The following is a 57,671-nucleotide window of genomic DNA, read 5'->3' as shown; positions in this document are numbered from 1 at the left end:
TCTTTCGGATGAGCAGAAAACGGCGATCGAACATGTGGCGGGACCTGAGCGGATCGCCGCCGTGATCGGCCGTGCCGGCGCCGGCAAGACGACGATGATGAAGGCGGCACGCGAGGCATGGGAAGCGGCCGGCTATCACGTCGTCGGCGGCGCACTTGCCGGCAAGGCGGCCGAGGGCCTGGAGAAGGAAGCGGGCATCATCTCGCGCACGCTTGCGTCATGGGAGCTGCGCTGGAACCAAGGGCGGGATCAGCTCGATAGCAAGACGGTTTTCGTTCTCGACGAGGCCGGCATGGTGTCATCTCGGCAGATGGCGCTGTTCGTCGAAGCGGTGACGAAGACTGGCGCCAAGCTCGTTCTCGTCGGCGATCCCGAGCAGCTTCAACCGATCGAGGCAGGTGCCGCCTTTCGCGCCATTGCCGATCGCATCGGCTATGCCGAACTCGAAACCATCTACCGCCAGCGCCAGCAATGGATGCGTGACGCTTCGCTTGATCTAGCACGCGGTAAGGTCGGCAAGGCGGTCGACGCCTATCGCGCCAATGGCAGGGTCATCGGAGCGGATCTCAAAGCCGACGCTGTCGACAACCTCATCGCTGCGTGGGACCACGACTACGATCCGGCGAAGACGTCGCTGATCCTCGCTCATCTGCGCCGTGACGTCCGCATGCTCAACCAGATGGCGCGGATCAAACTCATCGAACGTGGGGTTCTCGATCAGGGAAACATGTTCAAGACCGCTGATGGCGAACGCAACTTCGCCGTCGGCGACCAGATCGTGTTCCTGAAGAACGAGGGATCGCTCGGCGTAAAGAACGGCATGCTGGCCAAGGTCGTGGAAGTAGGACCGGGGCGCATCACCGCGCTGATCGGTGATGGGGAGAATGCCCGCCACGTGCTGGTCGAAGATCGCTTCTACAACAACCTCGACCACGGCTATGCCACGACGATCCACAAGAGCCAGGGTGCGACGGTCGACCAGGTCAAGGTGCTCGCTTCCCTTTCGCTCGACCGCCATCTCACCTATGTCGCCATGACCCGTCATCGCGAGGATTTGGCCGTCTACTACGGCCGCAGATCCTTCGCGAGGAACGGCGGGCTGATCCCAATCCTGTCGCGAAGGAATGCGAAGGAAACGACGCTCGATTACGAGAAGAGCGCCTTCTACCGCCAAGCGCTTCAGTTTGCCGAAGCCCGCGGTCTCAATTTCGTCAATGTCGCCCGCACCCTGGTTCGCGACCGGCTGGAATGGGTCGTCAGTCAGAAGCAAAAACTTGCCAATCTCGGTCTCCGCCTTGCCGCCGTCGCCGGCAAGCTCGGACTCGTCCGCGGCGCCGCGCAGTCCCCAACCCAAAACAGCACCAAGGAGGCAAAGCCGATGGTCTCGGGCATCACAAGCTTCGCCAGATCGTTCGACCAGGCGATAGAGGACAAGGTCGCAGCCGATCCGGGATTGAAGAAGCAATGGGAGGAGGTCTCGACCCGCTTCCACCTCGTCTACGCCCAGCCGGAAAGCGCGTTCAAGGCCGTCAATGTCGACGCGATGCTGAAGGACGAGACCGTTGCGAAATCCACGATAGCCAAGATCGGATCGCAGCCCGAAAGCTTCGGCGCGCTGAAGGGCAAGAACGGGATTCTCGCCAGCCACGCCGACAAGCAGGAGCGAGAAAAGGCTCAAACGAATGCGCCGGCCCTGGCCCGCAACCTTGAGCGCTACCTGCGTCAGCGGGCGGAGGCGGAACGCAAATTCGAGGTCGAAGAACGCGCTGTCCGTCTGAAGGTCTCGATCGATATTCCCGCGCTGTCGCCAAACGCAAAACAAACGTTGGAACGCGTTCGCGATGCGATCGACCGGAACGACCTGCCCGCCGGCCTCGAATATGCGCTCGCCGACAAAATGGTGAAGGCGGAACTGGAGGGTTTCGCAAAGGCTGTCTCGGAGCGTTTCGGCGAGCGAACTTTCCTGTCACTCGCTGCGAAGGACCCCAACGGGCAGACGTTCAATGCCGTCACTCCGGGAATGACAGCCGGACAGAAAGCGGAGGTGCGAGCGGCGTGGAATTCGATGCGGACGGTGCAGCAGCTCGCCGCGCATGAGCGCACGACCGAGGCGCTGAAGCAGGCGGAGACGCTGCGCCAGACGAAGAGCCAGGGGCTCTCGCTCAAATGAAGACACTCGTATTTGCGTTTGGGACGCGACGCGGTCAAAGGACCCATGCTGTCCTGCTCCTGGCCCTGGCGGCATCCATCGTTGGGGGCGGTGTTGCTACGGCAATCGTCGGCGGTTTGCGCATCAACCTGACACCGAGCGAACCCCTCGGCCTCTGGCGCATCGTGGCGCTCGATCGCCCTGTGTCTCCTGGCGACCTCATCTTCATTTGCCCCCCGCAAACGACAGCTATGCGGGAGGCAAGGGAGCGTGGCTATCTCCGCGCCGGCACCTGCCCGGGCGGCGTTGCGCCGCTCATCAAGACGGTCGTCGCCGTTGCCGGGCAGCATGTCGAAATCGACGCCGACGTGACGATCGATGGACGCCGGATCGCTTTTTCCGAATTGGCTGAACGGGACGGCAACGGCCGGCCAATGACGTCCTATCCCGGCGGGGTCGTGCCTGACGAAAGCGTCTTTCTCCACTCAACGTTCCGGAGCTCCTATGACTCCCGCTATTTCGGCCCTCTGCCCGCCTCAGGAATCCTCGGCCTGGCGCAACCGGTGCTCACCTGTGCGCCGTGAGCACCTCCAGCCAGGCGCATTGATTGCCGTTTCAGTCATCGCCGGAGTGGTGGGATGGAGTGGCCACGTCCTGCTTCTTCCGGCCGCGTTCGCGTTTCCGGTTCTCTGGGCGCATGCACGAACGAGGCTGACGGCAGCAATGATCTCGGCTGGCTACTTCCTCGCCGCATCCCATGGATTGCCACAGGGCGTTGCCACCTTCTATTCCTCGGACCTCTGGCCGGGACTACTGCTTTGGCTCTGTGCTTCCGTCGGCTTCATCATCGTGCACACCGTCCTCTGGACAAAGAGGACGGGTGTTCGTCCGTGCCACTATCTCCTGGCGGCGGCTCTGATGGCCATTCCGCCATTCGGCATAACCGGATGGGCGCATCCGATCACCGCGGCGGGCGTGCTCTTTCCGGGATGGGGATGGTGGGGACTGGTTGCCGCGACAGCCGGCCTCGTGGGCCTCGTAACCCGCATGTGGCCAGCTGTCGCGATTGTCGTGGCAGGCTTTTGGATCGGGTCCGCCGCAACCTGGGACGAACCGAAACTAGCTGAATCGTGGCAGGGGGTCGACCTTGAAATGGGCGCATTGCTCGGCCGTGACTCCAGCATCGAGCGTCATCGTGATCTGATTGCCACGGTGAAGGATCGGGCATCGGGGGGCGCACGCACGATTGTTCTTCCTGAAAGCTCGCTGGGCTTCTGGACGCTCACCGTCGAACGGTTCTGGGTGCAAGCTCTGCGGGGAACTGACGTCACCGTCATCGCCGGCGCGGCCGTCATCGATGCGGGCGGATACGATAATGTTCTGGTCGCTATCTCCACCAAGGGCGCGCGGACCCTCTATCGCGAACGCATGCCGGTGCCGGGTTCGATGTGGCAGCCGTGGCGCGCGTTGCTCTCTCAGAGCGGCGGTGCGCGGGCACATGTCTTCGAAAATCCTGTCGCGACTGCCGCTGGCCATCGGATAGCGCCACTGATCTGCTACGAGCAACTGATCGTCTGGCCGGTCCTGCACTCCATGCTCGAGGATCCCGACCTCATTGTCGCTGCCGGCAATGGCTGGTGGACGCAAGGGACATCCATCGTCGCCATTCAGCGCGCGAGCGCCCAAGCCTGGGCGCGCCTCTTTGCCAAGCCAATTGTCTTTTCCTTCAACACCTGATTGCCCAAGGAGACGTCATGCTCGACGCGGCCCTCATCCAAAAATGCGCTGACCCTTCATTGAAAGCCGCGATCGTCGAACAGTTCGTGGCAGCTGCAGGCTCCAACGATCCATTGGCCGTCACCGTCAAATCCGGTGGCCGCTTGATCCTCGTTCCGAAGGCGAAAACATCGGACGAGGCGATGGCGATCGTCCGGCAGTATGTCGGTCAGGCGGTGGTTCGCGTCGGCCTGACCCAGTTTCCCGCCGGCGTTGGGATCAAGGATGTCGCCGATCTGAAGCCCGACCTGCTCGACAGTTGCGAAAACCTTCGCAAGGGGACGGCGATGTTCGCGAAAGTCTTGCGCATCGTCGCCAAATGGTATGGCAATCCGAAAAGCGATGAGGTTTTCCCGCAAATATTCGAGGACGCTGTCTATGCCTGGAAGACCGGGGAATTCGAGGGCGTGAGCGTTTTCCAGGCGCCCGATCCAGGGGGCTCAGTCGTCAATCAGCGTGAGCCGATCGACAGCGGTGGAACTGATGACGCACCACACGACGCTTCCCTGCCGACCGACGCCGAACCTCAAGATGAGAGGGAAGTTGGCGCAGCGGGGATGCGGATCGATCTTTCGCGTATCGGTGGGCAAAAGTAGCTGCACAGCTTCGTCCGGGATGATCGGCGCGATCGATGCCTGGCGTTGCGGATCTATCGAAGGCGAGCCGGCGACCGGGAAAAATGCTTCATGCTCGCCCACCGGCTCTGCCCTTCCTATATCTTTCCTAACGATTGCATGATCATATCAAAGGGCGTATCGCCTGCTTCGAACAGAGGAAAACGGTGCCCAAGGTCAATCCATCGATCCTGCGTTGGGCTCGCGAAACCGCGGGGCTCACTCTCGAGGATGCCGCTGAAAAAGTCGGTCTTGGCGAGGCTCGCGGACTAGCGGGCAGCGATCGCCTGGCCATGCTCGAAACCGGGGACAGCGAGCCGACACGGCCGATGCTCTTGAAAATGGCGGCGCAATATCGCCGGCCCCTATTGACGTTCTATTTGGCAGAGCCACCGGCGGTGGCCGCGCGCGGCGAAGATTTTCGAACCCTGCCGGCTGAGTTCGCAAAGCGCGATGCGGCGTTGGTCGACACACTGCTGCGTGAAGTCCGCGCGCGTCAGGAAATGGTCAGGGCCGTGCTCGAAACCGAGGACGAGGCAACCCCGCTTGATTTCGTCGGGTCGTTTGATCAAAGCCAGGGCGCCGAGGCATTGGCGAGCGCCATTCGGACGCGCCTTGTGTTCGAACTGAAGACGTACCGGCATGGAAGCGGCCGCGGAACGCCCAAGGGTTTCGCCTATCTTCGCGAGCGGGCCGAGGCGGCCGGCATTTTCGTGCTTCTTATCGGCAACCTTGGCAGTCATCACAGCACCCTGAATGTCGAACTCTTCAGGGGCTTCGCGTTCGCCGATCCTGTCGCGCCTTTCGTCGTGATCAACGATCAGGACAGCGAGCAGGCGTGGTCATTCACGCTTCTGCACGAGCTTGCGCATATCTGGCTCGGTCGGACCGGTGTCAGCGGGGGACGGCCGGCAAGCGCGATCGAGACGTTCTGCAATGATGTTGCCGGGCGCATCCTGCTGCCCTCGGCAGAGATCGCCCAGGAGCCTTCGCTCGTTGGGGCGTCGCAGGAACAGGTAATAGCGCGGGTTTCCGCAATCGCGGATGCTCGGCAGGTCAGCCACTCCATGGTGGCCTACAAGCTCTATCGCGAAGGCATCATCGACCAGGAAACATGGTCAGCGGTAACCACGCTATTCCGCCAGCAGTGGCTGAGGAACCGAGCCGCGCAACGCGATCGTGCGAGGGAAAACGAGGGAGGTCCAAGTTACTATACGGTCAAACGCCATAAGCTCGGCAATCGGCTCGTCGAACTCTCCAGGCGAATGCTGGCGGAGGGTGCCTTGTCGCCTTCAAAGGCCGCCGCGATCCTCGGTGTCAAAGCCAGCAACGTCTATTCCCTTACCGATAGCGCGGCTTAAGGAGAAGCCGTGCATCTCCTCGACGCAAACGTTCTGATCACCGCCCATAATCTGTACTACCCGATCGGCCGGTTTCCGGAATTCTGGGATTGGTTGGTCCATATGGGCGAGGCCGGCGAGATCAAAGTTCCCGTGGAGATCCTCGAAGAAATCACCGAGGGCTCGGAAATCGGTCGCTGGCTGAGCGAAGCTGACAACTACGGTGTTCTGCGGCTGGATGAAGATGTCGACCCGGCCTTGGTGCAGGCTGTTATCGAGAAATACGCTACCGATCTGAACGACGCTGAGGTCATCGAGATCGGGCGAGATCCGTTTTTGATCGCCTATGCGATGGCGCTGTCCGACGATCGAATCGTGGTGACGGTCGAGGCTTCGAAGCCAAGCGCAAAGCGCGCAAATCGCCGCATCCCCGACGTCTGCAAGGATCTCGGTGTCAGGTGGTGCAACAGTTTCGAAATGATGTCGGCCCTGAACTTCACGACGGGTTGGCGATCCCGAATCTGACGTTGGCGTTCGAATTGTCAGCCCGTATTTGTCTCCGTCAGGAATTCTCTTGGATCGACAGCCAGCGCTTGGGAGATCTGGCCAAGGACCGTGATCGTTGCAGACATCTCGGCGCGCTCAATGGCACCGATATGGCGCGCGCTTAGGCCTGTGCGATGGGCCAATTCTTCCTGCGTCAGTTTCTGGCCATGGCGGATACGACGCAAATTCCTAGCCATGACCTCGTTGAGATCCATGACATCAGCGGAACCAGAATCGGAATTATTGTTCTAGGAACTATAGTTCCGATTCGACAAAGCCTGTGATATTGCCGGTGGTCGGATGTTTACTCTTCCAAGAGGATCGTCTGACATAGGAGCCAAGAGGCGCGCGCGAATACGGCGCAGTCGTGCCAATCCATCGATCTGGGAAGGAAAAGAAATGCAAGATGCGGGTTCCTCGCAAGCCGGAGGAGACCAGAAGAAATCTCGATACAATTTGATGGACAAGGCGGAATTGGAGACGCTGACAGTGGCCGCCATTCGCGAACATCGCCGTCTGCTCGCCGCCGATCAGGCGGTCTACGAGGAGTGGATACGCGCAAGCGAGGATCCTACGATCGCCAGTTCGGTTCTGGAGACCCTTCAGGAGGAGCATTTTGCGCGCCAGAAAAGGGCCGCAGCTCAGCAGGATGAGCTTTCGGATATGCTCGACGCACTCGGCTTCGTGCCGGAAGTACCGGTCGATGACGATGTCAGCTAGCTGGGAGGCAGCAAACCCCGATCCTTGGCGATCGCCACAAGATGCGGAACCGACTCGGCGCCGAGCTTGCCACGCGCCTTATCGAGATGGTGCTGCACAGTCCGGAAAGCGATGCCGACCAAATTGGCGGTTGTAAGCGTACTCTTTCCTTTTGCCGCCCAGATCAAGCAGTCCATTTCACGCGGCGACAGCGCCTGCTTTGGATTGAGCGTGGTCTTGCCGCCGATCATCTTCAAGCGATAATGGATCATCATCACCAATTGCACAGCCTTTTTCGGGTCAAAAGCGACCGGCAGTTCCACATTCCTTTCGGAGGATGCGAAGGTCAGCATCATCGATGTTCCGTAGCTGCCTTCCACGGGAATGGTCATGCCACAACGGATTCCGTGCTCGATCGATTCATTGCGAAACTTTCTGAGCTCAGATGAGCCGCGCGGTCTCCAATCGTCCGCCGTCCAGAAGAAGATATCGCCTTTTCGTTTTGCCTGCGTCACCACGGGATCGATATTGGAGTAATCGGCCGAGAGATAGGTGCGTTCCCATGGCTTTGGGTAGGTGTTGAAGGTCTTGATCTGGGCGCCTTCCTTTTGAAGATAGGCAAACCGCTCGTAGCCGCAGGCCTCTGCGAAGCGCTTCATGGCACCTTTGATCGTAAGCTCGTCCTGCGCAGCTTCCAACATGTCGACGAGCGAGCGAAATTCTCCATCCACCAGCGTTTCTCCTGTCTTATCGACCTGTAGGTCGGTCATGATCTGGCACATCGAGACACTCGAACAGGCCTCGCCGCCCAGCGGCCAAGCCATAGCCACAATCAGCCACAGGCATCTCGACGCAACCCACGGTGCCAGAGCAGCGCGGAGCAGTCCCTCTAGCCGTGTACGCCTAGCACTACCTGTGAAAAGACAAGTTTCAAGTCCCCTTGAACTAAAAAGATGACAAAGACAGGAAAGTTATTGCGGAATTGCAATGTTGCACCGGCATGCGCGGCATGCCAGCGGCTGAAATGGCGTCGGACGATGTTCGTCAGTTTCTGCTGTAGGTCGACGGAAATATAATATCCTGGTCCACGAGCACGTTGAACTTGTAGCCGGGGCGGATCTGGATGGTCGGCTGCACATTCAGGTTCTTTGAAATGGTCTGCTCGGCGACCCTGCCGAACGATTCCGCAAAGTTGCGGCGGGCCGCGTCCGATGCAGTCTCCTGCGTTGCAAGCGTCGAGCTTTGCGGCATCGACATGTCGATCCCGGTTCCGATCAGTGCGATCAGCGCAGCAGAACTCCACGTGCGCCAGAGATGCCGATCGACCTTGTCCTTGAAGCCGCCATAGCCTTCGGCATCCGTACCGGCCATGCCGCCGATCTGCAGGGTTGAGCCATTCGGGAAAATGAGATCGGTCCACACGACAAGGACGCGTTCCTGGCCGAACGAGACCTTGGAATCGTAACGGCCGAACAGTTTTGCCCCCTGCGGGATCAGCAGCCGGTAACCGGTGGCGCTGTCATAGACGTTCTGACTGACCTGCGCGGTGATCCGTCCGGGAAGGTCGGAGTTCAGGCCGGTGATCAGGGTGGCGGGAATGACGGAGCCGCGCTTGAGCTCATAGGCTGACATTTGCGGCACCACCCGGTTCGGCAAATAGCCAAGGTCCTTGATGTCCTGGTTGAAGAAATCTTCCTTTGATGTCTGAGCGTTGGGATCGACATTCTGCCCCATCAGACCGGACTTCATGGCAGCGGCGTATAGGTCCGAGGCGCTATTGGCAGTCGTCGCCCGCCGGTCGGTCTCTCTGGAGGCGTTGGCTGCCTTGTCGATGTCGGAAATATCCACCTTCAACGGCGAGTCCAACGCTGTCGCCCGCGCCTGGAGCCGGGCCATGCGCTGCCGTTGCGCTTCACGGATATACTGTTCGTCCTGCTCCCGTTTCAGGCGTGCCTTCCATTCCGCTTCCGATTCAAGTCTAGGGCGCCGCTCCTCTCGCTGGGTGGGTGTGCGATCAACAACGGCGGTTTCCTTCGCGACTTTCTGTTCGACGGCGGGCGTCGGCTGGAACACTTCGCGTTGTTCCGGATCGCCGATGATGCCGTCGGTGACACCACGCTTGAGCTGGTCGCCGAAGTTGGTTGCGGGAGCATTCGAGGCGCTGTCGAGATCGTTGTTCCGATTGAAGGGGAGACCGCGCCATGACAGCCCGATGACGACGACGCCGACAAATAGCGCAACGATGATGATGGCGACGATGATTGGCAGACGGTTCAGACGGCGCATACCCTTCTGATCGTCGGCCTGGCTGGAGGTGCCCAGCTGCAGAGATTGGACCATGCTCGCCTCCTCTCAATTGCGCTGCATGATCGAGAGGGGGCTTGCCGGCACGGCACCCCCGGTCGTTGCGGTGTAGGCGCGGCCAAGGGCGATCGAGGGCGTCGACAGTCTTGCAAGAACCTGGCCGTCGACGTCGTCGAGCGAATAGGCGAGTTCGACGGGTTTGACGTCCTTGCCAACCTTGCCATCGGTTACGACCGTATAGCCCCAACCCTTCAGCGCAGCCTCGAGCGCTGTTGCAAAGTCTGATGAGTCCTTCTCCATCTTGATGGTCGTCGTGCCCGCGGGACCGACCTGCTCGGCAAGCCGGCTTGCCATGTCGCCGGCAATTGCACTTGCCGCCGAACCTGTGAGGGTGGTCGGCGTCGAACCGGTGGTCAGCCCGTCCTCAGCCGTTTGGCAGCCCGTAAGTACAAAAGCGATCGTGATCGCAACAACAAGGTTTCGCATTGGTCAGCCTCCCCGCCGGATGGTGATCTTCTGCTGGCGCCAGCCGACACCGGAGACGAGGATTGCTTTGTCGACCGCGTAGTCGACGATCATCAAGTCGTTCTTCATTCGATAGTTTACGATGCGATTCTGGCCACCGCTGACGACGAAAAGAACCGGCGCATCCTGGCTCGAGACCGATTTCGAGAACTGGATGTAGGTCTTGGCGCCGTCCGAATAGACGCGCTTCGGTTTCCAGGGCGCGCTGCCACTGATGGAGTAAGAAAAGTTCAGCTTGTCGGGCGCGGTTCCAGGAATGCCGCCGGTCTCCAGCCGTGAGTTGATATCGGCAAGCTTGGTCGAGACATCCTCCGGATATTCGAAGCCGACGCGGGCCATGTACTGGCTCGGATGCGATTTCAGTTGGATGTGATAGGTGCGCCGCGAGGTCGTGACGACCATTGACGTGACGAGACCCGCCTCCGACGGCTTGACGATCAGATGGATCGCCTGGCCGCCGGTGGCGCCGGAGGTCGCGGGCTCGACTTTCCAACGCACCGTGTCTCCAACCAAAACGTCCCGGACGATCTCGCCGCCCTGGAGTTCGATATCGCAGACTTGCAGCGGTGAGCAGACGACCGATGGCTGCGTCTCCCCGAATAGGAAAATGACCTTGCCATCGGGGCCGGTTGTCACCAGTCCCGATGTGCCACGCCATTTCCTGGAAATGTTCGTCCCCTTCACCTCATTGTTCGACATGCTCTGTGCTTGCGCACCGCTCACGAAGACGAGTCCGGCCAGGCAGCCGGCCGCGATCAATCCTGTTCTGTGCATTGAGTGAATCCCCTGCCTTAAAGCTGTGCTGTCCAGTCGAAATCCCGGACATAGAGGCCGATCGGATTGAGGCGGATGGTCGCCTCATCCTGCGGTGCGGTAAGCGTCACCGTTGCGATGCCGCGAAACCGGCGCGTGCCTATTTCCTTGCCCTTGCGGTCGCGTTCGTATTCGGTCCAGTCGATCTGATAGGTCTGGTTCGAGAGCGCCACGATATTGTTGACCTCGATCGCAACGGTCGAAGACTTCGCCTTTTCGAACGGCGAGTTACCGCGGAACCAGGCGTTGATCTTCTCGGTCGAGGGATCCGATGTTCGAAGGAGTGCGTAGGTTCGATCGATATACTGCTTCTGCACCACTGCATCCGGCGTGATCGAACGGAAGCTGGTTACGAAGTTTCCGAGCGTCGCGCGTACTACCCGAACATCGGCATATTCAATCTGTTGCGGGTAACCAGACGTCACCGCGGTCCCGAGTTTGTCGACCTCGACGATATAGGGAACCAGCTTGACCTGGGTGCTGAGATACATCGCATATGCGAATCCAATCACGGCCATGGTCAAACCGAGGATGCCGACGATGCGCCAAGCGGCGGCGGACTGCACATAGGAACCGTATCGCTCATTCCATTCCTGGCGCGCGGCAAGATAGGGGTTTTCGGGGGCGCGGTTCGCTGCCATCGATCGATCACTTTCTGATTGCTGTTAGTCTTTGCGTTCGGGAGGTGGCTTCGGCCCGCTATGCCCGCTGCGCGCTTGGTCGAGCTTGGCGTTAGCGAGACCGAGGATCGATCCGGCATAGGCTCCGGGAGAACCGATGGCCTTTTCCTTGGCAGCGGACCCCGCCGCTTTTCCCGCGGACCCGATTCCTGCACCGAAACCACGAAGAGCTGCACCTGCAACGGATGACCCAGCAGCGCGAGCAGCCTGGGCAGCCGCAAAGCCTGCGCCCGCCGCACCCGCTGCAAGGAACCCGGCGCCCGTGGCGAAGGATGCCGCTTGGCCGCCGTGGCGGATCGCCTCCATTCCGCCCGAAACCGAGGCGCCCTGGACAACGCCCTGCATGATGTTCGGCACATAAATCGCGACAATGAAAACGACGACGGCAATGCCGGCAATCGCAAGCGCGGTCTGGAATTGTTCGCCAATGTCGGGTTGGTTTGCCAATCCGATCAGAACCTCCGATCCGATCCGCGAGATCATGACCAGTGCCATGAGCTTCATTCCGACCGAGAAAGCATAGATCAAATATCGGACAGCGAAGTCTTTGGTATAGGAGGAACCGCCCAGGCCGAGCATGATCGTGCCGGCGAGCAGGCCGATATACATCTCGACCATGACAGACACGAAAATCGCGGCGACGAGCGAGAACGAGATGACAACGACGACCATCGCAAAAGCGGCAGAGATCGCCAGCGCATTGTCCTCGAAAAGCCCAAACTGGATCTTTTCCGACATCTTGGTGGCGACGGCGAGTCCGGCATTGAAGACATCGGCCGGCGAAGCGGTGCCGCCTCCGGCGCCGATCTGGAACAGGCTATCAACTACTGCCTTGGCGAAGGTCGGCCCTTGTGCCAACACGAAAGCGAAGAAGCCGACGAACATGATCCGCCGGACGAGCTCGGCGAACCAGCTGTCGAGCGATGCAGCTTGTATCGCGAGCCAGACGGCAGCTATGCCGATCTCGATCGTTGCCAGGATCCAGAAAAGCGACTTCGCCGCATCCATGACGGTTGTTTCCCAACCCTTCGCGGCCGTTGTAATCTGGCTTTGCAATGAGGTTAGCACCGAGCCTTCCTGGGCGAGGGCTGGCTGAGCCGCCAGCACGCATAAGGTCGTGAGCAGGATCGCAGCCCTGAGCCGTTGAAGAGATATTGCCGTCATCTCCTCACCACTCGACTTTCATTTTTTCGCCGCCAGAGGTCGGATATTTCTTCGACGAGCCGAAGAACTGGTCACGACGCTCCTGAGCAACCTGCTTTTCGGAGATGAGCAGCCAGATGCCAGCGCTGCCGGCCGCCAGGAAAATCGCGATTGCGACTAGGATCGATTTTGTTCTCACCATTCCACCTTCATTTTTTCGCCGCCGGAGGTGGACGGTGCCGTTCCGCTGAAGAATTTCTCGCGACGCGCCTGCGCGAGGTCCTTGTCGGTCTGTTCAGTCTGGAGCCAGGTGCCCATCATGGTCATCTGCTGGGATACCAGGCCACGAAGCTTCTGCATCTGTGCGACCTGCTGCGCGGCGATCTCGTGTCCGACCTGCAGAGCCTTCATCTGCCCGTCGGCGGTCTCGGACATGGACCGCAGCGAAGACATCGTGCCTTCTTCGGTGTCGAACTGCTCTGCCGTCAGGCTCGCGGCCTTCAGCGTGCTGGCGATCGTGTCCCGGTTGGTGTCGGACCAGGTCTGATAGCTTGACGAAAAGCTCTCGGAGTTAGGCAGGTTGGTCTTGAGACTGGAATAGCTCTGGAAGCGCTGCTGCAGCACATCGTCGGCATTGCCCATGGAAAATGAGATGCTCTGGCCCTGGTCGACGATGCTGCGAAGCTGATTGAGATCGCTTTCGACCTGTCCCCACGTATGCGAGGGAAGCGTCGCGGTGTTTTGCAGCAGGTTCTGGTAGATATTGAGCTGGGTTTCGATCTGTTGCGCCAGCTGGCTGATCTGGGTGAGCTGGTTCTGAATTTGCTCGCCCGATTTCCCGACCAACGCGACCAACTCGCCGTTGTTCAGGACCTGCGTCCATTCTGTGGCGGCACCAGTGGCGGTGCCGGCATCTGCGGGCACGGCGGTGCCGGCCATCAATGCGACTGCCGCCAGACCGGCGAGCAATCTATTCGAAGTTGAGCAGCGATACGGCATCGTGAACTCCTCTCGTTTGAAGCCAGTGGATCGGCCAGTCGTGGCCATGTTCGGAATGGAGCGCGCGGATGCGCTTCAGGTCTTCCTTGCCGGAGGCCCCGACAAAACTGAGCGCCACAGGGCCGAGCGCCATATCGAATAGCCGCCGGCCTTCGGGGGTGACCACGTAGTATTCGCGCTTGGGAGTAGCGTTCGAGACGATCTCGATCTGCCGCTCGTTGAAGCCGATCCGCTCGTAGAATTCGCGCGTCCCAGGCTCACGAGCGGCGCCGTTCGGCAGGCAGATCTTCGTCGGGCAGGATTCCTTCAGGACATCGATGATTCCGGAGCGCTCAGCGTCCGAGATGGACTGCGTGGCAAGCACGACGGCGCAGTTGGCCTTGCGCAGCACTTTAAGCCATTCGCGGATTTTGTCGCGAAACACCGGATGACCGAGCATCAACCAGGCCTCGTCGAGGACAATCAGGCTAGGCGAGCCATCGAGACGCTTTTCGATCCGGCGGAACAGATAGGTGAGAACGGGCACGAGATTGCGCTCGCCCATATTCATCAGCTGTTCGATCTCGAAGGTCTGGAAGGCGCGGAGGGTCAAACCGTCCTGTTCGGCGTCGAGCAACTGACCCATCGGTCCATCGACCGTGTAATGATGGAGCGCGTCCTTGATCTCGCGCATCTGAACGCCGCTCACAAAGTCCGAAAGCGATCGGCCGGCTACGCTCGCCATCAAACCAATCTGACGCGAGATAGCGTTGCGGTGATCTGGAGTGATGGCAACGCCCTGCAGCGCAACCAGCATTTCTATCCATTCCGTCGCCCATGCGCGATCACTATCGGTCGCGAGCTCCGAGAGTGGGCAGAAGGCCAGCGCCTCTTCGTGAGCGTCGCCGCCGATCTCGTAGTGATCGCCGCCTGCGGCGAGTGTCAACGGCAGGAGCGAGTTCCCCTTGTCAAAGGCGAACATCTGGGCGCGATCGTAGCGCCGGAACTGCGCTGCGATCAGTGCCAGCAGCGTCGACTTGCCCGAACCGGTCGGCCCAAAGATCAGCGTGTGACCGACGTCGTCGACATGGAGGTTCAAGCGAAACGGCGTCGAGCCGCTGGCCACCTGCATCAGCGGCGGAGAGTTCGGCGGGTAGAATGGGCACGGTGCGACAGGGCTGCCCGACCAGACAGAGTTGAGTGGAATGAGATCGGCAAGGTTGCTGGTGTTGATCAGCGGTTCGCGGATATTGCAATACCAGTTGCCCGGCAGACTGCCGAGAAAGGCGTCGGTCGCGTTGAGCGTTTCGATCCGCGCCCCGAAACCCTCGGCCTGGATCAGCCGGCGGACAGCCTCTGCCTTCTCCTGCAAGGCTTCGCGATCGTGATCGAAGAGGACAATGACCGGGGTATAGTAGCCGTATGCCACCAATTGTGAGGAAGCCTGGGCAATGGCGTCCTCGGTCTCGGCCACCATGCTCATGGCGTCCTGATCGACTGAGCGGCTTTGCGTCTGGAAGAGTTGATCGAAGAACGGCCTTACCTTCTGCTGCCACTTCTTGCGGGTGCGTTCGAGTTTCTGCCGCGCCTCTTGTGCGTCGAGAAAAATGAAGCGCGATGACCAGCGATAGGTAAGCGGCATCAGGTCGAGGCTATTGAGAATCCCCGGCCAGCTCTCCGCCGGCAGACCGTCGATCGCCACGACGCCGAGAAAGCGGCCTTCGACCTTTGGTGTCAGCCCATGCTCAAGCTCGGCGGTGGCGATCCAGTCGAGGTACATCGGCGCATCCGGCAGTCGGATCGGATGGTTTTCGCCGGTGATGCAGAAGCGAACGAATTGCAGCAGCTCGTCGTAACGGGCGACCCGCTCCCCTCCCCTCTCGACGACTTCGCGCGTTTCCATCCGGCGTATAGACAGGGTGTTGGCAAGATACTGCTCGATCTCGCGCACGGCGTTCTTGAAGACGAACAGCACCGTGTCCGCATAGCTCTTCTTGCGGCTCTCCTCGTCCGAGTAGATGTATTTGCTGAGCGCCGTCTTTTTGGACTCGAGCGGCCGATATGTGAGGACGAGCGCGTGCTTGCTTTCGAAATGTCCCTGCACGCGCGCGAAATGCGCCCGCCGTTCGGCGTCGATCGCGCGCGTGACCGTGTCGGGAAAGTGGCAACGATCATCTGACGGATAGTCGAACGTCGGAATGCGGACCGCTTCGACTTGGATCATCCAGCCGCTTCCGAGCCTCGACAGTATTGTATTGATCTGGCGCGAGAGTTCGTTGCGCTCCAGATCCGTCGCGCTTTCGGAATCCGGGCCGGCAAAGTACCAGCCGGCCATTAGGCTCCCATCTTTCAACAGGAGCACACCATTGTCGACCAGACCGGCATAGGGAACGAGATCCGCGAAGGACGGGCCAGTGGCCCGGAAGCGTTTGAGCGCGACCATGTCTCCTCCTCAATACCGACGCCACGGCGAGGAGGTCGCCTTGTAGTAATGCTTGTAGGAGATATGGCGGACATAGACTTGCCGCATGAGCGGGTCTGCTTTTGCCATCATCCTCAAGACGCCGACGATGACGATCCAAATGGCAACGCCGAAAAGGGCGGAGTATGCCGTCAGCACTACGAAAATGAGAATGCCGGCAGCAAGCCCGGTGAGCAGCACCAGCTCCCGGTCCGCGCCCATCAGCAGGTTCGGGCGCGACAGGGCGCGGTGAATGCGGTTGCGTTGCAGTCCGGACAAGGTCTCAGCCATGACCCCCCTCCCCTGCTGAGCTTGGATCGATGGACGTGGCGCGCTCGTCAGGCGCTCCGATCGAGGCGCCGGTGGCGCCGAAAAGGCCGACGATGTTCGTCGCGCCGAGAAGGATGCCGGCGACAAGCACCACATAGACGAGCCGCCGCGCGAAATCGTTGAGTTCGCCCCCGAAGATCAGCATGCCGCCGGCGATCGCCACTGCTGCAAGCGCGATGGCACCGGCAACCGGGCCGGTGATCGATTCCTGGATTTGTTGCAGTGGTCCTTCCCATGGGAGGCTGCCGCCCGAACTCGCCAATGCAGGGGCAACCGACGCCAGGACGATCGGCGCTACAAGGAGCGCGGCGGCGATAGTAGCGTTCTTACGCGACATGACGCGCCTCCTGTTCTTCCGTGAGCTCATCGGATTCGATTTCGTATTGGCCGTGTGCGTAGCGCTCGACCTGAATGACATCGCGAACGCGTCGGCCCCTTGCCGTCCGTTCGATCGAGATGATGAGATCGACCGCCTCGCCGATCACCTCCTGCATCGGCTGTTGGCTGGCTTCGGCGGTCAGTTGCTCAAGGCGGCGGAGCGCCGACATTGCAGTGTTGGAATGGATGGTCGCGACGCCACCAGGGTGGCCGGTATTCCAGGCCTTAAGCAAAGTGAGCGCAGCGCCGTCACGGACTTCGCCGACGACGATCCGGTCGGGACGCAGCCGCATCGTGCTCTTTAAGAGCCGCGCCATATCGACAGTATCGCTTGTGTGGAGAAGGACAGCGTTGTCGGCTGTGCATTGGATCTCCGCGGTATCCTCGAGGATGACGAGGCGGTCGTCCGGCGCCGACTTGACGATTTCGTTGATGACGGCGTTGGCAAGCGTCGTCTTGCCCGAGCCGGTGCCGCCGGAGATGATGATGTTGAGCCGAGACGAAATCGCGCTGCGGATCGTCAACGCTTGCTGCTCGCTCATCACGCCCGAGCGCACGTAATCCTCAAGCGGGATCAAGCGTGAGGCGCGACGGCGAATGGTGAAGGCCGGCTTGGAGACCACAGGAGGCAACAGTCCTTCGAAGCGATGGCCACCGATCGGCAGTTCGCCGGAGACGATCGGCTGCTCGCTGTCGACCTCGGACTGGAGCGAATGCGCCACGGTTCCGATAATCATTTCAGCACTTGCGGACGACATTTCTCCGGCGGGTGCAACGCCATGACCAAGCCGTTCGATGAACAGTTTGCCGTCCGGATTGAGCATGATTTCGACAACAGTCGAATCGTCGAGCGCGACGCAGAGCTGATCGCCCAGCGCCTCCTGAAGTTTGCGCACGAGTCGAGGATGAGAACGAAGCTGGTTCACGGTTTTCTCCCTTATGCTGCCTGACCCAGCGGACCATCAAATTGCGAGCGATAGCTGGACGGACGGAGCCTCAGAAATGTTTCTACGTTCACCGGAAGGATCCCCGCGATGGCTGTAGTCACGCCTATACGGCTCGGATCGCCGATGCGCTGAAGCGGCCAGCCGACACGTCCGAGAATGCGTTCGAACCGCAGGTCGGTCACAGTCACGATCTCGGTGATGCCGTTTGCGAGGCACCACTCGATGATGCCCGCAAACATCGTCAGCGTTGCCTCATGCACCGAGCCTGCCCCCCTGCCCTCTTCAAGGGTCGTGTCCACGCAGAAGCGGGAGCTCTCGATCATTGCAGGGTGTGCGTTCAGTCCGTCGCTCGGTAGCAGCGACGAAAAGACGTTCGCCACCATCGTTAGGCCGGCGGCCGGCAGAAGCCGGGCGCAACCGCTAACGTTGCCCAGGTCGGAAACGGCCAGGATGTAGGTGGGGTCAAGAGAATCGAAGCCGTCCGATTCCTCACCATCTACGACGTTGACCTCCCAGCCCAGCCGCTCCGAGAAGACGCGAGCGCGTAGCTGGTGATGTTGCTGGATGAGCTGAGCTTCGTGAACATTCCGCGGTTTGTTGAGCGCGAAAACCTGCATGAATTTCTCCGTCGTCGTTGATCGGCGGAGAAGTCAGCATGGAACGGAATTGCGTGGTAGTTGGAGGATCCTGCAATGTTTTGCGAGTGAGTCGGGCGGCAGTGGCCGCGGAGTTTGGTGAAATCAGGTCCCATCACGCCCAATGCGGCTAGTTAGGGTTGCAGGATTCACAGATAAACAGATCGAGAACATAGCCAAAGGCCGGGCCTGTTAACTCCGCGAATATTAACGGAAAATCGGGGGCTATCAATGTTTCTGGCGCGGCGGCGTTAACCTTTCGTTAACCTAAAACCGCTTGCTCAAAATTCAGAATCGGCTCTAATGGTTAGTGGCGGAACTTTACCGGTTTCGCGAAAAATACCGCCACTTGCAGGAAATGGGTTTTGAGATGGCGAAGACCGCCGCAAAAACAGCGCCAGTCGTTGAAGGACTGACCGCATTGATGGAGCGTCACGCCGACGCCCTCTCCAGCCAACTTCAGGCGCATCATCTCAAGGTATTCCCGCCCACGGCTGAAAAAGGCATTCGATCCTTTGCGCCGTCAGAGGTCTCAAAACTGCTCGGCATCGGTGAGTCTTATCTTAGGCAGACTGCTTCGGAAATGCCAGAATTGCACGTGAGCATGAGCCCCGGCGGTCGACGCACGTTCACGATCGAAGATATCCATGCAATCCGCAAGCACCTGGACCAGATCGGCCGCGGGAACCGGCGCTACCTGCCCCATCGTCGCGAGGGCGAGCAGCTTCAAGTTATCTCGGTGATGAATTTCAAGGGTGGCTCGGGCAAGACGACGACAGCCGCGCATCTGGCGCAATATCTGGCGATGCGTGGCTACCGCGTCCTGGCAATCGATCTCGATCCCCAGGCAAGCCTTTCCGCACTCTTCGGCAGTCAGCCAGAAACGGACGTCGGTCCGAATGAGACTCTTTATGGCGCCATCAGGTACGATGACGAGCAGGTTCCGATCGAGCAGGTTGTGCGAGGAACCTACATTCCGGACCTCCATCTCATTCCGGGTAATCTTGAACTGATGGAGTTCGAGCACGACACCCCGCGCGCCCTGATGAGCCGGAAGGAAGGCGACACGCTTTTTTATGGTCGTATCAGTCAAGTCATCGAAGACATCGCGGACAACTACGATGTCGTGGTCATCGACTGCCCTCCTCAACTGGGCTATCTCACGCTTTCGGCTTTGACCGCCGCGACGTCGATCCTGGTCACTGTCCATCCGCAGATGTTGGACGTGATGTCGATGAACCAGTTCCTGGCGATGACCTCGAATCTCCTGCGCGAGATCGAGAATGCGGGCGCTCAGTTCAAATTTAATTGGATGCGCTATCTAATCACGCGCTTTGAACCGAGTGACGGGCCCCAAAACCAGATGGTTGGCTATCTTCGTTCGATCTTCGGTGAAAACGTGCTCAACTTTCCGATGCTCAAGACAACTGCTGTTTCTGACGCTGGCCTGACAAACCAGACGCTGTTCGAGGTTGAGCGTGGTCAGTTTACGCGCTCGACCTACGATCGCGCCTTGGAGGCGATGAACGCTGTCAACGACGAGATCGAGACTCTGATCAAAAAAGCCTGGGGTAGAACCACATGAGTCGGAAGCACCTTCTCGGCGTCTCCACAGACGCGCCCGACACTACATCAGTCGCTGACAATAGAGCGGCCAAGACTCGGTCGATGCCGCTTCTCGGCGTGGCGAGAAAAGAACGTGATCCTGCGACCAAGCTGACGGCAAATATCGGCAACGCACTGCGTGAGCAAAATGATCGTCTTGGCCGTGCCGAGGAGATTGAACGGCGGCTCGCGGAAGGTCAGGCCGTCGTTGAACTGGACCCATCATCAATCGAGCCGTCGTTCGTTCAAGATCGTATGCAAGGTGATATCGACGGTCTCCTTGTGTCGATCCGGGAGCAAGGACAGCAGGTCCCAATCCTTGTGAGGCCTCATCCGGAAGGAGGTGGCCGATACCAGGTTGCCTTCGGCCATCGCCGCCTGCGCGCCGTGTCAGAGCTCGGACTGCCGGTCAAGGCGGTCGTTCGCGACTTGACGGACGAGCAATTGGTCGTGGCCCAGGGTCAGGAAAACAACGAACGCGAAGACCTCACCTTTATTGAAAAGGCGCGTTTCGCGCATCAGCTGAACAAGCAGTTCTCGCGAGAAATCGTCATCGCTGCCATGTCGATCGACAAAAGCAATCTGTCGAAGATGCTCCTACTTGTCGACGCCCTCCCCTCCGAGCTGATCGACGCAATTGGGGCCGCTCCAGGAGTCGGTCGCCCCAGCTGGCAACAACTCGCCGAACTGGTCGAGAAAGCAGGGTCGCCAGCGGACGCCGTCAAATTTGCGAGTTCGGCAGAGGCTCAGACGCTGCCATCAGCGGATCGGTTCAAGGCGGTGATCGGACACCTGAAGCCGCGTCGTATTGCGCGCGGTCTGCCGGAGGTCATGTCGACCCCGGATGGGAACAGACTTGCGCAGGTGACACAGAGCAAGAGCAAGCTGGAGATCACGATCGACAGGAAGGCGACGCCTGAGTTTGCCGCCTTTGTACTCGAACATTTGCCGGCGCTTTATCAAGAGCACCGTGCCAAGCATCAACAGAAACAGGGAGAGTAACCCGCAAAAGAAAAGAGCCCCCTCAACGTTGCCGTCGTGGAAGCCCTTCTGTCTCTTTAGCACGAACAGAATCGCATTTCCTCGAATCTTCGTCAAGAGTCTTTGGCACCGTTTTGGTGAGCGGATTTCTTTTGCCTGCTGAAAGGTGAAAGACGATGCAGACGGGAAGTGTGACGACGCCATTCGGGCGGCGGCCGATGACGCTCGCGCTCGTGCGGCGCCAGGCGGCCTTGGCTGAGATTAAGCAAGGCAAGACAGCGGACAAGTGGAAGGTCTTCAGAGATGCCTCCGCGGCTATGGAGTTGCTGGGAATTCAGTCCAATAGCCTCGCGGTTCTTGACGCGCTGTTGAGTTTCTATCCTGAGAATGAGTTGCGCCAGGACGCGCAACTGATCGTCTTCCCCTCGAATGCTCAGCTTGCACTTCGGGCGCATGCAATGGCGGGCGCGACTTTGCGCAGACACATCGCCATCTTGGTGGAAGCGGGTCTCATCGTTCGGAAGGATAGCGCCAATGGTAAGCGCTACGCCCGCAAGAACGGTGATGGCGAAATCGAGAGCGCCTTCGGCTTCGATTTGTCGCCGCTGCTGGCACGCGCCGAGGAGTTGGCGATGCTGGCGCAGCAAGTGACGGCCGATAGAGCGGCATTGAGACACGCAAGAGAAAACCTGACCATCTGCCGCCGCGATGTCCGCAAGCTCATCACCGCAGCGATGGAAGAGGGTGTTGATGGAGATTGGCAATCGATCGAGGACGTCTACGTGGCGCTTGTAGGACGAATTCCGCGGGTTCCGACGCTCGCAGGCACCACGACCATCCTTGATGAAATGGAGATGCTTCGCGAGGAAGTCCTCAATCGATTGGAAACGCTCGAAAATTCTCAAAATACTAGCACCAATGGCGCTCATAGCGAGCAGCACATACAGAATTCAAAATCCGAATCCTTCAGTGAACTTGAACCTAGCTCTGAAAAGGAGCAGGGGGCAAAGTCGAGTTCGAGCCGCCAACCGAAGAATGAACAGCAAAGGGCTTTCCCATTAGGGTTGGTGCTCAAGGCATGCCCGACGATCGTGGACTACGCGCCGGGGGGCATCGCGAGCTGGCGTGATCTGATGTCTGCTGCGGTGGTCGTTCGATCTGTGCTGGGGGTTAGCCCTTCCGCCTATCAGGATGCCTGCGAGGGGCTGGGCCCGGAAAATGCGGCGGTGGCGGTTGCGTGCATCCTGGAGAGAGCGAATTTCATCAACTCGGCGGGAGGCTACCTGCGTGATTTGACGCGGCGCAGTGAGCGGGGGGAATTCTCGCTTGGACCGATGATAATGGCATTGCTGAAGGCCAACGGGCAGGGGAAGAATTTGAAAGCTGGATAGGTTTGCCCGATCGGCATCCAAGCCTTCACGATTTCGGTCGTGGTCAGCTGACCACAAATCTAACACTTTGGCGGACAATGGCTTTCGAAGATGAGCACCGCAAACGCGGTCAAGTCTTGCTGTCATGTCATTTGGTGGCGAAGGCAATCGATCGCACCTCGGAAGGCCAAGGCCAACGGTATCGGCCGGCCAGGAACGAGGGACGTCTGAGCGGAGGCTTACCTTGTGTCGGCGTCTCTGTGTGGTTCGACGTACTGCCTCCTAGTGCCCGGTGCGGCGAGTAGTGGAGGACGACCTCTTCTATTGGCGGACAGGCAACGCGGGGCTATGAGAGCCACTGCAAGTCGGTCAGAGGCTTGATGCTCGGCTCTATCTCGGCAAATTCCTCAAGGCTCGCTTGACCAAATCGATCCCTTTGAAGCCGCTAAAAAGGGAGGCCTGATGCGGGTGCGCGATGGCATGTTCCTCGGTGGTCAGCTGACCACCGTCCTAATATCTTGAAATAAAAGGGCTTTCGGCGACGGCCATTTCAACTCAATGACCTCTACTTCCGCGTAAATCTGAGTGTACTCCCGAGATGGATTCTGGAAGAGACGTATAGGCAGCTGGAGCGCATAAGTCGTGAGGTGAGGTATGCCCCTCAATGGTGATCGACGAAAGAGGTTCCGAGCGGATCCTAGAGGGGAGCAGTAAACTTGGAAGCAGCGCTGGGGCTGGGCAGGCCGGCATAACTTGCCATCCGCATATTAGGCGATCTACTAGCGGCAAGGCGTTATCAGCGTCCTGCACCGTGCTTCCATCAATAGAGCGATAAAGTGACCGAACCAACTCCAACTAATCAAATTGCTGCTTTTCGTGCGAAATTAGATAAAGCTGTTGCGCAAGGGCGGCGGCAGCGAGAAAAGGTCGAGCGGGAGAAATCGAAGGCTCGCGCCAATGCCTCCAATTATGAACCTGCGATCGTAAGTTTCATCGACGTGCTGGGTTTCCAGGCGCTCCTCAATTCGAGAACTCCTGCCGAGATTCACAACATCATTCTCGATCTGCGGGAATTTTCCACGCCAGATGAGTTACCCGCGAGACGAATGAAGGACGTCCGGCTGAGCAGTCGAGCGTTCGCGGAGTCGGTGTCGGACGCGGTGGTGCGTGTCCGTGTTTTTGATACGCAATATGCTGATGGGGCGCTGTTCAACGAGTTGCTAGACCTTCTCCACATCCAGATACAATGCATTAACAGCGGAGTATTGATCCGAGCCGGGGTCGCGATCGGAGACGTGCATGTTGGCTTAAATGGAAAAGGCCCAATCTTCGGACCGGCGATGGTGCGCGCTTACGAAATCGAGAGCGAGGAAGCCATGTATCCGCGGATTGTCATTGACGAAGCCGCATACAGGCTCTTCCTCGCGGACAGTCGCCTACATAATGAAAATCACGATCCGGAGGAGGAAGCGAGTTATGTCAACGGACTTCTTCGAGTTGGCGAGGACGGTACGCGGTACATAGACTATTTGACTGCCGGCGAGGGGGAATTCGACGACTTCGCGAGTTACCTTCAATTCATGGAAAGGCACGCTGACTTGCTGCGCCGGAACTTAGGCACAACGCATCGACCGAACGTCCATCGTAAATACGTGTGGCTTGCGCGTTATCACAATGACGTTCTGGAAAAGATGCGAGCCGAGTTTGAAAGCGGCCAGCGTTCGCTGCAGTCCTTCCAAGCGATCTGCAGCCGGGACGCTTTGGCTTGCCTCGATGCGCTAATCATAGAGCTAAGCTGATTGGCATCTGGCCACTGGCGTCGGGGGGAAACGTGCTGGGCGTGGACGTATCCGACCGTTGATCAGCAGTGCGCGCGTTAGCGCCGCAGGATAGGCCAGTCCTGTGCCCGGTGGCCGACGCCAGGAACGCCGGTCGGCCAGGGCGCGTTCGACATCCTGTTCTCTCGTTTCGGAGCGATGTTCTTAGACGATTCTAAAGGGGCATTCGCGCGCATATGCGCCGCGCGCTGCGGCCGTGCGGGTGGGTCGCTTTCGTCTGCTGGCGCGGCGCGGACGAGAACGATTGGTTGCGCTTCGATGGGCGCGATCATGGGCATGGTCCCGTCGACGGCGCCGCCCGATCCCGAAGCGCCTGGCCCTTCTTGTTCGGCGACCAGGGCATCCTAACGGCGGCCCGCTGGCACGCGCGCTCGCTTATCAGCCTGGCGACATCCCCGCCCGCGTCGCCTTCGCGGCCGCCGCGGCATGCGGTCGGTGATGATTGACGACACGGCGCGGATCGTCGCCGCGCGCAATTCGGCAAGCTGAAAGGGACTAACATGGGGAGACGCCCGTCTCGACGGCTCGGCGGCGGGTTCGCTTCCGTATGAGAAGTCGCCGCCATCACCGCGGGCACCTGCGCCGCGATCCACGCTCCCTCTCGATGGGCGGGCCGCCGCCATCGCAGGCGCCGGAAGAACTAGCGCCCGTGTGCCAGGTTGAAAGCTGTCCACCGTAGCTGCGGACCGATGGCGAATACCGTTGCCTAGCGCTCCAGATCCTCAAAAGCCAAGTGTGGACGTCGATGCGATCGGATAGCGGCGCGAAACACCCAGCCGGCGCTCGCCCGATGAATTGCGCTGTCACCGGCGAATAAGGCCAGAGCGGTGGGCTTCGTCCAGCAGGTCTCGAACGGATGAGGGCTGCCACTTCTTGCCGCCACGCGCAGGCCGTTCTCCCATCTGGTCCAGTTGCGCGCCAATGTCGCGAAGTGACAGATCGGGATCGGCAATAGAGATCGCCGCCGCCAACTTCATGAGGTGGTCCTCGGGGGCGCGACGCGGGGAGCGGGCCAGAAGTTCTTTCTCCGCGAGCTTTTCGCGAACCAGGCGATGAACGGCGCGACGAAGGCGCTCGACGGTCCAGTCGTGACCGCGACGGTTGAGTACCCGCACGACATTATCCCAGCTATGTTGCGGGCGCAGTTGTCGCACCATTGGCAGCCACATCTGCGCCGACGCGATGAGCTCATCGAGATAAAGTTTCTCCCGCGCTCGTGAAACTGCCCTGATCGCCTCCGGACGCCGTTCTCGCAGGCCCGGGTTGCCAGGAAGTTTACCGCGAGCCTTCGCCGCCTTGATGCCGGCTTTGGTGCGTTCGGCGATCAGCGCCCGCTCGAGCTGCGCGACCGCGCCGAGGACCTGGAGGGAAAACATGCCCTGTGGCGTTGACGTATCGATCGGGTCCCGTATTGACCGGAAATGCACGACCCGCTCCTCGAGGTCCTCGATGACGGACAAGAGATGGCTCACCGATCTGGCCAGTCGATCGAGGCGGACGACGACCAGGACGTCGCCCGCGGTGAGTTCGCCGAGCATCCGCGTCAACACCGGTCGAGCCCGCGATGCGCCGGAGCCGTGCTCCTGATAGATCCGATCGCAGCCGGCTGCCCGCAACTCATCGATCTGGGCATCGTGGATCTGATCGTCCGTGGACACCCGGGCGTAGCCGATCAGCCGCTTAGGAGGCTGGTGGATGTTAACGGTTTGTCGCTTTGCCATGGCGCCTTTAACAGTCTCGTTTCAAGTTAGTTTGTACAGATAAAGAACGCGTGAGAAAATGGTCAGTTGCAAGCGTGTTTTATCTGTTTGAGAACGGCCCACCAGACTCGAAATGCGGCTGCGCATGGGTATCGGAGCGTCCGCAGCGACAAACGTGCGCCAGCGGGCTTCCTTGGCGGAAACGCCGGAAAGCAAGGGAAGTTGAGGAGGGGAGGGGAAGCGAATTGGCGGCAAGAGTGCCGTTGGCGTAGTGCCGGCGAGAGGGGAGGTGCCAACCTAGGCTGCGGCCTGTCTTACACCCCCGATACGCAGTACTTATCGGAAGCGATGGCGATAACCGGCAACATCGCCTAGTGACGGACACTAAATATCAGATAGCGTCCGTTTAACAAATCATTTACCATAGTTTCAATGCGTTATGATTTGTCCAAGTTGCCTCTGAACAGCTTGCTGCGGCCGATTTCGGACGCGGCCTCAGCGCTCGCTCGCCTCGACGAGCGCATCGCTCGCTCGGCGGTCGGGTCGGGATTGATCGAGCGAGCGCATTTTAGCGACGCGTGCGCCTCGCTGTGGATCGAGGGCGAACTGGTCCATCTCGAGGACCTGGTGCTTCACGACGCCCATCTCGATGTCCGTGCCCCGACCCATGAGCTGACGATCGCCACCGACGTGCTGCGCAGCCGACGGCGGATCGCCGGGCAACCCGCCGCCTGGGCACTGAGCCCTGACGGGATCAGGATACTCCGCAGTCATGGAGACGATATGACAGCCGGGACTGGTGCGCGAGACGGCGCCGAGGTCGCGTCTGGGAAACCAGCCGCGATTGCGCCGAGCGGGGAGGGGCCTGACACGTCCGATCCACTCGCTGTTGAGATTGCCGCGATGGACGCGGTGTTGGCCAGGTCGGATGCGGCGCTGACAAAGGCAAGCGCGCCGGGACCTATTACCTCCCTCGAAAAGGATGCGCTGGTCTACGATCTTGATTGGGACGAGGACGAGCGGCTGGCGGAATGGCGCGTCGCGGTGGACGGGACCGAAGGCCTGCCGCCGGTGCTGCGCGCGGCGCTGCTGCTCGACGCCTGGAACAGCCTGCAGGTCCTGCAGCACGCCTCGTGGCTTGGCCGGCTGCTGGCGGCCGCGGCGCTGCGGCAAGCGGGCCTGACGACGACGGCGCATCTGGTCGCGATCAATCTCGGCTTGAAATCCATTGCCGTCGAGCGCCGCCGTCATCGCGCGCGAGACACCCGGCTGCTCGCAATCGTCAATGGGATCATTGCGGCTGCGGAATTCGGCCTCAGGGAGCACGACCGGCTGGTGCTGGCGCGGACGATGCTGGAGCGGCGCCTGGTCGGCCGGCGCTCGTCCTCAAATCTGCCGGGCCTGATCGAGCTGGTTATGTCCCGGCCGCTGGTCTCGGCCGGCATGGTCGCCGAAACGCTCGAGGTGACGCCGCGGGCGGCGCTTCGGATCATTGAGGAACTCGGTTTGCGCGAGATGACGGGGAGGGGGAGGTTTCGAGCATGGGGGATCTTTTGATTTTGCTAACTCGAGGGCTGCAACAGTGGTGATGACATGAGCGAACGAACGAAACGACAGCATGTCGTACCCCGGTTCTACCTGAGGCATTTCACACAGGAGGATGGAGAGCTTTGGACCCATGACTGTGTCACCGGGAGTGCTCGCAAGACAACTCCTGAGAAGACTGCATTCGAGACCAACATCTACACGCCGACAGGTGAGGATGGCGCCCGGATTGACGTGATCGAGGACACCCTCGCAAAGATCGAGTCGCAAGCCGCCAAGATCTATCCCGAACTTCTAGCCTTCCGGCCTTTGACACCGGTTGCAAAGCTCGACTTTGCGGCGTTTCTCGCGACCATGTTTGCGCGAAGCCCCGCGCAGCTTCGGCAGTTTGCTCAAACGATGGGTCAAATGGCCCTATGGGGCAGCAGGCATGAAATGGAGCGTGAGTTTCGTCAGAAGAAGGCAAAGGGCGAAATAACGGCTGCGGATACGGCCGTGCGGGAGATACTTCACAGCAACGAAATGTTCACGATGAACGTTGATCGGAGGGTCGGTCTTCTGGCTTTTCAACAAGCCGAGACCTTGATGCATCTGATGGCGCGGATGAGCTGGAGCTTTGAGGTCAGCGAGAAACAACAACTGGTCACAAGCGACAATCCTGTGTTCTGGGTCAAGGGGGGTGGCCCGCCAGATCTGCAGGGTTATGGGGCTGGCCTGGGCGATCGCTTCGCGGTTATACCATTTCCCTTAAGTCCGGGCGTAATACTTCGTCTTGACTGGCGCCCTGAAGGGGCCTGGAAGAAGTTCAAGCTCGAAAGACAGCGTGCAAAGCTCGCAAATCAATACCAGGCTAAACACAAGGAAAGGCTTTTGTTCTTCCGTGACAGCGATCAAGGGCTCATCACACTCGGGATGAAATATAAGGCTCCGGTGAACCAGATTGACATTGGGGTGCCGTCTCCGATGATCGACGTCGTTCGGAAATTGTGAGTCTCACGAATATTCCAGTTGCTCAGGGCATGGGCCGAGACATGAACTGAGCTCGGCTGCGCAGTGCAATTGCATTATCTAAACACTACCCGAAGAGCAATTTAGGCGGTGATTTCACAACCAGCCATTCAACTAGGTTTCCAGACCGAATTTTGAAGCCGCGAGCTCGAAGCGCATCCGCATCTTTGTCGGAAAGCTTGCCCTTGACGCCATGGCTCGCGGTTCCGTCGAAATTCACGACCACAAGTTCGTTGTTCTTTCGGCCGTAGACATGGGCATGGACTTGACCGGCGCCGCTCGCCGGTTGATCGATTCCGATATTGCGATCGAACCGTCCGGAGATCCATTTTCGATCCTCAAACAACTCAAAAATCTTACCGTCCTTGGTCAGTATGATCTCATCCAGGACCGGCCGCGCGTTCAGCTCGGCATTAAATTCTTTAAAGCTTTTCATAAGAGCGTCCGACGTGAGCTATTCTAGGAGCGGCTCGTAAGGTTATCCGTGTTCATATTACCCAATTCTTCCAATGTCGTCGGCATTGCCGGCGGCGCGGGAGCAATCGGTTGAGGAGGCAACACCATTGCCGAGGGGGTCGTCGAAAGTGGAGGGCTTGGCGTAGGAGGGACCGGCGCCGGAGGTGGAACGACAACCTGGTCGATCATATCGTTCGCACCGATGTCGATGGCACGCTCAAGCAGAGCATTGTAGTTGGCCTCGACGAGGCCGGGAGTCTTCTTTTCGTGGTGGAAGCGGATTACGCGGTGCGGATTCCACAGAATGACGTGGCTAATCGCCCCGGAGCGGCCCGGCTTGATGTCGATGAAATTCAGCGACTGCAGAAGCTGCATCCGGCCGCTCCAAGTGTAAACGGCGCGCTGTCCTGTAAAGCCAGCCGCGTGGGCCATCTCCTGATGCTTGGAGACGTTCACCATGGAATTGTCCCAAGTCTCGCACCAAAGGCCCAGATAAGTTGCGGACAGCGGCTTGCCGTTGCTGAGGTCGTCCATGATCTGGAGGATCAGGGGCATAGTCTTCGGGATGGTGGCGAAGCCCTTGTTTGCCTTGCGATGCCACAGCCAGGGTTCTGCGCCAGGCCAGAGCTGTTCACGCTGTAGTAGCTGCTTTTTTGCGATAGTCGATCCGTCTTTTGCCATATCCATTCTCCTGAAAGGTGGGTGGGCCGGTGTGGACCCGGCCCTTTGTCGGCCTGCAAGAGGTTTGGACCCCCTTGCGTCGATGACCTTGTCCATACGGTAGAAGCAAAACACAGTAAAATCAATGACTTAGATATTTACTCATGTAAGATGAGTTTCTAAATCTATCATTTCATATCGCTAGGTTTTCGCAAGATGGTGCATCTTACTATTGCGAGTTGTTACGTCTGTGACGGGGTTTTCCGAATTCGTTAATGATTTCAAACGTTTGCGAGACCGATCATAGTGCTCTCGGTGCTTCATGTGCTCCATTTGCTACACTGTGCTTCATGTCCTCACCGGGATGGTCCGGAAGGGAGATCTATGCCAGCAGCCAGTAAAGCTCTTCCACCGTTAAACGAACGGATGTTCGCTAGCCGGCCGCCTTCTCCCTCTCCGCGATCGGCTTATCCAAGGGAGCGTCTTCGATATTTATCAGGCCCTCTTCTTCCAGCTTCGCAATAGCCAGAAGCATCATCTTCTCCTCGTCTTCCGAGGCGCCGCCGAGGCCGATGGCATTATGGATCTCGCTCGTGAGCCTGCTCGCATTTCATGTCTGTTTCCTGGTCGTGCGCGCAACCGACAGCCTTAGCTCTTGTGCATGACCAGAAATGATCTGAGCGTAAGCTGACACACCACCGCTTTCTGCGCATGATCCCGGATATTGCCTTTCTTGGCCAGCTTCCGGTAGCCATTCTCATTGGCAGCATCGTTCTTCTAATACTCGCTATCGAAAACGAAGCGGCCGATTAACAGTGATTGCTGCGGACATGCTTGTTGGAGGTCTGTCCTTGCCGACGATCCTGAGAACGGCCCGGTCGTGATGGAAATTCAGAAACTCCCGACCAATCGCGTCATCTGCGAAGTGGGTTGATATTTGGGCGTCGGCCGACGCGGTAAGTATACCAGGTGGGACAATGTCCCCCCAGCCTTTGGATTTCCGGAATTCTTTCACGATGATCCCGAAAGGAGGGTGAGCATGGCTGAGCTGCGCCTCGGAATATGCAACGAGGTTGCCGGTGATATCGCACGCGATCAGTCCGTCAGCATCGGCGAAGTGGTCGAACTGTTTCTGCTTCATACCCAGCAAGTCGCGCGACACAGCATTATGGCAGGCTACCGAGAATTCGTCTGCGTCGCTCTTAGGACGGCCGACGACCGCTTGGACGTAACTGAAATCCGTTGGTGTGCCGTCCACCCGCACGACCCAAAATCCTGGGCTCGACCAACCGTCTCCTTTGTTCAACCGCCTCTCAAACCGCTTTATTCCGGCGCCGATTTTTGAGGGACCGTCAGAAACGAGCAGGTCGAAACGCTCCAGAAGCGCCGACAGATCGATGTGGTCCTGATAATCCGATATGTGGTCGCCATCGCGATAGCGCGCTAGCATATCTCGGAAATGCTGCTCAGCAGCCTTCTTGGTCTTCCATACCCGACCGTTCGACAGCTCCACCGACTTTGCCATCTGCTACTCCTTCAACAACGCTTTTGTGAGGACTTTCTCGCGTACCTCGCGGACGACGATTGACGGCAAGCCGATGGCATCCAACTGGTCACGCCGGTCAACGACCCATTGAATACACGCCGCCTCGTCGAGGTCATCCACGGCCACAATCTCGTAAAGCGCCACCGCGCCAATGCGTGACATGCCAAGCTCCATCAATGAGCGCAGGGTCACGGAACTCACGCCAAATTCCAGGGCAACGCCGATATCTAGGTCGCTGTCGATCAGGTCTTCCCGATCTATTGCCTTCAAATGCTGGTTCAACACATCGACATACGCAGAGAAATACCGAGGAGCTAAGAAGCGAGCCGTGCCTTCAATCATCTCGAGCGTATTTCGAATGATGCCGGCCGTATCGACCTCACCGTCGCGGCGTTGTAGATACTCGATCCTCTTGCGTATGATCGTCGGCAAAGAGAAGCCCTTGAGCCACTGCAAGACTGTCAGCGAATGCAAGGGTATCAGCGTTTTCGGCAAGAAGACGGTAAGGACGTTGTCATTGATCCTCTCCATCATGTTCGAAAAGCGGTCATATGCATCATCACTCTCGGATGGTGCAGGCAACAGGTCTTCAGGCGGACCCGGGTAGCTACGAAAGAATTCCAGCAACCTCTGCAACCCGATCAGGCTTACACCGGGGTTTCGAGCGCCAGTGTCGGCCGCGACATCGAGACCTACTGTCGCTTTGGCGAGTGCTTGTTCGAGACGTTGCAAGTTGGCGACGGGCTGGCGCTTCGCCCACGGCGCACCCATCAGAGAGCGATCGCGAATGAAAGCCGTCGTCAAATAGGCGCCCACCTGCTCGAAGGCACGGACCTGCGCGGGGTCAAGGTCCACACCCAATGGTCGCTGTTCAATGTAAGCGGCGAGCTCTTCGAGTTTCGAAAGAGCGGTATCTGTCTCTCGCCGGATCGGATACCGGGTCCGCTGTGGAACGCCGGATGGCCACGCTTTTTCATCGGAAGCGTCGATGCAGATGATGTTACCCTGGAATTCGTCTCCCCATCTGCCAGCCCTACCAGCAAGGTTCCAGAAATCCTGCGGCTCCATGGGCGTCTTTTTGCCTTTGCGGGGACCGCGAACCACAATGGTCCTGCAGGACAGGTTGACGCCCTCTATCAGCGTGGACGTGCAGACGAGAAACTTGAGTTTTCCTGTTTTGAATAGACGCTCAACTTCCAAGCGGATAAGTGAAGGCATGTTTCCGTAGTGGAAAGCGACGCCGGCTTCCACCAGTGGTGCCAACCTGTAGCTTTTGTGCACGCACTTTCGCGCAAGGTCTGCAAGGTCGGCCAGTTCCTGGTCGATCTCTTTCCTTTTCGGAAGCAACTGGCTGATGAGATCCGCGACGTCCTCGGCCTCGGCCGCCCCATTCGCGTAAACAAGCGTGCCGCCCCGCTCACCAATGGCTGCTGCAATGAAGGCCAGCCTTTTCGTCAGGGTGCCTGGCTTATTTGCAAGCGTTAGCGTCCCAAGAGGCAGGTATTCTTCATTGTGCCGAAACTTGAGTGCCCATTTAGCTGGCTTGGCCGGAACTTGATGAGCGACCACGATGTTTTGCAACACGGTCGCCACATCGCTGTCTATCGGAATTGTTGGCGTGCTCTCCGGTGCGTCGTCGAGCAGCACTTCCGGATTCTGTGTGGCAGGGCTTACGAATGTTACACGCATCTTCGGGCTTGATCGGAGCAGGCGCTCAATGGCGTCCTGCAGGATGACACCGCGCTGTGGATCACCGATCTTGTGAGCCTCGTCGACGACAACGAGATCGATGTCGACACGCTCGTGCAACAGGTTGGCCAGAAGATGCAATCGCTCTTGGGTGAAGACGAAGACGCATCGCTTGCCAGATTTCTCCGCGGCAGCGTATTTCTGCGCCGAAGGAAGTGACGAGATCTCGATATCGAGCCCGGATTGAGCGGCGACATCAGCCAGAGACGACTCGATTTCCGAGACAAGAGCGCGCGTCGGCGCAAGGTAGACCGCCCGCCGGATCTTCTCGGTTGCTATACAATCGACAAGCCACTTCAAGACAAGGAAGGTTTTGCCAGATGCAGTGGGTGCGGAGGCAGACAGCCAAGCCCGCTCCTGACCAGCTGCGCGCCAGAACTCAAGTTGAAATTCGTTGACTGGCAAGCGCTCGCCCGTCGCCTCCAAGAGGATAGAGCTCTCGAGCTGCTTACGTTGGTCTTCAATTCTGAGCGCGACGCCGAGCCTTGCTTCCAGATCCGGCTTTAGCCGTCCGCGCTGCTCAGCCAAAACCACCGAACGGCGGTTTGACAGCTTATCAAACAACACCGCGGCTGCGTCGCGAACTGGATCTGAAGTCGGAAGCAACATCGCTCCGGTCGCGATGCGAAGGCTTGCTTCGCGGTGCAGACGCTTCTTCGAGCGCGAAAGGATGCTCGCGGCGAACAGCAAACGCTGCCAATCAAACGTGACATCCGCCAGCGCTTGCTCCTGAGCTACATTGTCGAGCTCCAGAAGAGTGGTGACCAGGCCAAGCGTTTGTAACTCGCTGCGCAACGACGTCTCGTAAAGCCAATCTTGAAGTTCGGTTTCAGACATCAGCGCCCATCGCCTCAAGGAACGCTTCTCTGAACTTGTCGACGGAAGGAAGCGGCAGGCAGAGAAAATGGATATCGAAATGCTGAAGCTTCTCTGCGGCCAGCCTTCGTCCTACCGATGTCGACCAGACTTTCAGACCTTTCTTTGCGGCGTCCACCATATCCTCGAGTACACCTGGTCCATCGTCTTCAGGGTAGAAATCTGCATCAAAGCCAACCAACGCTACCCCGCAGTATTCGACTCTGTTCGAGAGTGGTGAACTCGTGTCGAAGAAGCGACGGAAGGCGCCCGACAATTCCGGATCGCCGAGGTCCGCCTTATCACTCAAAAGCATCAAGTCGCGCTCTCGGGATGATCCAAGATGGTCTTCCTCAATCAAAAATGGCGCCAGGGAACTGAGGCAGTCGCGAATTGCGTCAGTGGGATCCTTATAGACCTTGGATTCGCCCCAGAAGAGCTTCAATTTCCCGTCGTCAGAAACCGATGCATAGACGCCGTCGGCGCCATGATAGTGCATCCGGCTGTCAGTCTTGAGATCCATCTTGCAGAGGACGTGCGGGATACCCAAAAATCGCTCTGCCAAGAGGAACAAGAGCATTTCGCCTCCCTCGCCGGTCTTGGCCAGATCGGTGAACACCGCTCTTGCTTTTTCGTGCAACGCTGCGATTGCCGATGTGGATCGGAACTTTGCATCCCGCTGCCTTGCCTCTTCAATGCGTGTCCGAGGGATGGCGTAATCGGCAGCTGCATGGCGCATGAATTCGGCGAGCCGCTTCAGCTTTACCTTGCCGTTTCCATCAGTCGCCAAACAATGGCAGTACACCGTAACCTTGTGGCCATCGATTACAATGTCACGTTCGACGAGATGTAAATGAACGCCCAACTCGTCTGGATCGCCCGATAAAATTGCGTCAAGCACTTCACCGGTGATCTCTGCCATGTTCCCCCACCCTAAAGAATCATTTGCAATTATATTGCGAATCAATCCGAGGCACTGCAAGTGTAGGGAGGCTCGTGAAAGACATTTGGCCTTATGACGTTACATTTTTCCGACCTATTCTTTTCGAGAGAGCGACTCGGCTACGATACGGTCGTTGAACCATGACGAACGCATCAACGAAGAAAAAGGTTAAGCTGACTGTCATGGAGACGGTTTATCCGCCTATATCCAGCCAAGAGGCAGTATGGCTCCAGCACGTTCCCGAGGTCGAGGAGCTCTGGCGCGGGAGTGACTTTTACATGATCGGCGGTCGCGCCGAGGCAACTTTCCGGAACGTTGCCGTCGACGCCGATGCCCACGTGATGACGCTGGATTTCTTTGTCGGCGACGACTGCGTCGATGCAGTTGCCCTCAATTTGCGCGCGCTCCCCGGCGTTGCCGCAGCTCCAAGCAGTACCTACTGGATAGAGGCCGGCAATAAGCTGATACGACTCTGGGATGGGCCGGTCGACGAACCGGGATCGACAGTCCTCGAATGGTTCACGACGGAAAAGTTAATCTGGGATCGCTCACGCGGACGTTCCGGCATCACCGGTTTCGAGCGCTACACAAAAGCGGCCACCTATGATCTGCTCTATGTGGGTATCGCGAAGGTCGGCGACAGCTTCGACCGCCTCATCAGCCGCGGCCACAAAGCGCGCATGGAGATCCTCTCCAACGAACCGCAACGATACCCTGGCGCACGCGTTTCGGACGAGATTATGCTCTTCCTATTTCGCGCTCAGCCATTGATCATGACCACTTTCGAACCGGACCACGACTTCGAAAACGAGGACTTCAGCGGGGCTTACGATCACAAGCGTATCGTCGCCGATGCCGAGAAGGCCTTCGTCAGCCTCCTGAAACCGCAGTACAACGTCGTGAAGTTCGCCAATTACCCGAAGGGCGCAGACGGTTTGCACGGGTCCGACTATGTCCGATACGGCTACGTCATCGGTGAAAGCATCACGTTTAACACGGCACATGGTCAAATGTCGGGAGCGCGAGATCCTCTCACTGGCTCCCATACCAGCGAAGCGGACAGCATCTTCGTCGAAGGTGACACAGTCTCTCTCTTCATATCCGGCGTCGACTATCCTTCGGGTGGCAAGGAAGCCTTGGCAAGCGAACCGCCGGCCGATTGAGTATCAGGGGCGCCAATACTGGGTATCCGAGTGAGCAACCCACGTCGCTTTAAAGTGAAAACGAGCGTTTGGGGATATGAAAAACTTGAAGTTCGGCTGAACCGAGTTTCGAGCGTCAAGTAGAGACGAAATTGGAACTGACCACATGAGTTAGCCGTTGGGGGCATGGAATGCGCATCGTCTTCATCGAGATCGAGAACTTCAGAGGCATCAAGAACCTTACATGGGCCCCCGCCGCCGGTATGAACTGCCTTATCGGGCCAGGCGACTCCACCAAAACTACGATCCTTGACGCAATCGAGCTGTGCTTAAATCCGCGTTCGTTTATCTTCGCAGACGATTGCGATTTCTACGATTTGAATATCAAAGATCCCATACGGATCATCATCACGCTGTCTGGGCTCCCTCCCAGCTTCATCACTGAAGATCGCTACGGCCTTCATTTGCGCGGTTGGGATCCAGTGGCCGCAACGATCATCGACGAGCCGGTCGTAGGCCTCGACGAGGCTCTCTCTATTATGGTCGTAATCGACCAATCGCTCGAAGCGCGATGGTCCATTCACAACGATCGTATAGACGCTGCCGAGATCGATCCGCCGACCGTAAGGTACAAAGACGCCAAGCAGTTGGCCACCAATCGGCTAGGCCCTTTCGCCGAAAGGCATCTCGGCTGGGGCCGAACGTCAGTGCTCACACGTATTGGCGAGGCGGGCGAAGGGTTCAGTCTTCAGCTCGCAGAGGCGGGCCGCGCGGCCCGCATGTCTTTCAAGGCGGCAGATCAAGGTGTCTTCAAGAAAGCCGTGGACCGCGCCGAAGAACTCAGCAAGCTGTTTGCGGTTCCAGTTCGAGGCAAATTTACTGCTGAACTCGACGTCCAGGGTGTCAGCCTCACGTCTGGGGGTATTTCACTTCATGACGGCAGTCTCCCCCTACGCCGACTGGGCACGGGTTCCGCCCGCTTGCTGGTGTCGGCCCTGCAACATGACGCAGGCCCACCTCACATCGCGATCATCGATGAGATCGAACACGGCCTAGAGCCGCATCGCGTCGCGCGCCTCCTTAAATACTTGAAAACGCCCAAGACGAACGAAGGCGCCGGACAGCCTCAGATATTCGCCACGACGCACTCGCCGGTCGTCATTCGAGAGCTAACCGCCGCGGACATCTTTGCCGTCCGCGCAAAAGGCGGCACCACGACGGTCGCCTCAGTCGCAGCGACGGCGAAAGACCCCAACACCGCACAACGACATCTTCGAGGGACGCCCGAAGCGTTCCTCGTTCGCAAAGTCATCGTAGGTGAAGGCCGGACCGAGCAAGGCCTCGCACGCGGTCTGGACGATTGGTGGCAAACGCTAGAGCAGGACTCCTTCGCTTTGCAAAGCGTCGTCGCCATCGATGGCGGTGGCAAAGACAACGCGCCGCTCGTCGCCGAGCACCTCCGGGATCTCGGCTATGACGTCTTCCTCCTTCTTGATTCCGATGAACCACCGAACCAAGACGCGCTAAAAAGAGCCAAAGACAAAGGGGCAGTCGTCCATCAGTGGCCGGACGAATGCTCGACGGAAGAACGGCTCTTCCTTGACCTACCCTGGGAAGGTGTTCGCGCTATGATCAAACTCGCTATCGACTTCAATGGACAGATCAGCGTCATGGCCGTCATGGACAACGCCTTGTCCGCCGCCGGTCAGCCAACAGCCACCGACGCGAAGCTGGGCGGTGACCGTGATTCTGAGCAAGTGCGCCGCGTTCTCGGCAAGGTCGCGAAAGATAAAAGCTGGTTCAAGGACATCACGCGGGGAGAGCGGCTCTCCACCGTGATCGGGCCAAACCTCACAGCCATCCCCAAAACGCCCCTCGCAAAGGGTATCGTCGCGATACGGAGCTGGGTCGATGGCGGATGATCAAGAAATTTCCCGGCTCGCCGCCGGCATCCGCCGTGGGAGCATCGTCGCCGCCGCTGGATGTGGCAAGACCGAACAGATCGCTCTCGCCGTTGCGATCTCCAGTCGGCGACGGCTGATCCTCACACATACGCATGCCGGCGTGGACGCAATCACTCGGCGGATGAAGAAATATCGCGTTCCGAATGACAAGTACCGCGTCGACACCATTGCTGGCTGGTGCCTGAGGTTCGCCGCTTCATTTCCGCAGCGCTCGGGGATCACTGCGACCGTTCCGACAACAACCGCGGAATGGGACGGCGTCTATTCGGCCGGAGCACGCCTCCTCGACAGCGGCGCAGTCGACGGCGTGCTGATCGCTTCATATGGCGGCTGCTTCGTCGATGAATACCAAGATTGCACCGTGCAACAGCATCAGGTCGTTGAACGTTTGGCGAACCTTCTCCCGACATGCGTTTTTGGCGATCCGATGCAGGCGATCTTCGACTTTCGCAATCAGCAGCCCGTCGACTGGACCACTGACGTCTTCCCCACATTCGCACGTGCTGCAGAGCTGCTTACGCCCTGGCGTTGGAAGAGGGAGAACAACGAGGAATTGGCTGAGTGGCTCGGCGCGGTTCGCGCCGGACTGGAGCGCAACAATCAGATCGACCTGAGCTCCCGACCCAAATGCGTGACCTGGAAGGCATTGCCCGCTGACGCCAAACTTCACCAAAAAACGGTTGTCGGCCAGTGCCTCGAGGCGATGGACGAAAACGACCTCGGCAACCTCATCGTTATCGGCGACAGCGTCAGCGAAAATCGCAGATCCGCCCTTGGCAAGAAGCTTGCAAAACAAGGCTTCTCAAATATCGAGGCCGTTAGCTGCAAGACGCTGCATTCGGCGGCGCGCACAATTGACGCCACGACCGGCGTCGCGCGCCTGAAGTTACTGCTCAACTTCGCCGCCAAGTGCATGACTGGCGCCGACAAAGCAGAGCTGAATAAGGCCATCGACGCTCGCCAACAGGGCCGGCGTCGCGGTCAAACGAAGTTTGGCTTTCTTTTCCCAGCAATTGACGACGTCGTCGCCACAGGCGGAGAACTGGCCATGCTGGCGTTTCTTCAGGGAATGCGGGATCGGCCTGACGCTCATCTCTATCGACGCGAGATGTTCTACGCGATGCGAGACGCCCTGCAGAACAAGGCGGCCCGCCAACTCGCCACTCTTAGCGACTCTGTATGGGACGTTCAAAATCGAGTTCGCCATGCAGGTCGGCGGCTAGGTGATCGCAGCATCGGAAGCACTCTTCTGGTCAAAGGGCTGGAATTTGACCGTGCAATTATTGTGTCTTCGGAAACCATGACTAATCGGGACTGGTACGTGGCTCTCACTCGCGCCACGAAGACCATGCGCATTATTTCCATTTCTGAGAAGTTCACGACCAACTGAGCTGGCAATGCGTTGCATCTTGATGTCCAATGTCAGAACTAGGAGAGAACGTGGTGTTGATCGTGCGGATCAGTCAGCAATCGTAGGCGATCCAGGTTTAACCAACCCGTTCTCTGGTAGCTGCTTCCCACAATACTCCGCAGCGTTCGATGCAGCTACCACGGCACGGGTTAATGCGAAGAGCCAACGATATCATGTGGATGGCAAATCATAGTATTGGGTCGCGGGTTCGTATCCCATCAACTGTAAAAGCCAGATGTCGAATGGGGTGGGCGACGCCCGAGTGGCTTGCGGAGTGCGGACAGGCGAGATTCCGATCGGCTATCGCCAGCTGTATTCGACTGGGTCCCAGCGACTGTCGCCGCCGGGGGCGTTAACGCCCGCAATGACTGGCTCGAAGAAACGCGTGAGCTGGCGCTGAAGCTCAGGAAAGGCGGGAGGTGCCAGCATTGGCGGGTTGCGCTCGAGAAAACCGCTCCACAAACCTTTCTCCGCAGCGACGGTAGCGTAGGCCTGCGAAAATCCCTCGGGCCTCGCGGTTGGGACGGCCGTTCCGCGGCGCGCCAATGTGCCGGCGACCGCATCGATCACAGTCGAGAGCTGAAATTGAAAAATCTGTGTAGTGAGCCAGATGTCATAGAAATCCTTGATCCGGCCGTTTGCCAGTCCGAAACGGATCATTGCTTCAAACTTTTCCGCGACGACGGTCTCGGGCGGATACATCAGTATGCTGGCCGTCGGCAGATCCGGAAGAATGCTCGGGAACGACGCCAGCTTAGGCGCCGGATAGACATGATCTCCGAAGCCGATGTCAACTTGCACTCGAATGATCGCCTTGGCGAGCTCGCCATTCAGCATGACACGAGCGCCCTGATACTTGTCCGCTTCCCGGACCGGATCGACCTTGATGCTAGCGAGGTCGAAGTGCAAACCGTCGTCGGCTTCGACCGCACAGATTTGCTGGAAGGTTTCAACTATCGCCTCGGGGTCAGGATCGCCGTGACCCAACAGATCGAGATCGCCGGTGGGTCGAAAGACATTCTCTGGCCAGGTTACGAAGAGCATCGCTCCTTTGAGAACGTAGCGGTCGCGCACGCCCGATTGACTGAGGCGAAACAACAAACGTTCAATGGCGAAGCGCGTTAGTGTACGCTGATATTCCTCACCAGACCGCTTTGCGTGCATGAGCAGTCTTGCGCGGATAGACGCCGATTTGTCCTTGATGATTTTAGTCATTCCTGTAGCGCCCGGATCAGAGGCTCCATGCGCGCCGAGCACCGGTCGATCGCTGCGTATTTCATGAGTTCGTTCGGTGTCGTCTTGCGAAATCGCAGGGCATCGCGAAGCGCTTCAATCGCGACGTCCTCGCCAACAAGGCGCCGATATTTGAAGCAGTCCGCTACGGTTTTTGCCACGCCATAGATAGGCACATCGACGCCTTCGACCGAAATCCTCTCAATGCCGGATGTTAGGGCATCACCGGTTGCCCGCACGATTTTTACTGGAAACGATGGTGATATCGGCGCTCTTGCCTTATGAGGGATCATCATCCAGACCGCATGCGGTAGCTGAGTGGTCAATTCGTGTTGGCGAAGTGCGCTGAGCAGGCAGACTGTGCCATTCGCCATCAACCGGGTAGCTTCTGCCAGATCGTGCGCGACGTGCTCACCAACACGGTCTGGATCCTGATACAGTCCACGTCCAAGTCGCACGAGGTCGCCGGAATCGGTCAGGCGTTTCAGATAGACGAGGGGAATGCCGGCCGACTTGAAATCACGGGCCCGCACGATGCCGCGAGATCTGGCCAGTTCGAGCGCGCTATCCCGATAGTTCATATGATCGTGGCCTCGGTTGTTACCTTATGTCGGCATATATATACATCCTGCCGTCAAAAAATAACAGGTTGAATTAATTTCGTGACGTCATATATTTCGTATGACCATGATGAAGTCGAGCCAAACCTCCGAACTGACACCTAAACACGTGCGCGCCGCGCGCGCCCTCTTGGCATGGTCTCAGCAGGACCTCGCCAAGACTGCTGGCGTAGCGACTTCTACGATCGCTGATTTCGAACGGGGACAACGCACACCTGTCGCCAACAACGCCCAAGCGATCAGGAGTGCGCTTGAAAGCGCCGGCGTTCGGTTTTTGCCAACAGGAGCAGTCATCGGTCCAGCCATTCCCCCAATGGACGTGTCCGATCGACCGGGCGTTCCCATTCGTTGGGTCAGCGCACAGGATCTCTCGGATTGGGCAGACCGCAATGACGGCGTCTCCGGTCTGCCGACTCTGATTGCAAACCTCGTCCGTGCCACACACGGATCGGCCCACTTGCGGTTTCCTTCCGATGAAGGTGTCCGGCATTCGGGCTGGGACGGGCATACAATTGCTGCCAAAGGAAGTATTTACGTCCCGCAAGGTGAGACTGGCTGGGAGATCGGCGCCCAGCGCAAGAATGTTTCTCATAAAGCCAGCGAAGACTACGCGAAGCGCAGCTTGGATCCGTCACCCATCGAGCCTGCCAATGCGACCTACATCTTCGTTACACCCCGGCATTGGCCGGGGAAAGACGAATGGGCGAAGACGCGAAAGAAGGAGGGTCCGTGGCGCGACGTTCGGGTCTATGATGCAAACGACCTGGTGCATTGGATCGAGCAAAGCCCGGCCGTCGGTGCCTGGCTGGCCAGAAGGCTCGGCAAGCGCCCCGACGAAACCCGTGAACTGGAGGACGTGTGGAGCGAGTGGTCGCAGGCAACAGAACTGCCGCTCACGGCCGATCTCGTCCTTACCGACCGCGACGAGGATGTCGCGGCCGTGCTTCGATGGCTGAGAAGCCCCCCGTCGGTCATGTCCCTCCGGGCGACGACGGCCGACGAAGCGGTGGCGTTTTTTCACGCGGCATTGAGCGAGTTGCCGGATGAATTTGCACAGACTTACCGCGCACGCTGCCTTGTGGCTACCACCGAGGATGCTGCGCGACAGCTTGGAGATGCTTCGGGGTCTCTCATACTCGTTTTGACGGCTCCAAACCCAGGCCTCAGCCGGGTCCTAGCCGGGAAGGGCCATTTCGTCCTTCAGATCTATGATGAGCGGGCGGCTGGCGATGGAGATGTGAGGACGCTTGCCCGGCCATCTCGCGAAGGCATTGCAAACGCGCTTATTGCAGCGGGCATGTCCGATACGCGGGCGGAGACGCTTGCGCGCGACAGTGCGCGCGAGCTGTCGGTCCTGCGGCGACGCCTGCCGGGTGCACCAGGCCGCCTGCCGGCTTGGGCAGTCACGTCACCCCCTCGCGCCCTGCTGGCAGCGCTGCTGATCGGCGGCTGGCACGATGAGAGAAAGGATGATTGCCGCATTCTTGAGGAAATCGCTGGCCAGCCGTATGAAGAAATCATCAAGGAGCTCACTCCTATGGTTCGCGACCTGGACAGCCCCTTGCAGAAAGTCGGGCCGGCATGGCGTGTAACCTCGCCAATCGATGCCTGGTTTCTGCTTGCTCAGAATCTTACCAATGATGACATCTCCCGATATGAGGCTGCGGCATTGGATGTTTTGGGCGCATCGGACCCCCGTTTCGAGATGGAACCAGATGACCGCTGGATGGCCAACGTCCGCGGAATTCAACCTCCGTACTCTGGCCTCCTGCGTCACGGGATCGGCCATTCGATGATACTGATGGCGCTATGGGGCGACAGGGTCCGGACGGTTCCAGACGTGGGGCGACGTGTTGATCATATCGTGCGAAAACTCCTTCAGGGAGCCGACGGGCATCGATGGTGGTCTCTCTCAGGTGATTTCAGGCTCCTCGCGGAAGCCTCTCCGGGTGCATTCCTGGACGCTATCGAGGAAAGCCTTGATCGTGATCAGCCCCCAATCGAGGCGCTTTTCGGAAGCGATGGAGGTGGGATTACCGGGCAGGAACATTTGGCTGACCTGATGTGGGCACTCGAATCTCTTGCCTGGTCAAAGCAACTCATGCCGCGTGTCACCTATGTGCTCGCGCGCCTCGACGCGATTGATACAAAACCGCGTCGCTTCACGAACGGTCCGGCCAACAGCCTCCGCAACATCCATCTTCTATGGCATCCAGAGACATTTGCGACACTCGACGAGCGGCTGAAAGCACTTGACCTGATCAGGAAGCGCGAGCCAGCCAGTGCCTGGAAGCTGATGATCGGGATACTTCCGCAAGGACGCGACCACATGACGCCGTCTGCCGTGCCGCGGTGGCGTGACTATTCGGTTGATGACGAGGAAGCCCTCACTTGGGGGCTCGTAGAACGAGGTACAACGGAAATCAGCAAGCGTTTGCTCGATGATGCAGGGCTCGATCCGCAGCGGTGGTCGGACCTGCTGGACTGCCTCGCCGACCTCGTTCCGGGCACGGAAGTCGCACTGGTGAACCTTGCCGCCGCCGAGCCGAAGATGATCGACGAGGACGCTCGCGCTACCCTGTGGCGCAAGCTCCGTTCAACTCTCCACAGACATCGGCAATTCCCCGATGCCGATTGGTCGCTGGACGAGCCTGTCTTGATTGCCTTGGAAAAAGTCTATCATCGGTTCGCTCCTGCCGATCCGATCGAGCGGGTAGCATGGCTATTCAACCAGACCGTGGAGCTCCCTGACCGCGGCTCTGCTGGGTGGGAAACGGAGCAGCGCGATATTGAGGAAACGCGCCAGCGTGCCGCTGCGGCAGTTTTCGAAGCCGGAGGAATTCCGGCGATCGAGAAACTTGCAAGACAAGTGGAAGCCCCAGGCTATATCGGCAAGGCGCTCTACGACGCCGGCCTGTCTCCGCCGGAATTCGACGACCTGCTTCAGTCTTTCCTGAAATCCGATAACGCTTTGGAGCGGGATGTCGCGCATGGTCTCGTTGTCTGCTCGTCACGTGATCGCGATAGAGAATGGTCCACGGGCTTGATTGAGAAAGCACTTGCTGAAAAGTGGGCCGATGAGGCACTGCTCACATTGCTACGCGCCCTGCCTATCGAGCGCTGGGTCTGGAACCAAATCTCCGAAATTGGCGGCGCGATCGAAACGACATACTGGCGGACCGCGCGGGTCATGTGGATTGATGATCGCGAGGACGACATCGTCTATGCGGTACGCAAGCTCATTCAGACGGGCGCGCCACTGCGAGCGGTGGGGCTCGCTAGCCGGATGCGGGAGTCCGATCTTCCTTCGGACCTAGTCATTGAGGTACTGACCGAGGCAGCAAAGCAACCCTTCACTGGCGATCCAGGTCATAATGAACTCGGCATGTTTCGCCATCATGTTGCGGAGCTCATGCAGATCCTGGACAATCGCGATGATGTCGAACGAGAAGCGCTCGCGACGCTTGAATGGAACTATCTCGAAGTTTTGGAGCATTCCCAGCGACCTGCAAAAGCGCTCCTCGCCGAGCTCTCGGAGCAACCAAAGCTTTTTGTCGATCTCCTGAAAGCCGTTTATCGAAAAAGCGATGATGAAGACGGTGACGCGGACGAGCCTGTGCCCGCGACACCTGAAATGGCGAAAGCAGTGGCGAGCCGCGCTTATGCATTGCTCGGACACTGGAACAGAATTCCTGGGACACAGAACGATAGCTCAATCGATCCGATCAGACTGACCGAATGGATCAAAGAGGCGAGGAAGCTCGCCCGCGAGGCGGGCCGCCTTGATATTGGCGACAGCCGCATCGGGCATATGCTCTCCTCGTCACCAGATGGCAAGGATGGCAATTGGCCAGCCGAGGCTGTTCGGGAGGTCATTGATCTCTTCCACAGCAAGGAAATGATCGACGGCTTTGTCGTGGGCAAGATGAACCGCCGCGGCATGACGACCCGTATGCCTCGCGACGGCGGATTGCTGGAGCGAAGAGAGGAAGCGCGCTATCGTAAGTCGGCGGATGCGATCATTTTTGATTATCCCCGCACGGCCAACGCTTTGATCCGGCTTGCTGACTATTACGAGCGAGACGCGAGACGCGAGGACGAGCAGGCCGAACGGTTAGATTGGCGCGGCTAGTGTCTCCCGGCCGACTTGCGCCCGACTAGGTGATGGGAATGAAACGGAGGTCTTGCGGGACCTGGGGGCATTTGCCGAGAATATCCGCATTGCCTCTTTCTGTCACAAGAGAACGCTCGAAGAACTAACTTCCGCCCGCATGAGGACCGCGTTTCTAAGCCACCCAGTAGACTAGGAAGGCGCAGTCGGTGGCACCTTGGCTGATGGGGTCATCGGAAGCTATCTGTACTCAATGCCGACTAGCAGCCAGTCCGCTCTGGCCCATTTCCCTATTGTATTGAGGAATTTCGGTGTTAGCTCAATTTCAATAACAGGGTCGAAGGTTCCGATCCTTTCAAGGCGCCCGAGTATGATCCGCCGGCGCCACCCGCTGCACGCGATTGCCACAAAGTCACGAAAAAAGCCGGGTCTCGTGATGTTCTCACGAGACCCGGAAGTCGGCCGGACAGCCGGCCTCTGGGAGAACATATACCTTCTAGGGGCCTACGTGAGTTTCCCTACCGTCTTCTCGAGAATTGCCCACAATTCCTCGCCATATTTTTCGCGCCAGCCGGTGTAGAAGCCGCCGTCGCGAAGTTTCTGCCTGAACGCCTCAGTGTCGGGCTGATTGAATACAAGGCCCTGTTTGGCCAGGACCTCTTTGAGGGACTCCGACAACTTGGCCATATCTTGGCGCTCATCAAGCGCGGCTAGGTTGATGTTGCGGCTCACGACCTCCTGCACATCCGCCGGCAGGCTTGCCCAGTTGCGCTTGTTGGCAACGCAGAAAAACGCGTCCCACATGTGCCGGGTTAATGCGCAGTATTTTTGGACCTCGACAATATTTGCGGTCTTGATGTTGGCCAGCGAATTTTCCTGTCCATCGACGACCTTCGTCTGAAGTGCAGAATAGAGTTCGTTGAAATTAATGGACGCCGGAGCTGCCCCAAACGTCTGGAACATGGAGGTCCACAGCGCTCCGACTGGAACGCGGATTTTCATACCGGCGAGATCTGCGGGCGAGTTGACTGGGTGCGTACTGGTGGTGATGTGCCGGAACCCGTTGTCCCACATCTTTTCCATCGGGAGGAGATTCACCTTTTCGATGAGCTTATGCAGAGCGGCACCGAGTTCACCATCCATCGTCTTCCAAACCGTATCATAGTCCGGGAAAATGAAGCCGAGACCGTAGATCGAGGCCGCCGGGACCATCGTGGACAGTACATTGATACCAGAGTTCAGGAACAGATCGATGCCGCCTGCTCTCACCTGCGACAGCATATCAGTGTCGCTACCAAGCTGGTTGTTCGGGTAGACCTGCAGTTCCACCCGCCCGTTTGTCTCGTGTTGGATGCGTGCTGCCGCCTCCCTTGCGCGCGTGGTGATCGGATGGGTCTCGGCCAGATTGAACGCGAACTTCAGGGAATACTCGGCTGCGGCCGCTCGCTTCATCGAAAACCCGAGCGCCGTGGCGCTGAGACCAAGCGTCGTCGTCACTGTGAATGCGCGTCTTGTCAGATTTACCATTTCGTTCTCCTCCAAATAAGCTCTGTAATTTTGGTTGGTCGAGGTCGGGCTACAGGAAGCCGATCGAGAGCCACGGAACCGCAGCAACCGCAGCAAGACCAATGGCCATGGCGACGATGTAGCCGACGATCGGTTTCATGCCGGCGTCGGGGCTGACTCGGCTGATTGCACAGGCAGCGTAGTAGCCAACACCGAAGGGTGGAGCGAAGAGGCCGATACCCATCGCCAACACGACAACCATGGCGTAATGCACCTGATGGATGCCCAATTGCTGAGCAACCGGGAACAGCAACGGTGCGAACAGTACGATTGCGGGTATCCCCTCGAGCACACTGCCGAGGATGATGAAAATGACGATCGAGACGATCATGAAGGTCACCGCACCGCCCGGGAGCGTTGAAAGGTTTTGAGCCAGCGCTGTCGAGAAGCCTGATTGCGTCAGGCCCCAAGCCATCGCCGTGGCCGCGCCGATAATCAGAAGGATCGAACCGGATAGGCTCGCCGTCTCGACAAGCATCGGCTTGAGTCGGCGCCAATCGAACTGACGGTAGAACAGAAGGCCCGCGATTACCGAGTAAGCAATGCCGATTGTCGAAACTTCCGTCGCCGTGGCGACACCTTCGATGACAGCTGAGCGGATGACGAACGGAAGCGCAAGGGCAGGCAGTGCAGCGAGAAGCAGCTTGCCGATCTGCCGTCGACTTGCCCTCTTGACGTGGCTCGGATCATCGTTGCGGCAGCGCCAGCGGACCAAGAAGCAAAGGGTTACCGCCAGAATAAGGCCGGGGAGAAGACCGCCGGTGAACAGCGCGGCGATCGACACCCCGGTAGCGGATCCCACTGTAATCAAGACGATGCTAGGCGGGATTGTCTCAGTCTGGGCGCCCGTCGCCGACAGAAGTGCGACAAGATCGCCTTCGTCTGCGCCGCGCGCCTTCATCTCCGGAAACAACACGGGCGCGACGGCGGCCATGTCGGCGGCCTTCGATCCTGAAATCCCAGATACAAGATACATCGCAGCCACCAGCACGTAGTGAAGCCCGCCGCGCACATGGCCAAGAAGGCTGGCGAGGAACGCAACCATCGCCCGTGCCATACCCGTCATCTGGATAAGTTGGCCGAGAAACACAAACAGAGGGATCGCAAGAAGGATCAGATGGCTGACACCTTCATCGATCCTGCCGACAATGATCAGAGGCGGCGTTCTGGTGGTCAATATAAGGTAGCCGAATGTAGCGATCGCGAATGAAAAGGCGATCGGCACGCCGCCGAAAACACACGCCGCAACGCCGCCGACGAAGAAGACGAGAAGATTGAGGTTTCCGAGACCGGCGAAGACCGGCTTCAGCGCCCAAAACAAGCAGAAGACCGCTGCCACGGCAGCAATCGCACCGAGCGCGAGACGGAGATTCGAGCTCTGCAGAAGCCGCAACACCGCGAAAACAAGCATCAAAGCGAAGCTCGTCGGCAACGCCGAGGCGCGCCATGAGTTCTGAATATTCATCGCGGGCGTCCAGACGTAGGACTCTTCGGTGGCATATTCCAGAGATGCGGGCAGGATTAGTACGAGAAAGGCAAGTGCTGCGGCGACCGAAACCAGTTCGACGAAGCGGCGTGTATCGCCCTTCAATGCGGTGACCACCGCCGTCATGCGCATGTGTTCCTGCCGCTGAAAAGCGACGGCGGAACCAAGCATAGCAAGCCAGAGGAACAAGATTGACGCCAGTTCGTCCGACCAAACCAGCGGGACGTGGAATACGTACCGGGCGACAACGGCTGAAAACAGTAGAAGAATTTCGCAAAGCACCAGAAGTGCTACCGGTATCTCCAGGCACCTTACCAAGGCATGTTCGATCTTGCGTGCCATTGCTGCCAGGCTTGAGGTCCTTGCGACATCTTCGATGGCTCCGTGAACCGTCATAGTGGCCTCCCCATTAGGTAAGGCCTGATCGTTTGCGTGCGGATGCAACGCAGTCGGGTATTTCTCAAAACCTGTCCTCCCACGCTCGCGCGGGCGCACTGCTCCTCTCGGAAAAGCCCGATCGGTTTCCGGAGTGGTCTCTAAAGTGCGTTCCCACGAATTCCGCGCACTGTGCTCCTCTGCGCGTAGGTATAAGGTATGATGTCATACCCAATATGGCAAGCACTTTTTCTGCCGTTTGGTGGAGTCTTGAAGGGCAACGAGTACGGCCTCCGTCGAGGCATCGATCGGTCACTGGATTGATCGCAGAGAATTGCCCTCGACCACATCGAGGTTCCACTGCCTTGTGTGCACAAATGTTAGGAGATCTTGGAGCCGACGAGTCCTGTTTGGCGACCAGGGCAAGCCGCATCCTATCATCGCGCCGTCGCAACTCGACTCCCGAAAACGGCAACCGAACGCTTGTGCCGGCTCGATGTCCCTATTCCGTCCCTAGTCCTTCGAGAGCGGCGAACCTGGCGCGTCTTAAGTGGAGAACGTGCCTTGCCGGCTTAAAACGCCGGGCCGCCTTATTGACCTTCCGGTTAATAAAAAGGCGTCTCAAAAATTCCGGCCGCTTACCGCAGGTCAGCGGCCCTCTGAGTTTCCAGCGCCGCCAATCTCCCCTCCGTAGATTGCTGCGTCGTCGGGTTTCGGTCCTCGGCAGATGCTAGTCCCTCTGGGGGAGGGAGATCACACCGGGCATAAAATGAAAGTCCTGCTTTGCATCGGCTCTGCTATGCCACGACTAGATAAAGCGTTGGCTCCTCTGCGCGGTTCGTCTTTGCCGGCCCATCGGCAATTTGGAACCTGGATAGCATCTCGAAAAGCGATGCGGTCTCCTTCGCGAGATTGTTCACGGCAGCAGTCGACTCTTCCACCATAGCTGTGTTCTGCTGTGTCGCTGATTCGATCTTACCGACTGAGAAATTGATTTCCTTGAGCCCGTCGGCTTGGACGCGAGAAACCTGAGCAATGGCGTCGACGTTCTGATTGACGCTCTGCACCTGAACAACGATTTGGCCCAAAGCGTTGCCGGCCTGTTGCACACGCTGGACCCCATCATTGATATGCAGGTTGGATATTTTGATCAGAGACTTGATTTCTTTCGCCGCCGCCGCAGACCTTTGCGCCAGGTCTCTGACCTCCTGCGCTACTACCGCGAACCCTCGGCCAGTCTCCCCGGCCCGAGCCGCCTCAATGCCTGCGTTCAAAGCCAAAAGGTTTGTCTGAGATGCGATTTCATCGATGACACCGATAATATTGCCTATTTCGACCGAAGAAGACCGAATGTTTGTCATGGCCTCAATAGTCTCGCGCATTATGGTGCCTGACCTCTCGGCATGTTCCTTGGTCTCGCCGACGAGGATCCCTGCTGCGTGAGCTTTATGGCTTGCGTCCACCACCTGCCTTGTCATGTCTGCGAGGACAGAAGCCGTTTGCTCGACGACTATAGCTTGCTGCTCCGTTCTCACCGCGAGTTCGTTCGAGGAAGTACGGATTTCTTCAGCCCCCGCAGCAATCGCCTGCGCATTGTCGTTTACTTCGGACATTGCATCGCGAAGCTGGCTAATCGCTGAATTGAAGTCCAATCTGAGCGGCTCAAGAGCTCCCGTGAAAGGCCGATCAAGCTGAATGTGAAGGTTGCCTTTCGATAACTGCCTCAGTGCATCGGCAACTTGTTCGACGGCGGAACTGGTCTGTTCGGCAGCCCGCTGGCGCTCCTCTCCTTCGTTCTCCAAACGCCGCCGCTCGGCATCCTGTCGATGATGCTCGGCGACCGCATCGCGCTCCGCTTTTTCTGAAAGATGATTCTTAAGGCCGGATATCTGCCGCGCGAGCTGACCGATTTCATCCTTCCGTCGCTCGAGTATTTGGTCAATTTCCATGTCGCCGGCGATCATTTGCAGGACTGACTGCTGTAGTTTCGCCAGAGGCACGATGATGGAGCGGATAGTGAGCGATGCCGCGGTTACTCCGAACAAGGCAGCTATGCCGAGCGCAGCTAGCGTCAGAAATTTAAATTCATCAGAAGCTGCTTTAACTTTGCCACCAACGCCTTGGTTTAGAGCTTGCTCGTAATCGATCAACTTGTTCAGAGCACCAATCCATGCCGTCAACTTGGGTCTCAGTTCATTTAAGAGCAGCGGCTTTGCCTCGTCTCTTTTTCCGTCGAGCGTCAACTTGGTGACGTCGGCAATCAAAGGCTCGGCGTCATTCTGAAAAGCCGTCAGACCCTCAGCGAGGCGACGCTCTGCGGGGGTGCTGGCGACGTCGGAATTAACGGCCTTTTGCAACTCCGCGAAGTTGGAAGCGTAGGATGCCTGTAGCTTTCTCATCATCACGATTGTCGTGGCTTGATCCGTATTCGAGTCAGTCAAAACGATGTCGCGCAATGCTACCGCTCGATCGCGGACCGAGCCCAGCATATCGATGCCATTCCGAAATTTTTGGCTATTACTGCCATTTATGAGGCTGAGCTTCCCGTTGATCTCGTCGACCTGGCTGATTGACGAAAGAGACAGAACTCCCATTGCGCACAACAGCAACCCGAATGCGATAGACAAACGTATCGCCACGCCAAATTTCCGAATCCTCCACATTATTTCCCCTCCGCCCGAGCAAACCTTTTGAACTCCGTATGAGGTATAACCTTATACGTAATACCTTAACCGAAATTGAAGGGCGCAAAGGCCAATGCAGGATACGATCGAAAGAACCCTCAGCCGGCTGGCGAGCGGATCAAGGCTCTGGCCGACGACGGCTATTGCGTAGGCCGATCAACCGGATCAAAGCTCCCATCGGAATTTTCGGCAAAGCTAAAAGTGCGTCGTCTCTGGCATTATTGATTGTCGCCGACGTCGTGGTGGCGAGAATGCCTGCCAAATCTTAGATTCAAAACGCAGTCCCCGAGCGAGCCATTACCTGAAGAAGAGATGACCGCCTCCGCTGAACCGCCTCGTGGAGATACTCAAGAGCTGCTTGATTGATCGAGCTTGTTGAGGCGAGGTTGCGCGCCGCTAGCTCTCTGCTTTCAGCGCATGCTTGACGCGCAGAATAGTGATCACAACAGATCCCACAACGACCGGAACAGCGAGGAGCATGATCATTGGATCGAAATGGAACCCAGCGTGGTCTGCCGTTTCATACACGAACTTCAGCAAGCTCAACAAATAGTAGCTTATTGCAATGATCGAAAAGCCTTCGACCGCGCGCTGGATCTTGACCTGCGTCGCGGCGCGATCAGCCATGGCCTGGATCTGTGTCGCGTTCTGGAATTCGATCTCGACCTGAATTCGGGTTTGCAACAAGTCGAGCAAGTGCATCGCGGCCCTCGATAGTTGCTCAAGCCTCAAGGCGGTCGCTTCACAGGTACGCACCGCTGGCTTGAACCGCCGCTCCACGAAGGTACCGAAGCGTTGAAAGCCGACGACGTGCGTTTCCCGTAAAAGCGCGATCCTCTCCTCAACGATCTTGGCGTAGGCTGCGGTTGCGCCGAATCTGTTTCTGGTCTCGGCGGTGGCCGAAATGACATGGGATGAGAGAGCGGTAATCTCCTCGAGCAATTGCTTGTGCTGATGTGCGGGCGTACGAAGATTGCGATTGGTCAGTTGAACCAACTCCGTGTCATATCCGCCGAGAAGCGGGGCGAGACGACGCGCTTCCGGCAATCCGAGAAGCGCCATGGATCTGTAGGTTTCGATCTCGAAGATGCGGCGTACCATGCGCCCCAGTCGGTGTGCGTTCAGGTCCTTGTTGAACAGGATAATTCTACTTGAATTGTCCCCTCGAACACGAAAATCGGAGCAAACCTGCGCCGCGCCCCCACCGATCAATGAGGCGGCGGTATCACCGAAGCCGAAGGTTTCCAGCACCGGTCCCAGCTTGTCAGGAGGGTTCCCGAGGACAAGGATGCTGACGTGACAAACGAGCAGCGGTGAGTTCAATCCTGCGAGCTCGGCAAAATCACTTTCAAGGAGGTCAGATTCCGGCCAGCCCCCTGGCTCGCTGTCAAGTTTCCGGACGCGCGTAACCGTCACGAATTCAGTGTGCCTTTCGACTCTAACCGAAATCGTGCCATCAGCTTCGAGACTGTCGTGGAACTCCTTGATCACACCGTCTATGGGCATGAAAGCAACGTGCTCAACAATTGCCGGACCGGTGAAATAGATCGACGGTCGAGCGTGAAGCTCGGAGTTGAAGTCTGCCGTCTGCTGTTTGAAAGCAGTTGGACGAGAGATGTGTACACAAGGAGACGTCGTTGCCGACGCTGCTTCTTCCGCACCCTTCGAAATCACGTCTGTGTTCCCCATTTTCAGAAGTGCAAACACCGGCGAACCTTATGAAGCGAATGCAAGCAACTTGGAAGCCCGCCCGGATATGATAAATCTGCTGATCCGCGTTCGACCTTCTTTTGAAAGGTCACAGCAGCCTAAGAAGCTAGGAGACCCCCGCTGGTATGTCACGCCAGCTGTACTTCGGGCGATATCATAGAACGTCTCGGGGCCACTAGGCTTGAGACAAGACTGCCATGTTCAGCACGTTGTCCTTGTAGCGGTACATTGGGATAATAAGCAGCCCTAAGGGCACGTGTGGGCCGCGCCAACACGGTATCATCTGCTGCTATCACGAAGTGATGGAAACCATTGAGGCTTGCGTTGAGCGCAAGCGAAATGGCCTGGGCACAGTCCCGTCTGTCAACATAGGACCACAGGTTCCATTTCTGAACGCCGGGATTATCTTCGCAAGCTTTCATTGCATCATATTGGTGGGGCTCTTTTACCCAAGAAAACCGCGGGCCGATCATTTTGAGCGCGGGATCCGAGCGGCAGAATTCGGCTGCGACGGATTCGTCTACAAGTTTGGAAAGCGCGTAGCTACTCTCAGGCTTCGAGGTCAGCTTGTCATCGACCGGAAAATAGGCAGGTGGATCGTCAAACGGGACGCCCAGCAAGGTCTCACTGCTCGCAGAAACAATGTTCTTTATGCCCGCGATCCTTGCAGATTGGAAAACATTGTAGCTGATGGCGGTATTGGTGTGAAATATGTGCGTGCTCGCAGCGACTTTCGCGCCTACTATCGCAGCAAGATGGACGATGCCATCAATCCCGGATTCGATATCGGCGACCGCATCAAGGACCTGGCCATAGTCCCGCATATCGACGCGGGCGAACGGGCACCTCATGTCGGATGACGGCACCTCGTCGATTCCGATGACCTCGTGCCCCTCTTCGAGAAGGCGTTCAATCGCCGCGCGCCCGATTCGTCCGCTGCTTCCAGTGACCAGAAGTTTCATGGCATTTCCCCTTTACGGGCCGCACAATGGCACGAACGAGAGTGCAGGTTACGGCACCCAGACCCGCTGGGTTCCTCCTGGTTCGTAACGCGCTCTTGTCACCTCGAGAGATTGATCAAGGTGGCCCTTTCCTCGGCGGTGAGCGGCCGGACCTCGTGGTTCTGCAAGAGCAAGAAGAGCTTCGCCGTTTCCTCCAACTCCTCTGTCGCGTACTGGGCGTCCTTTAGGGACTTGCCCGCGACGACAGGTCCATGGTTTGCCATCAACACCGCATGATGGTTCGCGGCGGCGGCTCCCACCGCCGCCGCCAGCGCTTCGTCTCCGGGAGGAAAATACGGCACGAGCGGCAGGAAACCGATACGCATGACATAGTAGGCGGTCAGGGGCGGCAGAACGTCGCGCTCGTTGACCTGCTTCAACAAGCTGACGGCAACCGAATAGGTTGAATGCAGGTGGACGACGGCTCGGCGATTGTCCTTACCGCAATACATGCACTTGTGGAGGAACGCCTCCTTGGTGGGCTTGTCACCTCCGACATGCACGCCTTCCGCCGAAAAGCAGGACAGCCGTGCTGGATCGAGCACGCCCAGCGAAGCGTTGGTGGGCGTCATCAAAATTCGACCGTCCGACAGACGGACGCTGATGTTGCCGGTCGATCCTGCGGTCAGCCCGCGGTCGAAGAGCGAGCGACCGACCTCGACTATCTCGTCGCGGACCTTCGTCTCTTCAGATATGGAGCCTATCATCGTAGCCGGTCCCAAGCGTTCATGAAGAAGTCCCGTTCGCCGAAGTTGCCGGACTTCAACGCGAGCGACAGAGATCGCCCCTGGCTCTTTGCGTGTACCCACGGCACTCCGGGGGCGATTTCGTTGCCAATCGAGAGCTGGTCGACGCCGAGCGACTTCACCACCGCTCCCGACGTCTCGCCGCCGGCGACGATGAGATCGCTCACACCCTTCTCGACGAGCCTTCGCGCGATTGAGGAGAGGGCGGCCTCGACCATCTCGCCGGACTGCGCGGCGCCCAACTTGCGTTGGTTTTCCTTCACCTCGTCGGGCAGAGCCGTCGCATAGATGAGAACAGGCTTGCGGCCCAGACGGGACGAGGCCCACTCGACGGCCTCGCCGACGACATCGCCGCCGTCCGCCAGCTTTGAGAGGTCGACGCGGAAACCCTCGTGGTCTGCGAGCATCGCCTCTACCTGTCCGTTGGTTGCGACCGAGCAGCTACCGGAGACGACGGCTCTGTAGCCTTCTTCCAAGTCAGTCGTAACGGCAGCGTCGCGGCTGTTCCCGCCGGCAAGAAGAACACGAGCCAGCCCATATGCCAGGCCCGACGCACCGGTGAACAGCACGAGATCCTTGAATGCCTGGGCAATCTCGACAAGGTCCTCGTCAGCCAGGGCGTCGATGACGACAATACGCGTGCCGTCGCCGTGAATGGGGGCGGCCCATTCGGCGATGGCGGACGCCCCTTGCTTCACCGTCTCGTAATAGCATCCGGTGATTTCGGCCCGCGACTGCGGCCCGAGCACCCGCAGCAGGTTCGCGTCTGTTATCGGCGTCAACGGATGATTGCGCATGCCGGACTCGTCCAGCGGCACGTCGCCGACGAACAGGTTGCCCTTGTAAACCGTCCGGCCGTTGGCAGGGAAGGCGGGGCAGGCGATCGTTATGGATTGGCCAAGCTCCGCAAGCATCGCGTCGGCGACCGGGCCGATGTTGCCCTTCGCCGTGGAATCGAACGTCGAGCAGTACTTGAAGTAGTACTTCTGCGCGCCACAGCCACGCAGCCATCGCAGCGCGGCCAAGGACTGCTCGACCGCCATTTGCGGAGGTGTCGTTCGAGTCTTGAGGGCGACAACGATTACGTCGGCGTCAATGTCCCTGTCGTCTTCAGGAACGCCGATCAGCACCGTCGTTTTGAGGCCGGCGCGCGCGAAGATGTTCGCGACGTCGGTCGCTCCCGTGAAATCGTCGGCGACGCAGCCGACCAGCAACTTTCCGGCGGCCACCATGAATCACCTCATGATGAAGGGGTTGGCGACGTCTTCAGCGGTCGAGATCATCACGCTCTTCGTCTGCATGTAGTTCTGGATCGAGGCGATGCCATTCTCGCGACCGATGCCGGAGTGCTTGTAGCCTCCCAGCGGCGACATATAGCTGATGACGCGGTAAGTGTTGACCCAGATGGTGCCAGCCTGGATAGCGGCCGAAACCTTCAGGATACGACGCATGTCCTGGGTCCAGAAGCCCGCGGCCAGCCCGTAATTGGTGTCATTGGCAATATGCACGGCTTCCTCATCGCTGTCGAAGGGGATGACCGCCAGAACCGGGCCGAAGACCTCCTCCTGCGCGATGCGCATGTCGTTTCGGACCCCGGAGAAAATCGTAGGTTCGACGAACCAGCCCCTGGAGAGCTCGGCATTGTCCGGCCGCCCCCCACCGAGAACGCATTCGGCGCCTTCGCCTTTTGCGATGTTGATATAGCCGAGGATCTTCTCGAGTTGCGGCGGCGTCGTCACGGGGCCAACCTGCGTCGACGTCAAGAGCGGATCGCCCATTCTCGCCGTTTTTGCGAGGTTGACGATCTTCTCGAGAAACTGGTCGTGGATCTTTCGCTGCACGAGCAATCGTGAGCCCGCAATACATGTCTGTCCGGTGGCAGCGAAGATGCCGGAGATCACCCCGTTGACGGCATTGTCGATCTCCGCATCGTCGAAGACGATGTGCGGGCTCTTGCCGCCGAGTTCAAGCGTAACCTTCTTGAAGTTGCGCGCTGCAAGCTCGCCGATCTTGCGCCCGGTGCCTTCACTTCCCGTGAAAGCGATCTTGGCGACGTACTTGTGGGTCGTCAGCGTCTCGCCGACATCTGCGCCGAACCCTGTGACGACGTTGAAGACGCCCGCGGGAAAGCCAGCCTGCTCGACGAGCTTTGCGAACTCAAGGGTCGAAGCAGACGTGAACTCCGAGGGCTTTGCCACGAATGTGTTCCCTGCGGCGAGTGCCGGTGCCAGCTTGTAGGCGAGCAGCAGGAGAGGGGAGTTCCACGGCGTAATCCCGACGCAGACGCCGAGCGGCTCATTACGAGTGAAGTTGAAGGTGTCCGCCTTATCGATCGGGATGACCGCTCCTTCGATCTTGTCCGCCAGCCCGCCGAAGTAGTAGTACCACTGCGGGATGTATTTGAGCTGAAACAGCATCTCGTTGATGAGCTTGCCGTTGTCCGTAACCTCGATCGTCGCGAGATGCTCCGCATTCTCGGCGATCAGGTCGCCAAGACGCCGAAGAAGGTGTCCGCGGGCGCTCGCGGTGAGCTTCGGCCACGGACCGCTCGTGAAGGCGCGGTGCGCAGCCTCGACTGCTCGTTCCGCATCTTCCCTGCCGCCCTTCGGAATAGCGGCCCAGGTCTGCCCGTTGAAAGGGTTCTTCGTCTCGAACGTATCTCCGTTGGCAGCGTCTTCCCACTTGCCGTCGATGAACATCTTGTATGTCTGCATTGTCTTTCTCTCTTCTAGCATCCGAGTTGTCGGGCGAGGTCTTCGAGATCGTCGGCGACGTAATCCCAGCGCTGCTCGGCTGTGAGGTCGGTCGTCTGGCCCTCGCCGTATTCGGTGGGTCGTGCGATGAATGCGGTTTTAAGGCCAAGGCTGCGCGCGGCGGCAAGATCGTAGTTGTGGGCAGCGCACATCATGACGGCCCCGGGCTCCAGATAAAGGAGTTTGCAGACCCCGAGGTAGGTCTCAGGATCGGGCTTGTAGTGCTGGAAAAGCTCGCAGGAGAACACGTTGTCCCACGGCAAGTCGGCATGCTTTGCCATATTGACGAGAATCG

General features: G+C 58.5%; 48 protein-coding genes and 1 pseudogene (2 of these 49 running past the window's edge). 18 read left to right on the top strand and 31 right to left on the bottom strand.

Annotation, left to right across the window (positions count from 1 at the left end):
- From traA to K290_RS0120115, 6 genes are all read left to right on the top strand, one after another.
- Window positions 1–2,170 carry the 3' portion of a Ti-type conjugative transfer relaxase TraA gene (gene traA / locus K290_RS0120140; protein WP_028753560.1) on the top strand. 1,142 nt of this gene lie to the left of the window's left edge, so only the last 2,170 of its 3,312 coding nucleotides appear in the window; its start codon lies beyond the left edge, outside the window; the stop codon is at window positions 2,168–2,170.
- Window positions 2,167–2,733 carry a conjugative transfer signal peptidase TraF gene (traF, locus tag K290_RS0120135; protein ID WP_028753559.1) on the top strand — a complete coding sequence of 189 codons (567 nt, stop codon included), beginning with the start codon at window positions 2,167–2,169 and terminating at the stop codon, window positions 2,731–2,733. Before traA ends, traF begins: the two co-directional genes overlap by 4 nt.
- On the top strand, window positions 2,723–3,886 hold the full coding sequence (locus K290_RS0120130; RefSeq protein WP_028753558.1) for a conjugal transfer protein TraB: 1,164 nt from the start codon (window positions 2,723–2,725) through the stop codon (window positions 3,884–3,886). Before traF ends, K290_RS0120130 begins: the two co-directional genes overlap by 11 nt.
- A 17-nt stretch (window positions 3,887–3,903) precedes the next feature.
- Window positions 3,904–4,521: a TraH family protein gene (locus tag K290_RS0120125; RefSeq protein ID WP_028753557.1), complete on the top strand. Its 618-nt coding sequence runs from the start codon at window positions 3,904–3,906 to the stop codon at window positions 4,519–4,521.
- A gap of 185 nt (window positions 4,522–4,706) precedes the next feature.
- On the top strand, window positions 4,707–5,900 hold the full coding sequence (locus K290_RS0120120; protein WP_028753556.1) for an XRE family transcriptional regulator: 1,194 nt from the start codon (window positions 4,707–4,709) through the stop codon (window positions 5,898–5,900).
- A gap of 9 nt (window positions 5,901–5,909) precedes the next feature.
- Window positions 5,910–6,404 (top strand): DUF4411 family protein, encoded by a 495-nt coding sequence (locus K290_RS0120115; protein WP_028753555.1) that lies wholly within the window; start codon window positions 5,910–5,912, stop codon window positions 6,402–6,404.
- A 17-nt stretch (window positions 6,405–6,421) separates the two neighbouring features.
- On the opposite strand, the gene K290_RS0120110 is transcribed toward K290_RS0120115, so the two are convergent.
- A complete protein-coding gene (locus K290_RS0120110; protein WP_028753554.1) occupies window positions 6,422–6,640 on the bottom strand; it encodes a helix-turn-helix domain-containing protein in 219 nt (72 codons plus the stop codon).
- A 184-nt stretch (window positions 6,641–6,824) separates the two neighbouring features.
- On the opposite strand from K290_RS0120110, the gene K290_RS0120105 reads away from it, so the two are divergent.
- Window positions 6,825–7,145, top strand: a complete 321-nt coding sequence (locus K290_RS0120105) for a transcriptional repressor TraM (RefSeq protein ID WP_028753553.1) — start codon at window positions 6,825–6,827, stop codon at window positions 7,143–7,145.
- Here the strand turns inward: K290_RS0120105 and K290_RS0120100 are convergent.
- From K290_RS0120100 to traI, 13 genes are all read right to left on the bottom strand, one after another.
- Window positions 7,142–7,855: an autoinducer binding domain-containing protein gene (locus tag K290_RS0120100; protein ID WP_028753552.1), complete on the bottom strand. Its 714-nt coding sequence runs from the start codon at window positions 7,853–7,855 to the stop codon at window positions 7,142–7,144. The two genes, K290_RS0120105 and K290_RS0120100, sit on opposite strands and share 4 nt — an antisense overlap.
- 313 nt (window positions 7,856–8,168) lie before the next feature.
- Window positions 8,169–9,464: an IncP-type conjugal transfer protein TrbI gene (gene trbI / locus K290_RS0120095; RefSeq protein WP_028753551.1), complete on the bottom strand. Its 1,296-nt coding sequence runs from the start codon at window positions 9,462–9,464 to the stop codon at window positions 8,169–8,171.
- 12 nt (window positions 9,465–9,476) lie between these two features.
- The gene (trbH, locus tag K290_RS0120090; RefSeq protein WP_028753550.1) at window positions 9,477–9,914 is read right to left on the bottom strand and encodes a conjugal transfer protein TrbH; all 438 of its coding nucleotides are present in this window, start codon (window positions 9,912–9,914) and stop codon (window positions 9,477–9,479) included.
- 3 nt (window positions 9,915–9,917) lie between these two features.
- The gene (gene trbG / locus K290_RS0120085; RefSeq protein WP_028753549.1) at window positions 9,918–10,727 is read right to left on the bottom strand and encodes a P-type conjugative transfer protein TrbG; all 810 of its coding nucleotides are present in this window, start codon (window positions 10,725–10,727) and stop codon (window positions 9,918–9,920) included.
- 17 nt (window positions 10,728–10,744) lie between these two features.
- The gene (locus K290_RS0120080; RefSeq protein ID WP_028753548.1) at window positions 10,745–11,407 is read right to left on the bottom strand and encodes a conjugal transfer protein TrbF; all 663 of its coding nucleotides are present in this window, start codon (window positions 11,405–11,407) and stop codon (window positions 10,745–10,747) included.
- A 24-nt stretch (window positions 11,408–11,431) separates the two neighbouring features.
- Window positions 11,432–12,610, bottom strand: a complete 1,179-nt coding sequence (trbL, locus tag K290_RS0120075) for a P-type conjugative transfer protein TrbL (RefSeq protein WP_028753547.1) — start codon at window positions 12,608–12,610, stop codon at window positions 11,432–11,434.
- 4 nt (window positions 12,611–12,614) lie between these two features.
- Window positions 12,615–12,791 carry an entry exclusion protein TrbK gene (gene trbK / locus K290_RS0120070; protein WP_028753546.1) on the bottom strand — a complete coding sequence of 59 codons (177 nt, stop codon included), beginning with the start codon at window positions 12,789–12,791 and terminating at the stop codon, window positions 12,615–12,617.
- Window positions 12,785–13,588, bottom strand: a complete 804-nt coding sequence (trbJ, locus tag K290_RS0120065) for a P-type conjugative transfer protein TrbJ (RefSeq protein WP_028753545.1) — start codon at window positions 13,586–13,588, stop codon at window positions 12,785–12,787. The genes trbK and trbJ overlap by 7 nt, the downstream gene beginning before the upstream one ends.
- A complete protein-coding gene (locus tag K290_RS0120060; protein ID WP_028753544.1) occupies window positions 13,560–16,010 on the bottom strand; it encodes a conjugal transfer protein TrbE in 2,451 nt (816 codons plus the stop codon). The genes trbJ and K290_RS0120060 overlap by 29 nt, the downstream gene beginning before the upstream one ends.
- 9 nt (window positions 16,011–16,019) lie before the next feature.
- The gene (locus K290_RS0120055; RefSeq protein WP_028753543.1) at window positions 16,020–16,319 is read right to left on the bottom strand and encodes a conjugal transfer protein TrbD; all 300 of its coding nucleotides are present in this window, start codon (window positions 16,317–16,319) and stop codon (window positions 16,020–16,022) included.
- The gene (locus K290_RS0120050) at window positions 16,312–16,695 is read right to left on the bottom strand and encodes a TrbC/VirB2 family protein (protein ID WP_028753542.1); all 384 of its coding nucleotides are present in this window, start codon (window positions 16,693–16,695) and stop codon (window positions 16,312–16,314) included. Before K290_RS0120050 ends, K290_RS0120055 begins: the two co-directional genes overlap by 8 nt.
- The gene (gene trbB, locus K290_RS0120045; RefSeq protein ID WP_028753541.1) at window positions 16,685–17,662 is read right to left on the bottom strand and encodes a P-type conjugative transfer ATPase TrbB; all 978 of its coding nucleotides are present in this window, start codon (window positions 17,660–17,662) and stop codon (window positions 16,685–16,687) included. The genes K290_RS0120050 and trbB overlap by 11 nt, the downstream gene beginning before the upstream one ends.
- 11 nt (window positions 17,663–17,673) lie before the next feature.
- Window positions 17,674–18,300 carry an acyl-homoserine-lactone synthase gene (gene traI, locus K290_RS0120040; protein ID WP_028753540.1) on the bottom strand — a complete coding sequence of 209 codons (627 nt, stop codon included), beginning with the start codon at window positions 18,298–18,300 and terminating at the stop codon, window positions 17,674–17,676.
- A gap of 388 nt (window positions 18,301–18,688) precedes the next feature.
- On the opposite strand from traI, the gene repA reads away from it, so the two are divergent.
- From repA to K290_RS38965, 5 genes and pseudogenes are all read left to right on the top strand, one after another.
- On the top strand, window positions 18,689–19,903 hold the full coding sequence (repA, locus tag K290_RS0120035) for a plasmid partitioning protein RepA (RefSeq protein ID WP_028753539.1): 1,215 nt from the start codon (window positions 18,689–18,691) through the stop codon (window positions 19,901–19,903).
- Window positions 19,900–20,925 carry a plasmid partitioning protein RepB gene (gene repB / locus K290_RS0120030; RefSeq protein WP_028753538.1) on the top strand — a complete coding sequence of 342 codons (1,026 nt, stop codon included), beginning with the start codon at window positions 19,900–19,902 and terminating at the stop codon, window positions 20,923–20,925. Before repA ends, repB begins: the two co-directional genes overlap by 4 nt.
- Window positions 20,926–21,080: 155 nt before the next feature.
- Window positions 21,081–22,295, top strand: a complete 1,215-nt coding sequence (gene repC / locus K290_RS0120025) for a plasmid replication protein RepC (protein WP_028753537.1) — start codon at window positions 21,081–21,083, stop codon at window positions 22,293–22,295.
- Between the two features lie 815 nt (window positions 22,296–23,110).
- Window positions 23,111–24,073, top strand: coding sequence for a hypothetical protein (locus K290_RS0120020; protein WP_028753536.1), 963 nt, complete (start codon window positions 23,111–23,113; stop codon window positions 24,071–24,073).
- Between the two features lie 23 nt (window positions 24,074–24,096).
- Window positions 24,097–24,601 (top strand): annotated as a pseudogene (locus K290_RS38965) (class I SAM-dependent methyltransferase); the annotation flags it as partial.
- A gap of 314 nt (window positions 24,602–24,915) precedes the next feature.
- Here K290_RS38965 and K290_RS0120010 read toward each other — a convergent pair.
- Window positions 24,916–25,833 (bottom strand): recombinase family protein, encoded by a 918-nt coding sequence (locus K290_RS0120010; RefSeq protein WP_028753534.1) that lies wholly within the window; start codon window positions 25,831–25,833, stop codon window positions 24,916–24,918.
- Window positions 25,834–26,244: 411 nt separating this feature from the next.
- Between K290_RS0120010 and K290_RS0120005 the strand changes: the two genes are divergently transcribed.
- The gene (locus K290_RS0120005) at window positions 26,245–27,369 is read left to right on the top strand and encodes an RHE_PE00001 family protein (protein WP_028753533.1); all 1,125 of its coding nucleotides are present in this window, start codon (window positions 26,245–26,247) and stop codon (window positions 27,367–27,369) included.
- Between the two features lie 36 nt (window positions 27,370–27,405).
- On the top strand, window positions 27,406–28,347 hold the full coding sequence (locus K290_RS0120000; RefSeq protein WP_028753532.1) for a DUF4238 domain-containing protein: 942 nt from the start codon (window positions 27,406–27,408) through the stop codon (window positions 28,345–28,347).
- Between the two features lie 85 nt (window positions 28,348–28,432).
- On the opposite strand, the gene K290_RS0119995 is transcribed toward K290_RS0120000, so the two are convergent.
- The 5 genes from K290_RS0119995 to K290_RS0119970 form a co-directional block, all read right to left on the bottom strand.
- On the bottom strand, window positions 28,433–28,801 hold the full coding sequence (locus K290_RS0119995; protein ID WP_028753531.1) for a hypothetical protein: 369 nt from the start codon (window positions 28,799–28,801) through the stop codon (window positions 28,433–28,435).
- Between the two features lie 23 nt (window positions 28,802–28,824).
- Window positions 28,825–29,502: a hypothetical protein gene (locus K290_RS37980; RefSeq protein WP_183932626.1), complete on the bottom strand. Its 678-nt coding sequence runs from the start codon at window positions 29,500–29,502 to the stop codon at window positions 28,825–28,827.
- A 766-nt stretch (window positions 29,503–30,268) separates the two neighbouring features.
- On the bottom strand, window positions 30,269–31,006 hold the full coding sequence (locus K290_RS0119980; protein WP_028753530.1) for a DCL family protein: 738 nt from the start codon (window positions 31,004–31,006) through the stop codon (window positions 30,269–30,271).
- Between the two features lie 3 nt (window positions 31,007–31,009).
- Entirely contained in the window at window positions 31,010–33,613 is a 2,604-nt protein-coding gene (locus tag K290_RS0119975) for a DEAD/DEAH box helicase (RefSeq protein ID WP_028753529.1), read from the bottom strand.
- Entirely contained in the window at window positions 33,606–34,553 is a 948-nt protein-coding gene (locus tag K290_RS0119970; RefSeq protein WP_028753528.1) for a HamA C-terminal domain-containing protein, read from the bottom strand. Before K290_RS0119970 ends, K290_RS0119975 begins: the two co-directional genes overlap by 8 nt.
- 161 nt (window positions 34,554–34,714) lie before the next feature.
- Between K290_RS0119970 and K290_RS0119965 the strand changes: the two genes are divergently transcribed.
- The 3 genes from K290_RS0119965 (at window position 34,715) to K290_RS0119955 (ending at window position 39,070) form a co-directional block, all read left to right on the top strand.
- Complete coding sequence (locus K290_RS0119965; protein WP_028753527.1) at window positions 34,715–35,737, top strand: hypothetical protein; 1,023 nt, start codon at window positions 34,715–34,717, stop codon at window positions 35,735–35,737.
- A gap of 170 nt (window positions 35,738–35,907) precedes the next feature.
- The gene (locus K290_RS0119960) at window positions 35,908–37,638 is read left to right on the top strand and encodes an ATP-dependent nuclease (RefSeq protein ID WP_028753526.1); all 1,731 of its coding nucleotides are present in this window, start codon (window positions 35,908–35,910) and stop codon (window positions 37,636–37,638) included.
- The gene (locus tag K290_RS0119955) at window positions 37,628–39,070 is read left to right on the top strand and encodes a UvrD-helicase domain-containing protein (protein WP_028753525.1); all 1,443 of its coding nucleotides are present in this window, start codon (window positions 37,628–37,630) and stop codon (window positions 39,068–39,070) included. Before K290_RS0119960 ends, K290_RS0119955 begins: the two co-directional genes overlap by 11 nt.
- 321 nt (window positions 39,071–39,391) lie before the next feature.
- Here the strand turns inward: K290_RS0119955 and K290_RS34575 are convergent, their stop codons facing one another.
- On the bottom strand, window positions 39,392–40,306 hold the full coding sequence (locus K290_RS34575) for a nucleotidyl transferase AbiEii/AbiGii toxin family protein (protein WP_051264140.1): 915 nt from the start codon (window positions 40,304–40,306) through the stop codon (window positions 39,392–39,394).
- A complete protein-coding gene (locus K290_RS0119945; RefSeq protein ID WP_028753524.1) occupies window positions 40,303–40,905 on the bottom strand; it encodes a type IV toxin-antitoxin system AbiEi family antitoxin domain-containing protein in 603 nt (200 codons plus the stop codon). Before K290_RS0119945 ends, K290_RS34575 begins: the two co-directional genes overlap by 4 nt.
- A 109-nt stretch (window positions 40,906–41,014) precedes the next feature.
- Between K290_RS0119945 and K290_RS0119940 the strand changes: the two genes are divergently transcribed.
- Window positions 41,015–45,076 carry a helix-turn-helix domain-containing protein gene (locus K290_RS0119940; RefSeq protein WP_202595630.1) on the top strand — a complete coding sequence of 1,354 codons (4,062 nt, stop codon included), beginning with the start codon at window positions 41,015–41,017 and terminating at the stop codon, window positions 45,074–45,076.
- 483 nt (window positions 45,077–45,559) lie between these two features.
- On the opposite strand, the gene K290_RS0119930 is transcribed toward K290_RS0119940, so the two are convergent.
- From K290_RS0119930 to K290_RS0119890, 9 genes are all read right to left on the bottom strand, one after another.
- Window positions 45,560–46,582: a TRAP transporter substrate-binding protein gene (locus K290_RS0119930; RefSeq protein ID WP_028753521.1), complete on the bottom strand. Its 1,023-nt coding sequence runs from the start codon at window positions 46,580–46,582 to the stop codon at window positions 45,560–45,562.
- 49 nt (window positions 46,583–46,631) lie between these two features.
- Window positions 46,632–48,503 (bottom strand): TRAP transporter large permease, encoded by a 1,872-nt coding sequence (locus tag K290_RS0119925; protein WP_028753520.1) that lies wholly within the window; start codon window positions 48,501–48,503, stop codon window positions 46,632–46,634.
- 776 nt (window positions 48,504–49,279) lie between these two features.
- A complete protein-coding gene (locus tag K290_RS34570) occupies window positions 49,280–51,121 on the bottom strand; it encodes a methyl-accepting chemotaxis protein (protein ID WP_245276592.1) in 1,842 nt (613 codons plus the stop codon).
- Between the two features lie 441 nt (window positions 51,122–51,562).
- A complete protein-coding gene (locus K290_RS0119915; protein WP_028753519.1) occupies window positions 51,563–52,840 on the bottom strand; it encodes a DUF3422 domain-containing protein in 1,278 nt (425 codons plus the stop codon).
- 164 nt (window positions 52,841–53,004) lie between these two features.
- Window positions 53,005–53,838 (bottom strand): NAD-dependent epimerase/dehydratase family protein, encoded by an 834-nt coding sequence (locus K290_RS34565; RefSeq protein WP_081670363.1) that lies wholly within the window; start codon window positions 53,836–53,838, stop codon window positions 53,005–53,007.
- 98 nt (window positions 53,839–53,936) lie between these two features.
- Window positions 53,937–54,584: a 3-oxo-tetronate 4-phosphate decarboxylase gene (gene otnC / locus K290_RS0119905; protein WP_004129830.1), complete on the bottom strand. Its 648-nt coding sequence runs from the start codon at window positions 54,582–54,584 to the stop codon at window positions 53,937–53,939.
- Window positions 54,581–55,855, bottom strand: coding sequence for a 3-oxo-tetronate kinase (otnK, locus tag K290_RS0119900; protein WP_028753518.1), 1,275 nt, complete (start codon window positions 55,853–55,855; stop codon window positions 54,581–54,583). The genes otnC and otnK overlap by 4 nt, the downstream gene beginning before the upstream one ends.
- 3 nt (window positions 55,856–55,858) lie before the next feature.
- A complete protein-coding gene (locus tag K290_RS0119895) occupies window positions 55,859–57,337 on the bottom strand; it encodes an aldehyde dehydrogenase (RefSeq protein WP_028753517.1) in 1,479 nt (492 codons plus the stop codon).
- A 14-nt stretch (window positions 57,338–57,351) separates the two neighbouring features.
- Window positions 57,352–57,671: the end of a haloacid dehalogenase type II gene (locus K290_RS0119890; protein WP_004129810.1), read on the bottom strand. 391 nt of this gene lie beyond the right edge of the window; the window shows 320 of its 711 coding nt (coding positions 392–711); the start codon falls outside the window, past its right edge — the gene reads right to left on this strand; the stop codon is at window positions 57,352–57,354.

The organism is Rhizobium leucaenae USDA 9039, assembly GCF_000426285.1.
Taxonomy (GTDB): Bacteria; Pseudomonadota; Alphaproteobacteria; order Rhizobiales; family Rhizobiaceae; genus Rhizobium; species Rhizobium leucaenae.
This window is presented reverse-complemented; position numbering and strand designations above follow the sequence as displayed.

Coding starts and splice junctions, on each gene's coding strand:
- K290_RS0120110 (WP_028753554.1), bottom strand. CDS start 6,640: ATGGATCTCAACGAGGTCATGGCTAGGAATTTGCGTCGTATCCGCCAT.
- trbL (WP_028753547.1), bottom strand. CDS start 12,610: ATGACGGCAATATCTCTTCAACGGCTCAGGGCTGCGATCCTGCTCACG.
- otnC (WP_004129830.1), bottom strand. CDS start 54,584: ATGATAGGCTCCATATCTGAAGAGACGAAGGTCCGCGACGAGATAGTC.
- K290_RS0119965 (WP_028753527.1), top strand. CDS start 34,715: ATGACGAACGCATCAACGAAGAAAAAGGTTAAGCTGACTGTCATGGAG.
- repA (WP_028753539.1), top strand. CDS start 18,689: ATGGCGAAGACCGCCGCAAAAACAGCGCCAGTCGTTGAAGGACTGACC.
- K290_RS34575 (WP_051264140.1), bottom strand. CDS start 40,306: ATGACTAAAATCATCAAGGACAAATCGGCGTCTATCCGCGCAAGACTG.
- K290_RS0119930 (WP_028753521.1), bottom strand. CDS start 46,582: ATGGTAAATCTGACAAGACGCGCATTCACAGTGACGACGACGCTTGGT.
- trbH (WP_028753550.1), bottom strand. CDS start 9,914: ATGCGAAACCTTGTTGTTGCGATCACGATCGCTTTTGTACTTACGGGC.
- K290_RS0120080 (WP_028753548.1), bottom strand. CDS start 11,407: ATGGCAGCGAACCGCGCCCCCGAAAACCCCTATCTTGCCGCGCGCCAG.
- K290_RS0120055 (WP_028753543.1), bottom strand. CDS start 16,319: ATGGCTGAGACCTTGTCCGGACTGCAACGCAACCGCATTCACCGCGCC.
- traF (WP_028753559.1), top strand. CDS start 2,167: ATGAAGACACTCGTATTTGCGTTTGGGACGCGACGCGGTCAAAGGACC.
- otnK (WP_028753518.1), bottom strand. CDS start 55,855: ATGGTGGCCGCCGGAAAGTTGCTGGTCGGCTGCGTCGCCGACGATTTC.
- K290_RS0120050 (WP_028753542.1), bottom strand. CDS start 16,695: ATGTCGCGTAAGAACGCTACTATCGCCGCCGCGCTCCTTGTAGCGCCG.
- trbJ (WP_028753545.1), bottom strand. CDS start 13,588: ATGCCGTATCGCTGCTCAACTTCGAATAGATTGCTCGCCGGTCTGGCG.
- K290_RS0119975 (WP_028753529.1), bottom strand. CDS start 33,613: ATGTCTGAAACCGAACTTCAAGATTGGCTTTACGAGACGTCGTTGCGC.
- K290_RS0119895 (WP_028753517.1), bottom strand. CDS start 57,337: ATGCAGACATACAAGATGTTCATCGACGGCAAGTGGGAAGACGCTGCC.
- K290_RS0119970 (WP_028753528.1), bottom strand. CDS start 34,553: ATGGCAGAGATCACCGGTGAAGTGCTTGACGCAATTTTATCGGGCGAT.
- K290_RS34565 (WP_081670363.1), bottom strand. CDS start 53,838: ATGAAACTTCTGGTCACTGGAAGCAGCGGACGAATCGGGCGCGCGGCG.
- K290_RS0120005 (WP_028753533.1), top strand. CDS start 26,245: ATGCGTTATGATTTGTCCAAGTTGCCTCTGAACAGCTTGCTGCGGCCG.
- K290_RS0120060 (WP_028753544.1), bottom strand. CDS start 16,010: ATGGTCGCGCTCAAACGCTTCCGGGCCACTGGCCCGTCCTTCGCGGAT.
- K290_RS0120125 (WP_028753557.1), top strand. CDS start 3,904: ATGCTCGACGCGGCCCTCATCCAAAAATGCGCTGACCCTTCATTGAAA.
- K290_RS0119955 (WP_028753525.1), top strand. CDS start 37,628: ATGGCGGATGATCAAGAAATTTCCCGGCTCGCCGCCGGCATCCGCCGT.
- K290_RS0119945 (WP_028753524.1), bottom strand. CDS start 40,905: ATGAACTATCGGGATAGCGCGCTCGAACTGGCCAGATCTCGCGGCATC.
- K290_RS0119960 (WP_028753526.1), top strand. CDS start 35,908: ATGCGCATCGTCTTCATCGAGATCGAGAACTTCAGAGGCATCAAGAAC.
- trbK (WP_028753546.1), bottom strand. CDS start 12,791: ATGGTGAGAACAAAATCGATCCTAGTCGCAATCGCGATTTTCCTGGCG.
- K290_RS0119940 (WP_202595630.1), top strand. CDS start 41,015: ATGAAGTCGAGCCAAACCTCCGAACTGACACCTAAACACGTGCGCGCC.
- K290_RS0120010 (WP_028753534.1), bottom strand. CDS start 25,833: ATGGCAAAGCGACAAACCGTTAACATCCACCAGCCTCCTAAGCGGCTG.
- traI (WP_028753540.1), bottom strand. CDS start 18,300: ATGCAGGTTTTCGCGCTCAACAAACCGCGGAATGTTCACGAAGCTCAG.
- repB (WP_028753538.1), top strand. CDS start 19,900: ATGAGTCGGAAGCACCTTCTCGGCGTCTCCACAGACGCGCCCGACACT.
- K290_RS0119925 (WP_028753520.1), bottom strand. CDS start 48,503: ATGACGGTTCACGGAGCCATCGAAGATGTCGCAAGGACCTCAAGCCTG.
- K290_RS0120000 (WP_028753532.1), top strand. CDS start 27,406: ATGAGCGAACGAACGAAACGACAGCATGTCGTACCCCGGTTCTACCTG.
- K290_RS0119980 (WP_028753530.1), bottom strand. CDS start 31,006: ATGGCAAAGTCGGTGGAGCTGTCGAACGGTCGGGTATGGAAGACCAAG.
- K290_RS0119995 (WP_028753531.1), bottom strand. CDS start 28,801: ATGAAAAGCTTTAAAGAATTTAATGCCGAGCTGAACGCGCGGCCGGTC.
- trbG (WP_028753549.1), bottom strand. CDS start 10,727: ATGCACAGAACAGGATTGATCGCGGCCGGCTGCCTGGCCGGACTCGTC.
- trbI (WP_028753551.1), bottom strand. CDS start 9,464: ATGGTCCAATCTCTGCAGCTGGGCACCTCCAGCCAGGCCGACGATCAG.
- repC (WP_028753537.1), top strand. CDS start 21,081: ATGCAGACGGGAAGTGTGACGACGCCATTCGGGCGGCGGCCGATGACG.
- K290_RS0120105 (WP_028753553.1), top strand. CDS start 6,825: ATGCAAGATGCGGGTTCCTCGCAAGCCGGAGGAGACCAGAAGAAATCT.
- K290_RS37980 (WP_183932626.1), bottom strand. CDS start 29,502: ATGGCAAAAGACGGATCGACTATCGCAAAAAAGCAGCTACTACAGCGT.